This is a genomic window from Pseudomonas sp. P867 (assembly GCF_019891455.1).
In the GTDB taxonomy this organism is placed as follows: domain Bacteria; phylum Pseudomonadota; class Gammaproteobacteria; order Pseudomonadales; family Pseudomonadaceae; genus Aquipseudomonas; species Aquipseudomonas synxantha_A.
Genome location: NZ_JAFLXB010000002.1, coordinates 453,218 through 509,742, shown reverse-complemented (window position 1 = coordinate 509,742; position 56,525 = coordinate 453,218). Strand labels below are relative to the sequence as shown.

The 56,525-nt window shown below is 59.7% G+C and carries 57 protein-coding genes (1 of these 57 cut by a window edge); 38 read left to right on the top strand and 19 right to left on the bottom strand.

Features of this window, described 5'->3' with window-relative positions; translation table 11 throughout:
* From rnpA to J1G33_RS05740, 21 genes are all read left to right on the top strand, one after another.
* Window positions 1–405 (top strand): ribonuclease P protein component, encoded by a 405-nt coding sequence (rnpA, locus tag J1G33_RS05840; protein WP_003177079.1) that lies wholly within the window; start codon window positions 1–3, stop codon window positions 403–405.
* Window positions 398–643 (top strand): membrane protein insertion efficiency factor YidD, encoded by a 246-nt coding sequence (yidD, locus tag J1G33_RS05835; protein ID WP_019816912.1) that lies wholly within the window; start codon window positions 398–400, stop codon window positions 641–643. The genes rnpA and yidD overlap by 8 nt, the downstream gene beginning before the upstream one ends.
* A gap of 2 nt (window positions 644–645) precedes the next feature.
* A complete protein-coding gene (yidC, locus tag J1G33_RS05830; RefSeq protein ID WP_223017802.1) occupies window positions 646–2,328 on the top strand; it encodes a membrane protein insertase YidC in 1,683 nt (560 codons plus the stop codon).
* Between the two features lie 79 nt (window positions 2,329–2,407).
* Window positions 2,408–3,778, top strand: a complete 1,371-nt coding sequence (gene mnmE, locus J1G33_RS05825; protein WP_032878611.1) for a tRNA uridine-5-carboxymethylaminomethyl(34) synthesis GTPase MnmE — start codon at window positions 2,408–2,410, stop codon at window positions 3,776–3,778.
* A 551-nt stretch (window positions 3,779–4,329) separates the two neighbouring features.
* Window positions 4,330–6,222, top strand: a complete 1,893-nt coding sequence (gene mnmG, locus J1G33_RS05820) for a tRNA uridine-5-carboxymethylaminomethyl(34) synthesis enzyme MnmG (RefSeq protein ID WP_223017801.1) — start codon at window positions 4,330–4,332, stop codon at window positions 6,220–6,222.
* A complete protein-coding gene (gene rsmG, locus J1G33_RS05815) occupies window positions 6,219–6,863 on the top strand; it encodes a 16S rRNA (guanine(527)-N(7))-methyltransferase RsmG (protein ID WP_032878612.1) in 645 nt (214 codons plus the stop codon). Before mnmG ends, rsmG begins: the two co-directional genes overlap by 4 nt.
* 18 nt (window positions 6,864–6,881) lie before the next feature.
* Window positions 6,882–7,679 carry a ParA family protein gene (locus J1G33_RS05810; protein ID WP_005792605.1) on the top strand — a complete coding sequence of 266 codons (798 nt, stop codon included), beginning with the start codon at window positions 6,882–6,884 and terminating at the stop codon, window positions 7,677–7,679.
* Window positions 7,680–7,688: 9 nt separating this feature from the next.
* Window positions 7,689–8,561, top strand: a complete 873-nt coding sequence (locus J1G33_RS05805) for a ParB/RepB/Spo0J family partition protein (RefSeq protein WP_057701858.1) — start codon at window positions 7,689–7,691, stop codon at window positions 8,559–8,561.
* A gap of 148 nt (window positions 8,562–8,709) precedes the next feature.
* Complete coding sequence (locus tag J1G33_RS05800; protein WP_010565865.1) at window positions 8,710–9,117, top strand: F0F1 ATP synthase subunit I; 408 nt, start codon at window positions 8,710–8,712, stop codon at window positions 9,115–9,117.
* Between the two features lie 16 nt (window positions 9,118–9,133).
* Window positions 9,134–10,003, top strand: coding sequence for a F0F1 ATP synthase subunit A (gene atpB / locus J1G33_RS05795; RefSeq protein WP_003195886.1), 870 nt, complete (start codon window positions 9,134–9,136; stop codon window positions 10,001–10,003).
* A gap of 133 nt (window positions 10,004–10,136) precedes the next feature.
* A complete protein-coding gene (atpE, locus tag J1G33_RS05790) occupies window positions 10,137–10,394 on the top strand; it encodes a F0F1 ATP synthase subunit C (RefSeq protein WP_002555987.1) in 258 nt (85 codons plus the stop codon).
* Window positions 10,395–10,450: 56 nt separating this feature from the next.
* Window positions 10,451–10,921 carry a F0F1 ATP synthase subunit B gene (locus J1G33_RS05785; protein WP_003195835.1) on the top strand — a complete coding sequence of 157 codons (471 nt, stop codon included), beginning with the start codon at window positions 10,451–10,453 and terminating at the stop codon, window positions 10,919–10,921.
* Window positions 10,922–10,933: 12 nt separating this feature from the next.
* On the top strand, window positions 10,934–11,470 hold the full coding sequence (locus J1G33_RS05780; RefSeq protein WP_003195833.1) for a F0F1 ATP synthase subunit delta: 537 nt from the start codon (window positions 10,934–10,936) through the stop codon (window positions 11,468–11,470).
* Window positions 11,471–11,491: 21 nt separating this feature from the next.
* Entirely contained in the window at window positions 11,492–13,036 is a 1,545-nt protein-coding gene (gene atpA, locus J1G33_RS05775; RefSeq protein ID WP_003195831.1) for a F0F1 ATP synthase subunit alpha, read from the top strand.
* Between the two features lie 50 nt (window positions 13,037–13,086).
* The gene (gene atpG, locus J1G33_RS05770) at window positions 13,087–13,947 is read left to right on the top strand and encodes a F0F1 ATP synthase subunit gamma (RefSeq protein ID WP_005792602.1); all 861 of its coding nucleotides are present in this window, start codon (window positions 13,087–13,089) and stop codon (window positions 13,945–13,947) included.
* A gap of 27 nt (window positions 13,948–13,974) precedes the next feature.
* A complete protein-coding gene (atpD, locus tag J1G33_RS05765; RefSeq protein WP_003195827.1) occupies window positions 13,975–15,351 on the top strand; it encodes a F0F1 ATP synthase subunit beta in 1,377 nt (458 codons plus the stop codon).
* A 44-nt stretch (window positions 15,352–15,395) separates the two neighbouring features.
* Complete coding sequence (locus J1G33_RS05760; RefSeq protein WP_005792601.1) at window positions 15,396–15,812, top strand: F0F1 ATP synthase subunit epsilon; 417 nt, start codon at window positions 15,396–15,398, stop codon at window positions 15,810–15,812.
* Between the two features lie 123 nt (window positions 15,813–15,935).
* Window positions 15,936–17,303, top strand: a complete 1,368-nt coding sequence (glmU, locus tag J1G33_RS05755) for a bifunctional UDP-N-acetylglucosamine diphosphorylase/glucosamine-1-phosphate N-acetyltransferase GlmU (RefSeq protein ID WP_223017800.1) — start codon at window positions 15,936–15,938, stop codon at window positions 17,301–17,303.
* A 229-nt stretch (window positions 17,304–17,532) separates the two neighbouring features.
* Window positions 17,533–18,300: a DeoR family transcriptional regulator gene (locus J1G33_RS05750; RefSeq protein ID WP_032878617.1), complete on the top strand. Its 768-nt coding sequence runs from the start codon at window positions 17,533–17,535 to the stop codon at window positions 18,298–18,300.
* 10 nt (window positions 18,301–18,310) lie between these two features.
* On the top strand, window positions 18,311–20,143 hold the full coding sequence (gene glmS / locus J1G33_RS05745; RefSeq protein WP_005792598.1) for a glutamine--fructose-6-phosphate transaminase (isomerizing): 1,833 nt from the start codon (window positions 18,311–18,313) through the stop codon (window positions 20,141–20,143).
* 84 nt (window positions 20,144–20,227) lie between these two features.
* Window positions 20,228–20,614, top strand: a complete 387-nt coding sequence (locus J1G33_RS05740; protein WP_032878619.1) for a hypothetical protein — start codon at window positions 20,228–20,230, stop codon at window positions 20,612–20,614.
* Between the two features lie 149 nt (window positions 20,615–20,763).
* Here the strand turns inward: J1G33_RS05740 and J1G33_RS05735 are convergent, their stop codons facing one another.
* From J1G33_RS05735 to J1G33_RS05710, 6 genes are read right to left on the bottom strand one after another with little or no spacing between them, the layout of a single operon-like run.
* Window positions 20,764–21,696 (bottom strand): phosphatidate cytidylyltransferase, encoded by a 933-nt coding sequence (locus J1G33_RS05735; protein WP_005792597.1) that lies wholly within the window; start codon window positions 21,694–21,696, stop codon window positions 20,764–20,766.
* Between the two features lies 1 nt (window position 21,697).
* Window positions 21,698–22,318 (bottom strand): lysophospholipid acyltransferase family protein, encoded by a 621-nt coding sequence (locus J1G33_RS05730; RefSeq protein WP_223017799.1) that lies wholly within the window; start codon window positions 22,316–22,318, stop codon window positions 21,698–21,700.
* Between the two features lie 9 nt (window positions 22,319–22,327).
* Window positions 22,328–22,771, bottom strand: coding sequence for a hypothetical protein (locus tag J1G33_RS05725; protein WP_032878622.1), 444 nt, complete (start codon window positions 22,769–22,771; stop codon window positions 22,328–22,330).
* Window positions 22,761–24,059 carry a phosphatase PAP2/dual specificity phosphatase family protein gene (locus tag J1G33_RS05720; protein ID WP_032878623.1) on the bottom strand — a complete coding sequence of 433 codons (1,299 nt, stop codon included), beginning with the start codon at window positions 24,057–24,059 and terminating at the stop codon, window positions 22,761–22,763. Before J1G33_RS05720 ends, J1G33_RS05725 begins: the two co-directional genes overlap by 11 nt.
* Before the next feature lie 2 nt (window positions 24,060–24,061).
* Window positions 24,062–25,810: a bifunctional alpha/beta hydrolase/class I SAM-dependent methyltransferase gene (locus J1G33_RS05715; RefSeq protein WP_148853760.1), complete on the bottom strand. Its 1,749-nt coding sequence runs from the start codon at window positions 25,808–25,810 to the stop codon at window positions 24,062–24,064.
* A gap of 10 nt (window positions 25,811–25,820) precedes the next feature.
* On the bottom strand, window positions 25,821–26,444 hold the full coding sequence (locus tag J1G33_RS05710) for a CDP-alcohol phosphatidyltransferase family protein (RefSeq protein ID WP_032878626.1): 624 nt from the start codon (window positions 26,442–26,444) through the stop codon (window positions 25,821–25,823).
* 227 nt (window positions 26,445–26,671) lie between these two features.
* Between J1G33_RS05710 and J1G33_RS05705 the strand changes: the two genes are divergently transcribed.
* From J1G33_RS05705 to cfaB, 8 genes are all read left to right on the top strand, one after another.
* Complete coding sequence (locus J1G33_RS05705; RefSeq protein WP_078822682.1) at window positions 26,672–28,597, top strand: protease modulator HflK; 1,926 nt, start codon at window positions 26,672–26,674, stop codon at window positions 28,595–28,597.
* Window positions 28,598–28,606: 9 nt separating this feature from the next.
* Window positions 28,607–29,602, top strand: coding sequence for a protease modulator HflC (locus J1G33_RS05700; protein ID WP_164699557.1), 996 nt, complete (start codon window positions 28,607–28,609; stop codon window positions 29,600–29,602).
* On the top strand, window positions 29,599–30,633 hold the full coding sequence (locus J1G33_RS05695; RefSeq protein WP_078822681.1) for a protease modulator HflK: 1,035 nt from the start codon (window positions 29,599–29,601) through the stop codon (window positions 30,631–30,633). Before J1G33_RS05700 ends, J1G33_RS05695 begins: the two co-directional genes overlap by 4 nt.
* On the top strand, window positions 30,630–32,516 hold the full coding sequence (locus J1G33_RS05690; protein ID WP_223017798.1) for a cation-translocating P-type ATPase: 1,887 nt from the start codon (window positions 30,630–30,632) through the stop codon (window positions 32,514–32,516). Before J1G33_RS05695 ends, J1G33_RS05690 begins: the two co-directional genes overlap by 4 nt.
* Before the next feature lie 116 nt (window positions 32,517–32,632).
* Complete coding sequence (locus tag J1G33_RS05685; RefSeq protein WP_078822679.1) at window positions 32,633–32,884, top strand: hypothetical protein; 252 nt, start codon at window positions 32,633–32,635, stop codon at window positions 32,882–32,884.
* A gap of 65 nt (window positions 32,885–32,949) precedes the next feature.
* Window positions 32,950–33,795, top strand: a complete 846-nt coding sequence (locus J1G33_RS05680) for a DUF692 domain-containing protein (protein ID WP_216090506.1) — start codon at window positions 32,950–32,952, stop codon at window positions 33,793–33,795.
* The gene (locus J1G33_RS05675; RefSeq protein WP_148853766.1) at window positions 33,786–34,574 is read left to right on the top strand and encodes a DNA-binding domain-containing protein; all 789 of its coding nucleotides are present in this window, start codon (window positions 33,786–33,788) and stop codon (window positions 34,572–34,574) included. Before J1G33_RS05680 ends, J1G33_RS05675 begins: the two co-directional genes overlap by 10 nt.
* Window positions 34,575–34,661: 87 nt before the next feature.
* On the top strand, window positions 34,662–35,846 hold the full coding sequence (gene cfaB / locus J1G33_RS05670; RefSeq protein WP_005792585.1) for a C17 cyclopropane fatty acid synthase CfaB: 1,185 nt from the start codon (window positions 34,662–34,664) through the stop codon (window positions 35,844–35,846).
* 76 nt (window positions 35,847–35,922) lie between these two features.
* On the opposite strand, the gene cls is transcribed toward cfaB, so the two are convergent.
* Complete coding sequence (gene cls / locus J1G33_RS05665; protein WP_005792584.1) at window positions 35,923–37,362, bottom strand: cardiolipin synthase; 1,440 nt, start codon at window positions 37,360–37,362, stop codon at window positions 35,923–35,925.
* A 130-nt stretch (window positions 37,363–37,492) separates the two neighbouring features.
* Here cls and J1G33_RS05660 point away from each other — a divergent pair, with 130 nt between their 5' ends.
* On the top strand, window positions 37,493–38,014 hold the full coding sequence (locus J1G33_RS05660; protein ID WP_005792583.1) for a DUF3617 domain-containing protein: 522 nt from the start codon (window positions 37,493–37,495) through the stop codon (window positions 38,012–38,014).
* Here the strand turns inward: J1G33_RS05660 and J1G33_RS05655 are convergent.
* From J1G33_RS05655 to folE2, 6 genes are read right to left on the bottom strand one after another with little or no spacing between them, the layout of a single operon-like run.
* Complete coding sequence (locus J1G33_RS05655) at window positions 38,011–39,348, bottom strand: dihydroorotase (protein WP_078822676.1); 1,338 nt, start codon at window positions 39,346–39,348, stop codon at window positions 38,011–38,013. The two genes, J1G33_RS05660 and J1G33_RS05655, sit on opposite strands and share 4 nt — an antisense overlap.
* A gap of 3 nt (window positions 39,349–39,351) precedes the next feature.
* A complete protein-coding gene (locus tag J1G33_RS05650) occupies window positions 39,352–39,912 on the bottom strand; it encodes a DapH/DapD/GlmU-related protein (protein ID WP_005792581.1) in 561 nt (186 codons plus the stop codon).
* A complete protein-coding gene (locus tag J1G33_RS05645; protein ID WP_223017797.1) occupies window positions 39,909–40,787 on the bottom strand; it encodes a metal ABC transporter substrate-binding protein in 879 nt (292 codons plus the stop codon). Before J1G33_RS05645 ends, J1G33_RS05650 begins: the two co-directional genes overlap by 4 nt.
* Window positions 40,788–40,798: 11 nt before the next feature.
* Entirely contained in the window at window positions 40,799–41,665 is an 867-nt protein-coding gene (locus J1G33_RS05640; protein ID WP_223017796.1) for a metal ABC transporter permease, read from the bottom strand.
* Complete coding sequence (locus J1G33_RS05635; protein ID WP_032878643.1) at window positions 41,665–42,333, bottom strand: ATP-binding cassette domain-containing protein; 669 nt, start codon at window positions 42,331–42,333, stop codon at window positions 41,665–41,667. Before J1G33_RS05635 ends, J1G33_RS05640 begins: the two co-directional genes overlap by 1 nt.
* Window positions 42,330–43,220 (bottom strand): GTP cyclohydrolase FolE2, encoded by an 891-nt coding sequence (gene folE2, locus J1G33_RS05630; RefSeq protein ID WP_223017795.1) that lies wholly within the window; start codon window positions 43,218–43,220, stop codon window positions 42,330–42,332. The genes J1G33_RS05635 and folE2 overlap by 4 nt, the downstream gene beginning before the upstream one ends.
* A gap of 128 nt (window positions 43,221–43,348) precedes the next feature.
* Here folE2 and J1G33_RS05625 point away from each other — a divergent pair, with 128 nt between their 5' ends.
* Window positions 43,349–44,560, top strand: a complete 1,212-nt coding sequence (locus J1G33_RS05625; protein WP_223017794.1) for an N-acetylmuramoyl-L-alanine amidase — start codon at window positions 43,349–43,351, stop codon at window positions 44,558–44,560.
* Here J1G33_RS05625 and J1G33_RS05620 read toward each other — a convergent pair.
* The gene (locus J1G33_RS05620) at window positions 44,557–44,925 is read right to left on the bottom strand and encodes a hypothetical protein (protein ID WP_032803757.1); all 369 of its coding nucleotides are present in this window, start codon (window positions 44,923–44,925) and stop codon (window positions 44,557–44,559) included. The genes J1G33_RS05625 and J1G33_RS05620 overlap by 4 nt on opposite strands.
* 126 nt (window positions 44,926–45,051) lie before the next feature.
* Here J1G33_RS05620 and dksA point away from each other — a divergent pair, with 126 nt between their 5' ends.
* From dksA to J1G33_RS05600, 4 genes are read left to right on the top strand one after another with little or no spacing between them, the layout of a single operon-like run.
* The gene (gene dksA, locus J1G33_RS05615; RefSeq protein ID WP_148853769.1) at window positions 45,052–45,456 is read left to right on the top strand and encodes an RNA polymerase-binding protein DksA; all 405 of its coding nucleotides are present in this window, start codon (window positions 45,052–45,054) and stop codon (window positions 45,454–45,456) included.
* A 27-nt stretch (window positions 45,457–45,483) separates the two neighbouring features.
* Window positions 45,484–46,689 carry a zinc metallochaperone GTPase ZigA gene (gene zigA / locus J1G33_RS05610; RefSeq protein WP_005792573.1) on the top strand — a complete coding sequence of 402 codons (1,206 nt, stop codon included), beginning with the start codon at window positions 45,484–45,486 and terminating at the stop codon, window positions 46,687–46,689.
* On the top strand, window positions 46,689–47,333 hold the full coding sequence (locus J1G33_RS05605) for a DUF1826 domain-containing protein (protein ID WP_032878648.1): 645 nt from the start codon (window positions 46,689–46,691) through the stop codon (window positions 47,331–47,333). Before zigA ends, J1G33_RS05605 begins: the two co-directional genes overlap by 1 nt.
* A 44-nt stretch (window positions 47,334–47,377) precedes the next feature.
* Complete coding sequence (locus J1G33_RS05600; RefSeq protein WP_103734118.1) at window positions 47,378–48,340, top strand: CobW-like GTP-binding protein; 963 nt, start codon at window positions 47,378–47,380, stop codon at window positions 48,338–48,340.
* On the opposite strand, the gene J1G33_RS05595 is transcribed toward J1G33_RS05600, so the two are convergent.
* Window positions 48,334–48,729 carry a DUF3301 domain-containing protein gene (locus J1G33_RS05595; RefSeq protein WP_005792570.1) on the bottom strand — a complete coding sequence of 132 codons (396 nt, stop codon included), beginning with the start codon at window positions 48,727–48,729 and terminating at the stop codon, window positions 48,334–48,336. The genes J1G33_RS05600 and J1G33_RS05595 overlap by 7 nt on opposite strands.
* 117 nt (window positions 48,730–48,846) lie before the next feature.
* On the opposite strand from J1G33_RS05595, the gene pdxY reads away from it, so the two are divergent.
* The gene (gene pdxY / locus J1G33_RS05590; protein WP_032878650.1) at window positions 48,847–49,719 is read left to right on the top strand and encodes a pyridoxal kinase PdxY; all 873 of its coding nucleotides are present in this window, start codon (window positions 48,847–48,849) and stop codon (window positions 49,717–49,719) included.
* 26 nt (window positions 49,720–49,745) lie between these two features.
* Here pdxY and J1G33_RS05585 read toward each other — a convergent pair whose 3' ends face one another.
* Entirely contained in the window at window positions 49,746–50,231 is a 486-nt protein-coding gene (locus tag J1G33_RS05585; RefSeq protein WP_003195747.1) for an acyl-CoA thioesterase, read from the bottom strand.
* Between the two features lie 292 nt (window positions 50,232–50,523).
* Between J1G33_RS05585 and J1G33_RS05580 the strand changes: the two genes are divergently transcribed.
* On the top strand, window positions 50,524–52,287 hold the full coding sequence (locus J1G33_RS05580; RefSeq protein WP_223017793.1) for a cation:proton antiporter: 1,764 nt from the start codon (window positions 50,524–50,526) through the stop codon (window positions 52,285–52,287).
* 16 nt (window positions 52,288–52,303) lie between these two features.
* Here J1G33_RS05580 and J1G33_RS05575 read toward each other — a convergent pair whose 3' ends face one another.
* The 3 genes from J1G33_RS05575 to uvrD form a co-directional block, all read right to left on the bottom strand.
* Window positions 52,304–52,711 (bottom strand): SMI1/KNR4 family protein, encoded by a 408-nt coding sequence (locus J1G33_RS05575; RefSeq protein ID WP_032878652.1) that lies wholly within the window; start codon window positions 52,709–52,711, stop codon window positions 52,304–52,306.
* Window positions 52,712–52,846: 135 nt separating this feature from the next.
* Entirely contained in the window at window positions 52,847–53,716 is an 870-nt protein-coding gene (locus J1G33_RS05570; protein WP_032878653.1) for a Tim44 domain-containing protein, read from the bottom strand.
* 273 nt (window positions 53,717–53,989) lie between these two features.
* On the bottom strand, window positions 53,990–56,173 hold the full coding sequence (gene uvrD / locus J1G33_RS05565) for a DNA helicase II (RefSeq protein WP_032878654.1): 2,184 nt from the start codon (window positions 56,171–56,173) through the stop codon (window positions 53,990–53,992).
* Between the two features lie 279 nt (window positions 56,174–56,452).
* Here uvrD and J1G33_RS05560 point away from each other — a divergent pair, with 279 nt between their 5' ends.
* Window positions 56,453–56,525 carry the beginning of an EAL domain-containing protein gene (locus J1G33_RS05560; protein WP_032878655.1) on the top strand. It continues 2,801 nt past the right edge of the window, so 73 of the gene's 2,874 nt are visible here — the first part of the coding sequence; the start codon lies at window positions 56,453–56,455; its stop codon lies off the right edge, out of view.

Genomic DNA, 56,525 nt, shown 5'->3' with positions numbered 1-56,525 from the left:
GTGAGTCAGGACTTCAGTCGGGAAAAGCGTCTGCTTACCCCCCGGCATTTCAAGGCAGTCTTTGACTCCCCCACCGGCAAGGTTCCGGGGAAAAATCTCCTGCTCCTTGCGCGTAACAACGATCTTGATCACCCCCGTCTCGGGCTGGTGATTGGCAAGAAGAGCGTCAAGCTCTCCGTTGAGCGCAATCGCCTCAAGCGTCTGATGCGCGAATCGTTTCGCCTCCACCAGGACACTCTGGTTGGTTGGGATATTGTTATCGTCGCGCGCAAAGGCTTGGGTGATGTAGAAAACCCCGAATTGATTCAGCATTTCGGCAAGCTCTGGAAACGTTTGGCTCGTACCCACAAGCCAGCACCAGCAGTCAGCACCGAAACTGTAGGGGTAGACAGCCTTGATGCGTAAACTGGCAATCGTTCCGATCCAGTTTTATCGCTATGCCATTAGTCCTCTGATGGCCAGCCACTGTCGTTTCTACCCCAGTTGTTCCTGCTACGCGTTAGAGGCCATAGAAAATCATGGTCTTCTGCGCGGTGGCTGGCTGACCTTTCGTCGTTTAGGTCGCTGTCATCCGTGGAATCCCGGTGGTTATGACCCGGTTCCACCTATCCCTACCTCCCGTTCTTCTTCGATGGCCGAGTAATCATGGATATTAAACGCACAATCCTGATCGTCGCCCTGGCAATCGTGTCCTATGTCATGGTCCTTAAATGGAACCAGGACTACGGCCAGGCTGCCCTGCCGACTCAGAATGTTGCTACCAATCAGGCTGCGCCGGCTATTCCGGACACCCCGCTGGGTAACAATGCGTCCGCGAGTGCCGATGTTCCCAGCGCGAATGGCGAGACAAGTGCCCCGTTAGAAACGCCAGTGGTCACCAACAAAGACCTCATCCACGTGAAAACGGATGTGCTCGACCTGGCTATCGACCCACAAGGTGGTGATATTGCACAGCTGAAGCTGCCGCTTTATCCACGTCGCCAGGATCATCCGGATGTTCCGTTCCAGCTGTTCGATAACGGCGGTGAACGTACTTATCTGGCGCAAAGCGGCCTGACCGGCACCAATGGTCCGGATGCACGTGCTACCGGTCGTCCGGTTTATTCGACCGAGCAAAAGACTTATCAACTGGCAGACGGCCAGAACCAGTTGAACGTCGACCTGAAATTCAGCCTCGACGGCGTCAACTACATCAAGCGTTTCAGCTTTACCCGTGGTTTGTACGATCTGAAGGTCACTTACCTGATCGACAACACCAGCGACAAAGCCTGGAGTGGCAACCTGTTTGCCCAGCTCAAGCGTGACGCCAGTTCCGATCCGTCTTCCAGCACCGCCACCGGCACCGCGACTTACCTGGGCGCCGCCCTGTGGACAAGTAACGAGCCGTACAAAAAAGTGTCGATGAAAGATATCGACAAGGGCGCGCTGAAAGAAACCGTCCAGGGTGGCTGGGTAGCGTGGCTGCAGCACTACTTCGTGACCGCCTGGATTCCGAACAAGGGTGACGCGAACCTGGTTCAAACCCGCAAGGACAGCCAGGGCAACTACATCATTGGGTTCACTGGCCCGGCGTTGACCGTCGCTCCAGGTGCCAAGGCTGAAACCAGCGCTACCCTGTACGCCGGTCCTAAAAGCCAGGCCGTATTGAAAGAGTTGTCCCCAGGTCTGGAACTGACTGTGGATTACGGCTTCCTGTGGTTCATTGCCCAGCCGATCTTCTGGCTGTTGCAACATATCCACAGCATCGTCGGCAACTGGGGCTGGTCGATCATCTTCCTGACCATGCTGATCAAGGGGATCTTCTTCCCACTGTCGGCAGCCAGCTACAAGTCGATGGCGCGTATGCGTGCCGTTGCCCCGAAACTGGCGGCACTGAAAGAACAACATGGCGATGACCGGCAGAAAATGTCGCAGGCCATGATGGAGCTGTACAAGAAAGAGAAGATCAACCCGCTGGGTGGATGCTTGCCTATTCTGGTACAGATGCCGGTGTTCCTGTCGCTGTACTGGGTACTGCTGGAAAGCGTGGAAATGCGCCAAGCGCCGTTCATGCTGTGGATAACTGACCTGTCGATCAAGGACCCGTTCTTTATCCTGCCGATAATCATGGGCGCGACCATGTTTATCCAGCAGCGTCTGAACCCAACCCCGCCGGATCCGATGCAGGCCAAGGTAATGAAAATGATGCCAATCATCTTCACCTTCTTCTTCCTGTGGTTCCCTGCTGGCTTGGTACTGTACTGGGTGGTCAACAACGTGTTGTCGATCTCTCAACAGTGGTACATCACACGTAAGATCGAAGCGGCTACCAAAAAAGCCGAGGCGTAATTTACTCTGTGGATAACCACTCAAGACGCCCCCTAGTGGGGCGTTTTGCTTTCCGTCACTTTTGTTCTGGAACCTGCTGATGAGCGCTCCTCGTGAAACCATCGCTGCTGTCGCCACCGCTCAGGGCCGAGGCGGAGTCGGTATCGTTCGAATTTCCGGCCCCTTGGCGGGCGTTGCGGCCATGGCAATCAGTGGCCGAGAGCTGAAACCCCGTTATGCCCATTACGGCCAGTTTCTGGATGCTGACCAAAGCGTATTGGACGAGGGCTTGGCGATCTATTTTCCGGGACCAAACTCTTTCACCGGTGAAGACGTCCTGGAATTACAGGGGCACGGTGGTCCTGTGGTCCTGGATATGCTCCTGCAGCGTTGCTTGCAACTGGGTTGCCGCTTGGCACGGCCTGGGGAATTCAGCGAACGGGCATTTCTGAACGACAAGCTCGATTTGGCCCAAGCCGAAGCGATTGCGGATTTGATCGAAGCCAGTTCTGCACAGGCTGCACGTAACGCTTTGCGCTCATTGCAGGGGGCTTTTTCCCTGCGTGTGCATAACTTGACCGAGCAATTGATCAGCCTGCGTATTTACGTCGAAGCGGCGATTGATTTTCCCGAAGAAGAAATCGACTTCCTCGCGGATGGCCATGTGTTGGCGATGTTGGATAAGGTCCGTGAGGAATTATCCACAGTGCTGCGTGAAGCCGGGCAGGGAGCCTTGCTGCGCGATGGTATGACGGTGGTGATTGCCGGGCGGCCCAATGCCGGTAAATCCAGCCTGCTCAACGCCCTGGCAGGGCGCGAGGCGGCGATCGTCACCGAGATTGCCGGCACTACCCGGGATATCTTGCGCGAACATATCCACATCGACGGCATGCCGCTTCACGTCGTCGACACTGCCGGGCTGCGCGACACCGACGACCAGGTGGAAAAAATTGGTGTGGAACGCGCGCTCAAGGCTATCGGGGAAGCCGATCGTGTGTTGTTGGTCGTCGATGCCACGGCACCGGAAGCTGTGGATCCTTTTGCGCTGTGGCCAGAATTCCTTGAGCAACGGCCTGACCCGGCCAAAGTCACCTTGATTCGTAACAAGGCCGACCTGACGGGTGAAGCGATTGCCCTGCAAACCAGTGAGGATGGCCATGTCACTATCAGCCTGAGCGCCAAAGCGGCAGGTGACGGCCTGGAATTGCTGCGTGAGCATCTCAAGGCCTGCATGGGCTATGAACAGACCTCGGAAAGCAGCTTCAGTGCACGTCGCAGGCATCTTGAGGCACTGCGCCATGCCAGTGCCGCCTTGGAGCACGGCCGGGCGCAGCTGACCTTGGCGGGTGCTGGGGAGCTGCTGGCTGAAGATTTACGTCAAGCACAGCAACTGCTGGGAGAAATTACCGGCGCGTTCAGCTCGGACGATTTGCTGGGCAGGATCTTCTCCAGCTTCTGCATCGGTAAATAGACCTTCGTTGTCCACAGACAGGCCATTCGCGCCTGTCTGTTCAGCCCGTTTCAGGGCAACCCAATCCATTTTTTGACTGACCCGCCGAGCAATCGGTGTTTTTCCGTGCGCGCTATTCGCCTCGGCTGGTACTTTTCTGTGGATTAAACCCTGTGAGTAACCGCGCCTGTGCCCAGTTGATAACAGGGCTTGAAACCTGAGTAAAAACCCGCCTGTGGATAACCATCACTTTAATCCACAGGCTTAAAGCACTTATCCAAGGGCCTCATTGGCACATGACCACAGACTTTTGAATCGCTGTACACATTGAATATAAAGGGCTGTAGAGATCTATCCACAGAAAAGTTGCTCAGTAGAAATAAACATAAAAACAAAGATTTAATAAATTTCTCTCTTTTAATTTCTATTGTCTGTGATTCATCCACAGCTGGTTAAATTTTGTGCAAAGGGTTCTTTAGGAAGGGCGAAGTCCCTATACTTGCCGCCATAGCTCCAAAACTCTTTCAACAGACAATTCCTGATTACCTACATAAGCAGGCACGAGGTGCGTGGTGGATTTCCCTTCCCGTTTTGAAGTGATCGTCATCGGCGGCGGTCATGCCGGTACCGAGGCAGCACTGGCGTCAGCACGCATGGGCGTAAAAACCCTGTTGCTTACGCACAACGTGGAAACCCTCGGTGCCATGAGTTGCAACCCCGCTATTGGCGGGATTGGCAAAAGCCATCTGGTCAAGGAAATCGATGCCCTTGGCGGTGTAATGGCGATGGCCACCGACAAAGGTGGTATTCAATTTCGCGTGCTAAACAGCCGTAAAGGCCCGGCCGTAAGGGCTACCCGAGCCCAGGCCGACCGCATCCTGTACAAGGCAGCGGTGCGCGAAACCCTGGAAAACCAGCCGAACCTGTGGATATTTCAGCAGGCTGCCGATGACCTGATCGTCGAGCAGGACCAGGTACGCGGTGTCGTCACGCAAATGGGTCTGCGTTTTCACGCGGATTCGGTAGTACTGACCACAGGGACGTTCCTCGGCGGACTTATCCACATCGGTATGCAAAATTATTCCGGTGGTCGCGCTGGTGATCCGCCGTCGATTGCCCTGGCAAAACGTCTGCGTGAACTGCCGCTGCGCGTCGGCCGCTTGAAAACCGGTACCCCGCCACGCATTGACGGGCGCTCTGTGGATTTCTCGGTGATGACCGAGCAAGCCGGCGATACGCCGATCCCGATGATGTCGTTCATGGGTTCCAAAGAACAGCACCCCAAACAGGTCAGTTGCTGGATTACCCACACCAACGCCCGTACCCACGAAATCATTGCCGCGAACCTTGATCGTTCGCCGATGTATTCCGGGGTAATCGAAGGCATTGGCCCGCGGTATTGCCCGTCGATCGAAGACAAGATCCACCGCTTTGCCGACAAGGAAAGCCACCAGGTCTTTATCGAACCCGAAGGCTTGACCACTCACGAGCTGTACCCCAACGGGATTTCCACCTCGCTGCCGTTCGATGTGCAGATCCAGATCGTGCAATCGATTCGCGGTATGGAAAATGCGCACATCGTGCGTCCCGGCTACGCCATTGAGTACGACTACTTCGACCCGCGTGATCTGAAATACAGCCTGGAAACCAAGGTGATCGGGGGGTTGTTCTTTGCTGGCCAAATCAACGGGACCACCGGTTACGAAGAAGCCGGCGCCCAAGGTTTGCTGGCCGGAACCAACGCGGCATTGCGTGCACAAGGCAAAGACAGCTGGTGCCCGCGTCGTGATGAAGCGTACATCGGCGTATTGGTCGATGACCTGATCACCCTGGGCACCCAGGAACCGTACCGCATGTTCACTTCCCGCGCGGAATACCGTCTGATCCTGCGCGAAGACAACGCCGATCTACGCCTGACTGAAAAAGGTCGCGAGTTGGGCTTGGTCGATGACGCGCGCTGGGCTGCCTTCTGCAAAAAACGTGAAAGCATTGCGCTTGAAGAGCAACGCCTGAAAAGTACCTGGGTTCGCCCAGGCACCGAGCAGGGCGACGCGATCGCGGAAAAATTCGGCACGCCGTTGACCCATGAGTACAACTTGCTCAACCTGCTTTCTCGTCCGGAAATCGACTACGCTGGTCTGGTTGAAGTGACAGGCCAGGGCGCAGAAGACCCACAAGTCGCCGAACAGGTGGAGATCAAGACCAAGTACGCCGGTTACATTGATCGCCAGCAGGACGAAATCGCTCGCCTGCGCGCCAGTGAAGATACCAAGTTACCTGTGGATATCGACTACACCGGGATTTCCGGGCTGTCGAAAGAAATTCAAAGCAAGCTGGGGATAACTCGGCCTGAAACACTCGGGCAGGCTTCACGTATCCCTGGCGTGACCCCAGCAGCTATTTCGCTGTTGATGATTCATTTGAAAAAACGCGGCGCGGGCCGTCAGTTGGAGCAAAGCGCTTGAGTTCGTTGGTCACCTCGCAACACGCCGAAGAGTTATCCACAGGGGCGCGCCAGTTGGGCGTAGCGTTGACCGAGGTCCAGCATGAGTTACTGCTGGGCTACCTGGCCCTGTTGATCAAATGGAACAAGGCCTACAACCTGACCGCAGTGCGTGATCCAGACGAAATGGTCTCGCGCCATCTGCTCGATAGTCTCAGTGTGATGCCGTTCATCGAAAACGGTCGCTGGCTGGATGTCGGCAGCGGCGGCGGGATGCCTGGTATTCCGCTGGCCATCCTGTTTCCCGAGTCGCAAGTGACCTGCCTGGACAGCAACGGCAAGAAAACCCGCTTCCTGACCCAGGTCAAACTCGAACTCAAGCTGGACAACCTGCACGTTATCCACAGTCGCGTCGAAGCCTTTACGCCTGAACAGCCTTTCCACGGAATTGTTTCCCGGGCGTTCAGCAGCATGGAGAACTTCAGCAACTGGACTCGCCATCTAGGCGATCGCGACACGCGCTGGCTGGCAATGAAGGGCGTCCATCCAAGCGACGAGCTGTTAGCATTGCCGGCAGACTTCCACCTCGATAGCGAACACGCCTTGGCCGTCCCCGGTTGCCAAGGCCAACGCCATCTGCTGATACTGCGCCGCACGGCATGATTGGGAACACAAGCAAGAATGGCTAAGGTATTCGCGATTGCGAACCAGAAAGGTGGTGTGGGTAAAACCACCACCTGTATCAACCTCGCAGCATCCCTGGTCGCCACCAAGCGTCGGGTGCTGTTGATCGATCTCGATCCACAGGGCAACGCCACCATGGGTAGCGGTGTGGATAAACACGGCCTTGAAAACTCGGTCTACGATTTGCTGATTGGTGAATGTGACCTGGCCCAGGCCATGCACTATTCCGAGCACGGTGGTTACCAACTGCTGCCGGCCAACCGCGATTTGACCGCGGCGGAAGTGGTGTTGCTGGAAATGCAGATGAAAGAAAGCCGTCTGCGCAGCGCCTTGGCACCTATCCGCGAGAATTACGACTACATTTTGATCGACTGCCCGCCGTCGCTGTCGATGCTCACACTCAACGCGCTGGTTGCCGCCGATGGGGTGATTATCCCCATGCAGTGCGAGTACTTCGCCCTTGAGGGCTTGAGCGACCTTGTGGATAACATCAAGCGTATCGCCGAGTTGCTCAACCCGAACCTGAAAGTCGAAGGCCTGCTGCGGACCATGTATGACCCGCGCCTGAGCCTGATGAACGATGTCTCGGCGCAGCTCAAGGAACATTTTGGCGATCAGTTGTACGACACCGTGATTCCACGCAACATCCGCCTGGCCGAAGCACCAAGCTATGGCATGCCCGCGCTGGCGTACGATAAATCCTCGCGTGGTGCCATTGCCTACCTGGCGCTGGCTGGCGAGATGGTTCGTCGTCAACGCCGCAATTCACGCACCGCTGCAGCCCAGCCAACTTAAGGAATCCCCATGGCCGTCAAGAAACGAGGTCTCGGACGTGGACTGGATGCACTCCTTAGTGGTCCGACCGTCACATCGCTTGAAGAACAAGCGGTGCAGGCCGACGAGCGCGAGCTGCAGCACTTGCCCCTGGACCTGATCCAGCGCGGCAAATACCAGCCACGCCGGGACATGGATCCCCAGGCGCTGGAAGAACTGGCCAACTCGATCAAAGCCCAGGGCGTGATGCAACCGATTGTGGTGCGCCCAATTGGCAGTGGTCGCTTTGAGATCATCGCCGGTGAACGTCGCTGGCGCGCGAGCCAACAGGCTGGCAAGGAAACCATCCCGGCGATGGTGCGTGATGTGCCGGATGAAACTGCCATCGCCATGGCGTTGATCGAGAACATCCAGCGTGAGGACCTCAATCCGATCGAAGAAGCGATCGCATTGCAGCGTTTGCAGCAGGAATTTCAGCTTACCCAGCAACAAGTGGCCGAGGCGGTCGGAAAATCCCGTGTCACGGTTTCCAACTTGCTGCGTCTGATCGCCTTGCCGGAAGTCATCAAGACCATGTTGTCCCATGGCGATCTGGAAATGGGCCACGCTCGCGCTTTGCTGGGTTTGCCGGAAAATCAACAGGTTGAAGGGGCGCGACACGTTGTCGCACGAGGGCTCACCGTTCGTCAGACCGAGGCCCTGGTTCGCCAGTGGCTCAGCGGTAAACCTGCACCGGTTGAAACCGCCAAACCTGATCCGGATATCGCGCGCCTCGAGCAGCGCCTGGCCGAGCGGCTAGGCTCTGCGGTGCAAATTCGCCACGGCAAGAAGGGCAAAGGGCAACTGGTCATCGGATATAACTCTCTCGATGAGCTTCAGGGCGTCCTTGCCCACATCCGCTGAAACATTTGCTTATGTAGCGCGTGATCGGAAATCACTACCCGACAGTTGAATAGGGGCAGAACCGCCCCTATACTCTGCGCGCATTTTGTCGGCACAAATTATGCCAAGTTATTGATTTCCGGCAGCCGACCATTGAGGAGCAAGAGTGATGGAAACCCGCACGCCAAACACGTTGCCGTTCCATCGCTTGGCTGTTTTTCCGGTTTTGTTGGCTCAATTTGTCATTTTGCTGATCGCCGCTTTGGCGCTTTGGTACTGGCATGGAGTCGTAGCCGGATATTCAGGACTCTGCGGAGGCCTGATAGCCTTGCTGCCCAATATGTATTTTGCTCACAGGGCCTTTCGGTTTTCCGGCGCCCGAGCAGCCCAGGCTATCGTGCGGTCTTTTTATGCCGGCGAAGCAGGGAAACTGATTTTGACGGCAGTGCTGTTTGCACTGACCTTTGCAGGTGTGAAGCCATTGGCGCCGCTGGCTGTATTCGGCGTCTTCGTGTTGACCCAACTGGTCAGCTGGTTCGCTCCCCTGCTAATGAAAACAAGACTTTCGAAACCTTAGGGCGTTTGAGGCAACCATGGCAGAAACAACCGCTTCGGGCTATATCCAGCACCACTTGCAGAACCTGACCTTCGGTCAGCTTCCTAATGGCGGCTGGGGCTTTGCCCACACCGCAGCAGAAGCCAAAGAAATGGGTTTCTGGGCTTTCCACCTGGATACTCTGGGTTGGTCGGTCGCATTGGGTCTGATCTTCGTCCTGATTTTCCGCATGGCGGCAAAGAAGGCGACTTCCGGTCAGCCAGGTGCTTTGCAGAACTTCGTTGAAGTATTGGTCGAATTCGTCGATGGCAGCGTGAAAGACAGCTTCCATGGCCGTAGCCCGGTGATTGCACCGTTGGCACTGACCATCTTCGTCTGGGTATTCCTGATGAACGCCGTCGACCTGATCCCGGTGGACTGGATCCCTCAGTTGGCCATGGCGATCTCCGGCGATCCGCACATCCCATTCCGTGCCGTATCCACCACTGACCCGAACGCTACCCTGGGCATGGCCCTGTCGGTGTTCGCGTTGATCATTTTCTACAGCATCAAGGTCAAGGGCATCGGCGGCTTCATCGGCGAACTGACCCTGCACCCGTTCGGCAGCAAGAACATCTTCGTTCAAGCCCTGCTGATCCCGGTGAACTTCCTGCTGGAATTCGTGACCCTGATCGCCAAGCCGATTTCCCTGGCTCTGCGACTGTTCGGCAACATGTATGCCGGCGAGCTGGTGTTCATTCTGATCGCTGTGATGTTCGGCAGCGGTCTGCTGTGGCTTAGCGGCCTGGGCGTAGTACTGCAGTGGGCGTGGGCTGTGTTCCACATCCTGATCATTACCCTGCAGGCCTTCATCTTCATGATGCTGACCATCGTCTATCTGTCGATGGCGCACGAAGAGAACCATTAAGACCAGTCTCGACTAGTCTGATGTCCTTCCCGGTCAAACGGGAAGGTGGCCCAACAGGGCTATGAAACGATTTGTTTTACCGCTTTAAAATCTAAAAAACCTAAACCATACGACGTAAAAGTCGGGAGGAAAGATGGAAACTGTAGTTGGTCTAACCGCTATCGCTGTTGCACTGTTGATCGGCCTGGGCGCCCTGGGTACTGCCATTGGTTTCGGCCTGCTGGGCGGCAAATTCCTGGAAGGCGCAGCGCGTCAGCCAGAAATGGTCCCAATGCTGCAAGTTAAAATGTTCATCGTCGCCGGCCTGCTCGACGCCGTGACCATGATCGGCGTTGGTATCGCACTGTTCTTCACCTTCGCGAACCCCTTCGTTGGTCAACTCGCTGGCTAATCACTCGAATTTTCGAGTGATTGGGGTGATGGACAACGAATGAGCGAGGTGTTGGCGTGAACATTAATGCAACCCTGATTGGCCAATCCGTTGCGTTCTTCATTTTTGTAGTGTTTTGCATGAAGTTCGTGTGGCCTCCGGTCATCGCGGCTTTGCACGAACGTCAGAAGAAGATCGCGGATGGTTTGGACGCTGCCAGCCGTGCAGCTCGCGACCTGGAGTTGGCCCACGAGAAAGTGGGTCAGCAACTGCGCGAAGCTAAAGCACAGGCAGCCGAGATCATTGAGCAAGCCAAGAAACGCGGTAACCAGATCGTCGAAGAGGCTGTTGAAAAAGCCCGCGTCGAAGCTGACCGTGTGAAGGCTTCGGCTCATGCCGAGATCGAACAGGAACTGAACGGCGTCAAAGACGCGCTGCGTGCCCAACTGGGTGCTCTGGCGGTCGGCGGTGCTGAGAAGATCCTCGGTGCCACAATCGATCAAAACGCGCACGCGGAGCTGGTTAACAAACTGGCTGCTGAAATTTAAGCGAGGGCGATCATGGCAGAACTGACCACGTTGGCCCGACCTTACGCTAAGGCAGCCTTCGAGCACGCCCAGGCCCACCAGCAGCTGGCCTCTTGGTCAGCCATGCTCGGCCTGGCTGCAGCAGTGTCGCAAGACGACACCATGCAGCGCGTGCTCAAGGCCCCGCGCCTGACGAGCGCAGACAAGGCCGCCACTTTTATTGAAGTGTGCGGCGACAAGTTTGATGTGAAGGTGCAGAACTTCATCCACGTCATTGCCGAAAACGACCGTCTCCCGCTATTGCCGGAGATCGCCGCTCTGTTCGACCTGTACAAGGCCGAAGCAGAGAAATCGGTAGACGTTGAAGTGACCAGTGCTTTCGCATTGAACCAAGAACAGCAAGACAAACTCGCCAAGGTTCTCAGTGCACGACTCAATCGGGAAGTGCGCCTGCAAGCTTCGGAGGACGCATCCCTGATTGGTGGTGTTGTTATCCGTGCCGGCGACCTGGTTATCGATGGCTCGATTCGCGGCAAAATCGCGAAACTTGCCGAAGCATTGAAATCTTGAGTTTGAAGGGGCAGCAGAGCAATGCAGCAACTCAATCCTTCCGAAATAAGTGAAATTATCAAGGGCCGCATCGACAAGCTCGATGTGACCTCCCAAGCCCGTAACGAAGGCACTGTCGTCAGCGTATCTGACGGCATCGTGCGGATTCACGGTCTGGCCGACGTAATGTACGGCGAGATGATCGAGTTTCCGGGCGGCGTCTACGGTATGGCCCTCAACCTGGAGCAAGACTCCGTAGGTGCCGTTGTATTGGGCGCGTACACCAGTCTGGCTGAAGGCATGAGCGCCAAGTGCACAGGCCGCATCCTGGAAGTTCCGGTTGGTAAGGAACTGCTGGGTCGCGTAGTCGACGCACTGGGTAACCCTGTTGACGGTAAAGGTCCACTGGGCAACACCGAGACCGATGCGGTCGAGAAAGTTGCTCCAGGCGTGATCTGGCGTAAGTCGGTAGACCAGCCTGTACAGACTGGCTACAAGGCTGTCGACGCCATGATCCCGGTCGGCCGTGGCCAGCGTGAGCTGATCATCGGTGACCGTCAGATCGGTAAAACCGCTCTGGCGATCGACGCGATCATCAACCAGAAAGACAGCGGCATTTTCTGCGTCTACGTAGCCATCGGTCAGAAGCAATCGACCATCGCCAACGTGGTTCGCAAGCTGGAAGAAAACGGCGCCCTGGCCAACACGATCATCGTGGCTGCCAGTGCTTCGGAATCTCCTGCGCTGCAATTCCTGGCACCGTACTCCGGTTGCACCATGGGTGAATTCTTCCGCGACCGCGGTGAAGACGCGCTGATCGTTTATGACGATCTGTCCAAGCAAGCAGTGGCTTACCGCCAGATTTCCCTGCTGCTGCGCCGTCCACCAGGCCGTGAAGCCTACCCAGGCGACGTGTTCTATCTCCACTCCCGTCTGCTGGAGCGCGCTTCCCGCGTTTCGGAAGAATACGTAGAGAAGTTCACCAACGGCGCAGTGACCGGCAAAACCGGTTCCCTGACCGCACTGCCGATCATCGAAACCCAGGCTGGCGACGTTTCCGCGTTCGTTCCGACCAACGTGATTTCCATCACTGACGGTCAGATCTTCCTGGAATCGGCCATGTTCAACTCCGGGATCCGTCCTGCTGTGAACGCCGGTGTTTCGGTATCCCGTGTGGGTGGTGCCGCTCAGACCAAGATCATCAAGAAGCTCTCCGGTGGTATCCGTACCGCTCTGGCTCAGTACCGTGAACTGGCGGCATTCGCCCAGTTCGCTTCTGACCTGGACGAAGCGACCCGTAAGCAACTTGAGCATGGTCAGCGCGTTACCGAGCTGATGAAGCAGAAGCAATACGCCCCAATGTCGATCGCTGACATGGCGTTGTCGCTGTATGCCGCTGAGCGTGGGTTCCTGACCGACGTTGAAATCGCCAAGGTCGGAAGCTTTGAACAAGCGCTGATTGCTTACTTCAACCGCGATCACGCCGAATTGATGGCGAAGATCAACGTGAAGGGTGACTTCAATGACGATATCGACGCTGGCATGAAAGCCGGTATCGAGAAGTTCAAGGCCACCCAAACCTGGTAAGCCGCAGCGGGAGCCGCAAGGCTCCCGCTTGCTAACCTGATAGGTGTTACATGGCAGGCGCAAAAGAGATTCGCAGTAAGATTGCGAGCATCAAAAGCACGCAAAAAATTACCAGCGCCATGGAAAAAGTGGCGGTCAGCAAAATGCGCAAGGCACAAATGCGCATGGCTGCTAGCCGTCCTTATGCGGAGCGTATCCGCCAGGTAATTGGGCATCTGGCCAACGCCAACCCGGAATACCGCCACCCGTTCATGATCGAGCGCGCCGTCAAGCGTGCAGGTTATGTGGTAGTGAGCAGTGACCGTGGTTTGTGCGGTGGTCTGAATACCAACCTGTTCAAGGCCCTGGTCAAGGACATGGCGGTAAACCGCGAAAACGGCGTCGAGATCGATCTGTGTGTGGTGGGTAGCAAGGGTGCGGCCTTTTTCCGCAACTTCGGCGGTAACGTCGTTGCAGCTATCAGCCATCTGGGTGAAGAGCCGTCGATCAATGATTTGATCGGCAGTGTGAAGGTGATGCTGGATGCGTACCTGGAAGGCCGTATTGACCGCCTTTCCGTGGTATCCAACAAGTTCATCAACACCATGACCCAGCAGCCAACCGTGGAGCAATTGATTCCACTGGTGGCGACTCCGGATCAGGAACTCAAGCACCACTGGGACTACCTCTACGAACCAGACGCCAAAGAGCTGCTTGATGGCTTGATGGTGCGCTACGTGGAGTCGCAGGTGTACCAGGCGGTGGTCGAGAACAACGCAGCTGAACAAGCGGCGCGGATGATCGCGATGAAAAACGCTACCGATAACGCCGGTGATCTGATCAGCGATTTGCAGCTGATCTACAACAAGGCGCGTCAGGCTGCGATCACCCAAGAGATCTCGGAAATCGTCGGCGGCGCTGCCGCGGTTTAACGGTTCAAATATTCAGAGGATCCAGCTATGAGTAGCGGACGTATCGTTCAAATCATCGGCGCCGTTATCGACGTGGAATTTCCACGCGACAGCGTACCGAGCATCTACAACGCGCTGAAAGTACAAGGCGCGGAAACTACCCTGGAAGTTCAGCAACAGCTGGGCGACGGCGTAGTTCGTACCATTGCGATGGGTTCCACCGAAGGCTTGAAGCGCGGTCTGGACGTTGTCGACACTGGCGCTGCCATCTCCGTACCGGTCGGTAAAGCGACCCTGGGCCGGATCATGGACGTACTGGGCAACCCGATCGACGAAGCTGGCCCGATCGCTACCGAAGAGCGCTGGGGCATTCACCGCGCAGCACCTTCGTTCGCAGAACAAGCGGGCGGCAACGACCTGCTGGAAACCGGCATCAAGGTTATCGACCTGGTTTGCCCGTTCGCCAAAGGCGGTAAAGTCGGTCTGTTCGGTGGTGCCGGTGTAGGCAAGACCGTAAACATGATGGAACTGATCCGTAACATCGCCATCGAGCACAGCGGTTATTCCGTGTTCGCCGGTGTGGGTGAGCGTACTCGTGAGGGTAACGACTTCTACCACGAGATGAAGGACTCCAACGTTCTGGACAAAGTGGCACTGGTTTACGGTCAGATGAACGAGCCGCCGGGAAACCGTCTGCGCGTAGCACTGACTGGCCTGACCATGGCCGAGAAGTTCCGTGACGAAGGTAACGACGTTCTGTTGTTCGTCGACAACATCTACCGTTATACCCTGGCCGGTACTGAAGTATCCGCACTGCTGGGCCGTATGCCTTCTGCAGTAGGTTACCAGCCGACCCTGGCTGAAGAGATGGGCGTTCTGCAAGAACGTATCACTTCGACCAAGGAAGGTTCGATCACCTCGATCCAAGCGGTATACGTACCTGCGGATGACTTGACCGACCCGTCGCCAGCCACCACCTTCGCCCACTTGGACGCCACCGTCGTTCTGTCCCGTGACATCGCTTCCCTGGGTATCTACCCAGCGGTCGATCCACTCGACTCGACTTCGCGCCAGCTGGATCCGAACGTGATCGGCCAGGAGCACTACGACACCGCTCGCGGCGTTCAGTACGTGCTGCAGCGTTACAAAGAACTGAAGGACATCATTGCGATCCTGGGTATGGACGAGCTGTCGGAAGCCGACAAGCAGTTGGTAAACCGTGCTCGTAAGATCCAGCGTTTCTTGTCGCAGCCGTTCTTCGTGGCTGAAGTCTTCACCGGTGCCTCGGGTAAATACGTTTCCCTGAAAGACACCATTGCTGGCTTCAAAGGCATCCTCAACGGTGACTACGACCACCTGCCAGAACAAGCGTTCTACATGGTCGGCGGCATCGAAGAAGCGATCGAGAAAGCCAAGAAACTGTAATCCAGGCGCCCGGCAACGGGCGCTCATCAGGTTGAGGCAATCAGATGGCTATGACAGTCCATTGCGATATCGTCAGCGCGGAAGGGGAAATTTTCTCCGGTCTGGTCGAGTTTGTAACAGCGCACGGCGACTTGGGTGATCTTGGTATCGCCATGGGTCACGCCCCGCTGATCACAAGCTTGAAGCCAGGTCCGATCACTCTGACCAAGCAAGGCGGGGAAAAAGAGGTGTTCTACATCTCTGGTGGTTTCCTCGAGGTTCAGCCGAACATGGTCAAGGTACTTGCCGACACCGTGCAACGTGCTGGCGACCTGGATGAAGCCTCCGCTCAGGAAGCCGTCAAGGCTGCCGAGAAGGCCCTGAACGAAAAAGGCGCAGACTTCGACTACAGCGCTGCTGCAGTTCGTCTGGCCGAGGCTGCAGCTCAGCTGCGCACGCTCCAGCAGATCCGCAAGAAGTAAGCGGCCTTGCCGTTACACTTCATGCGTGATTGATTAAAAAGGGTGGCCTCGGCTACCCTTTTTCTTTTTTTGCAAAACACTTCTTTGGTCTGAACCCGGACCGCCCAGGATTGGTAGCCATTCATGTCTCTTGAAATCGTCATTCTCGCCGCAGGCCAGGGCACCCGTATGCGTTCAGCCCTGCCCAAGGTGCTGCACCCGGTCGCGGGTAACTCCATGCTGGGTCATGTTATCCACAGCGCCCGGCAATTGGACCCGCAACGTATTCATGTGGTGATTGGCCACGGTGCAGACGTGGTCCGTGAGCGTCTGGCTGCGGACGACTTGAATTTCGTATTGCAAGACAAGCAACTGGGCACCGGCCACGCTACCGCGCAAGCTGTGCCCTTCATTACCGCCGACACGGTGCTGATCCTCTATGGCGATGTACCGCTGATTGAAGTAGAAACCCTGCAACGACTGCTCAAGCACGTAGTGCCTGGCCAGATGGGCTTGCTCACCGTTGAGTTGGACGACCCTACCGGCTATGGCCGCATCGTGCGCAATGCCGACGGCAAGGTTGCCGCGATCGTCGAGCACAAGGACGCCAGTGAAGCCCAGCGCGCCATTACCGAAGGCAACACCGGCATTCTTGCCGTACCTGCCGATAAGCTGGGCGACTGGATGAGCCGTCTGTCCAACAACAATGCCCAGGGCGAGTACTACCTCACCGATGTCATTGAGATGGCCGTCAGCGATGGCCTGGTGGTCGCCACTGAGCAGCCCCACGACCCGATGGAAGTGCAGGGCGCCAACGACCGCAAGCAGCTTGCAGAGCTGGAGCGTCACTACCAGTTGCGTGAAGGCCTGCGTCTGATGGCCCAGGGCGTGACCCTGCGTGACCCGGCGCGTTTCGATGTGCGTGGCGACGTAACAGTAGGCCGCGACGTGCTGATCGATATCAACGTGATCCTCGAAGGCCGGGTGATCATTGAAGACAATGTGGTCATCGGCCCGAACTGCGTGATCAAGGACAGCACCTTGCGCAAAGGCGTGGTCGTCAAGGCCAACAGCCATGTCGACGGTGCCGTGATGGGTGAGGGCAGCGATGCGGGGCCGTTTGCGCGCTTGCGTCCAGGTAGCGAGCTGGGGGCCAAGGCCCATGTGGGTAACTTTGTCGAACTGAAAAACGCACACCTCGGCGAAGGTGCAAAAGTCGGTCACCTGACTTACCTGGGCGATGCCGTCATCGGCGCCCGCACCAACATTGGTGCCGGCACCATCACCTGCAACTATGACGGCGCCAACAAGTACCAGACGACGATTGGTGAAGATGTATTCATTGGCTCCAATAACTCGCTGGTTGCTCCCGTCTCCATTGGCGATGGTTCAAATACGGCGGCAGGCTCGACCATCAACCAGGATGTGGATAAGTCCCAGCTGGCGGTAGCCCGCGCCCGTCAACGCAATATCGACGGTTGGAAACGCCCGGTCAAAATCAAGAAGACCTGAGTTGTCCACAGCCTTGGCAGCGTCAAAACTCCAATGTGCGAGGGGGCTTGCTCCCGATAGCGGTGGACCAGTCAACTCATCAGGTGACTGACACACCGTCATCGGGGGCAAGCCCCCTCCCACATTTGCCGGTGTTGTTCGAAAAATAGTTATCGCCCCAGCTTGACGATCTTTCGCCAATAGGTTTTGATTGCCTTCGTTATCTTTCGGAACGAAACTTATCACTGCCATGTCGAAACGAAATACTCCCCAGCGACGCCACAATATCCTGACCTTGCTCAATGAACAGGGCGAAGTCAGCGTGGACCAACTGGCCAAGCGTTTCGAAACTTCGGAAGTCACCATCCGCAAGGACTTGGCCGCCCTCGAAAGTAACGGCCTGCTCCTGCGTCGCTACGGTGGCGCAATCACCATGCCCCAGGAGCTGGTGGGCGACGCCGCCCAGCCCATCTCGGCCTACAAGCGTGCCATCGCGCGTGCGGCCGTGGTGCGCTTGCGTGAACATGCGCGCATCATCATCGACAGCGGCAGCACCACCGCCGCCATGATTCCGGAACTCGGTCATCAACCCGGGCTGGTGGTTATGACCAACTCCTTGAATGTGGCCCGCGCCCTGAGCGAACTGGAACATGAACCGGTGCTGTTAATGACCGGCGGTACCTGGGACCCGCATTCGGACTCGTTCCAGGGGCAGGTTGCCGAGCAGGTGCTGCGTTCTTACGATTTCGATCAGTTGTTCATTGGCGCCGACGGCATCGACTTGCAGCGCGGCACCACCACCTTCAACGAACTGCTGGGCCTGAGCCGTGTGATGGCTGAGGTCGCCCGTGAAGTGGTGGTGATGGTCGAGTCCGACAAGATTGGCCGCAAGATTCCCAACCTGGAGCTGCCCTGGAGCAGTGTCCATACCCTTATTACCGATGATCGCCTGCCACTTGAGGCCCGCGACCAGATCCAAGCCCGCGGCATTACGCTGATATGCGCGGCAGTCATCTAGGAGAAACACCATGTGTGGAATTGTTGGCGCAGTCGCCGAACGTAACGTAACTGCCATCCTGATCGAAGGCCTCAAGCGCCTGGAATACCGCGGCTATGACAGCGCAGGCGTGGCCGTCTTCACCAACGCCGGCAAGCTGGAGCGTATGCGCCGCCCGGGTAAGGTCAGCGAGTTGGACCAGGCTCTGGCCGGCGAGCCTCTGGCGGGTCGCCTGGGTATCGCCCACACCCGTTGGGCCACCCACGGCGCGCCGTGCGAACGCAACGCCCACCCGCATTTTTCCGGTGACCTGGCGGTGGTGCACAACGGCATCATCGAAAACCACGAAGTGCTGCGTGAGCAACTCAAGGGCCTGGGCTACGTGTTCACCTCGGACACCGACACCGAAGTGATCGCCCACCTGCTCAACCACAAGCTCAAAGACCACAGTGACCTGACCACAGCCCTCAAGGCCACAGTCAAAGAGCTGCACGGCGCCTACGGCCTGGCCGTGATCAGTGCCAGCCAGCCTGACCGCTTGGTTGCCGCGCGCAGTGGCAGCCCATTGGTAATCGGCCTGGGCCTGGGCGAGAACTTCCTTGCCTCCGACCAACTGGCCCTGCGCCAGGTGACCGACCGTTTCATGTACCTGGAAGAAGGCGATATTGCCGACATCCGCCGTGAAAGCGTACAGATCTGGGACGTTGACGGTCAGTCGGTCGAGCGTGAAGCCGTGCAATACCGCGACGGTGCCGAAGCCGCCGACAAAGGCGAGTTCCGCCACTTCATGCTCAAGGAAATCCACGAGCAACCATCCGTGGTGCAACGCACCCTGGAAGGTCGCCTGAGCCAGAACCAGGTGCTGGTCAACGCCTTCGGCCCGCAAGCCGCCGAACTGTTCGCCAAAGTGCGCAATGTACAAATCGTTGCCTGTGGCACCAGCTACCACGCCGGTATGGTCGCGCGTTATTGGCTGGAAGAATTGGCCGGCATCCCCTGCCAGGTCGAAGTCGCCAGCGAGTTCCGCTACCGCAAAGTGGTGGTGCAGCCAGACACCCTGTTCGTGACCATCTCCCAGTCCGGCGAAACCGCCGACACCCTGGCTGCCCTGCGCAACGCCAAGGAGCTGGGCTTCCTCGGCAGCCTGGCCATCTGCAACGTCAGCATCAGCTCGCTGGTACGTGAATCCGACCTGACCCTGCTGACACAGGCTGGTCGCGAAATCGGCGTGGCCTCCACCAAAGCCTTCACTACCCAATTGGTAGGCCTGTTGTTGCTGACCCTGTCCCTGGGTCAAGTACGCGGCACCCTCGCCGAGGGCGTCGAAGCCACTCTGGTGGAAGAACTGCGTCGTCTGCCGACCCGCCTGGGTGAAGCCCTGGCCATGGACAGCACCGTGGAAAAAGTCGCCGAGCTGTTCGCCGACAAGAACCACACCCTGTTCCTCGGCCGTGGCGCGCAATACCCGGTGGCAATGGAAGGCTCGCTGAAACTCAAGGAAATCTCGTACATCCACGCTGAAGCCTACCCGGCCGGTGAGCTGAAGCACGGCCCACTGGCCCTGGTGGATGACGACATGCCGGTGGTCACCGTCGCGCCGAACAACGAACTGCTGGAGAAGCTCAAGTCCAACCTGCAGGAAGTACGCGCCCGTGGCGGCCAACTGATCGTCTTCGCAGATGAGAAGGCAGGCATGACCAATGGTGAAGGCACCCACGTGATCAACATGCCGCACATTCACGACACCCTGTCGCCGATCCTCTACACCATCCCGCTGCAGTTGCTGTCGTACTACGTTGCGGTGCTCAAGGGCACCGACGTTGACCAGCCGCGTAACCTGGCTAAGTCGGTGACGGTGGAGTAAGGCTTACTGACGTACCCAAAAGGGGCTGTTTTCAACAGCCCCTTTTTTACGTTTTGGATTCGCTTAATTCAAGGATGCGTACTGATGCAACACCCTTCTGCTACTGTCCACGCACGTTTGCACGATCGTCGGTTTGCGGTCGCGAACAACGCCCAAGGGGTGTCCGGCACCGGCACCGTGTTTCATTACCAAATCGAAGATGGCGTGATTTCGAGCACTTACCACGGTGGCCGGATTCGCGTGGGCACGCAGGTCGGGCGGGTGACCGGTGCAGAGACCATCGAGCTGCTATTTCAGTGCGTAACCCTGGAAGGTGAACTGCGCGCGGGGTGGTCACGTGGCACGGTAGGCGTGGATCACGCCGGGCGCACCACGCTGAGTTTCGTTTGGGGCTGGCTATCGGGTGCGATAGGCGGAGGGGAGTCTAGCTATGTCGAGATCACTGCTGCACCAGTTTCAGACTTTGCTTAAACCCTGAAAGCACCACAAGTCCAAGGTGGGAGGGGGCTTGCTCCCGATTGCGGTGTATCAGCCAGCATAGGCAGTTACTGACAAACCGCTATCGGAGGCAAGCCTCCTCCCACATTTTGATCTTCATTGGTGCTGAAAAAGGGATGGAGTCAGGTCCACCAGTAGCGCACGAGGTGAAAGAAGATCGGCGCCGCGAAGCACACCGAATCCAGCCGATCCAGCATCCCACCGTGCCCTTCGATCATGTGCCCCCAGTCCTTCACGCCGCGGTCACGCTTGATCGCCGACATCACAATCCCGCCGGCAAAGCCCAGCAGGTTGATCAACAGCGCAATCAAGAACGACTGCCACGGGTTGAACGGTGTGGTCCACCACAGCGCCGCGCCGATCAAGGACGACAGCAGAATGCCGCCCACAAACCCCTCCACGGTTTTCGACGGTGACAGGTTAGGCGCGATCTTGTGTTTGCCGAACAGCTTGCCGCATACGTACTGCAGCACGTCCGAAAGTTGCACCACGATCACCAGGTAAGCGATCAACAACAGGTTACGGCCTTCGTAGCCGGGGATGTCCAACGTCAGCAGGGCAGGGACGAAGGACACGCAGAACACCGCGATCATCAGCCCCCATTGCACCTTCGAGGCGCGTTCCAGGAAGTGTGTGCTGTCGCCGCCAAGGGAGGCGAGGATCGGCAGCAGCAGGAACACGTACACCGGGATGAAGATCGAGAACAGCCCATACCAGTCGGCGTAGATCAGCACGTATTGCAGCGGCAGGGCCAGGTAGAACGCGGCCACCAGGGCCGGGTAGTCGCTGCGCCGGGTCGGGGTGAGGGTCAGGAATTCGCGCAGGGCGTAGAACGACACCGCGTAGAACAGCAGGATCACCGCGCCGGTGCCGAGCCAGAAGGCGACGCCGATCACTACCACCATGACCCACCAGGCGTTGATGCGGGCGTTGAGGTTGTCGATGACTGCGTTGGGGCTGCCACGGGTGCGCAGCTTGAGGATCAGGCCGATCAGCGAGGCGATGACCAGGATCGCGCCGATGCCGCCGAACAACATCAGGGTTTGGCTATCCATTTCAGGAGTGCTCCGGGGCGAGGGCGAGCAGGGCGGCGCGGGTGCGGGCGAGGAATGCGGCTTTGTCTTCGCCTTCTTCCAATTGCAGGGGGGCACCGAAGCTGGTTGTGCATAACAACGGCAGTGGCAGCACGCGCCCTTTGGGCATAACCCGGTTGAGGTTGGCTATCCACACGGGAACCAACTCGGCCTGTGGGTAACTTTTTGCCAGGTGATACAAACCGCTTTTGAACGGCAGCAAGCCATCCTCAAGATTACGCGTGCCTTCTGGAAAGATGATCAGCGAGTCACCGCCTTCCAGAGCCGCGAGCATGGGCAGCAATGGGTTATCCACAGGCTCTTTGCGCTCGCGGTCGATCAGCACGCCATTGAACACCCGGTTGATGATGTAGCGGCGCAGCGCGCTCTTGTTCCAGTAATCACTGCCCGCCACCGGGCGTGTGAATTTGCGCAGGTTCTGCGGCAGCGACGCCCACACCAGCACGAAGTCACCGTGGCTGCTGTGGTTGGCGAAATAGATGCGTTGCACCGGTACTGGCGCGCACCCCAGCCACAGGCTGCGAGCGCCGGTGACGGTGCGGGCCATGGAGGTAATCAGCGTGGCGACCACGGGTTCGAACATGGGAATTCCTTATCCGGCGAAAGGCAGCCAAGGGCTGGCGAGGATGACGCCCAAAGTCAGCAGCGCTTGCGCGCCCAGCAACCAGGCTTGTTTACGCAATAGTTTAAGGGCGCCACGGCGGCGTTCGGTCCACGGCCGACCGGCTCGCTTGGACGATTGCAGGCCGAGGGTTTGCAGGGCCTGGTCAAGGTCTGGAGTGCGGGTAACGTCGCGGGCCAGCATGGCGAACAGGTCGGCGTCGAAGGCCACTCGCAGCGCCCAGTACTTTTGCAGCAGGCCCAGCACGATCATCCACAGGGCCAGCAGCAGGCAGATCGTCGAGATACTGGCCAACAACAATTGGGCGAGGCCGAACAGTATGCCGAGCAACGTCAGGCCTGTGGATAACTGATCCAGGGAACGGCCACGGCGTAGAAGGCTGGCAACTATCTGGAGTTCCATATCAGGGTGCATGGTGCAAACCCTCCAACGCTTTACGGTGTGCGGGGTGCAGGACCACAGTGGCCCGTGCTGTACGAATAATAGCCAGTGCTTCATCGACCGTGGCGGCTCGGCCAGTATTCAGCAGCCAGGCGGCGACAGCAGTGGCGCTACGGGAGTAACCGAGGGCGCAGCACACCAGCAAGGGGCCGCTCGTTCGCAGGCGTTCAATGGCGTGTGCGGCTTTCAGGCATTCGTCGGCTGTCGGGGTGACGAGGTCCAGTACCGGCACGCAGGCATAAGCGCGGCCCAGTGGATTAATCGGCAGTTCGGCGCACAGATCGACAATGGCCCTGAACGAGCCCTGCTCGCTGGCCGTAGGAATGCGCCCCAGCCAGACGTTATCCACAATCAGGTCCGGCTGTGGATGTTTGCGTGTCCACAGCCGCGAATTGACCCACGCACCCGCTAAATAAGGCGCATACAACCAGCGGGCTGCAGGCGTAAGGCGGCCATCCGCACGTTTTTGAAAGCCCGACGCGCCGATCACAAGGTAGCTGGCGGTGATCAAACCCAGGGAAACCGCTGGCCACAGCAGCCACAGCCAGCCGCCGCCCAGTACCAGGGCAAGTGCCAGCAATAATAGCGTGCCCAGCCCGTAGCGCACAGCCAGGCGCCAGCGTTGGGTATCCCGCGTCAACCGCGCACTCAACAATGGGCTCGGGTGCTCCACTGGCCATAACCACACGCACAGCCACCCCGCGAGGGCGCCTGTGGGTAAGTCGATAAAGTGATGTTGATAAGTGGTCAGCACCGAGATGCCGATCAGCGCAAACCAGCCGTGCACCACCCAGCGCCAGCCCCCCTGGATGTGCCGCTGGTACATGACCCACAGGATCACCAGCAGTGCGATATGCAGCGAAGGTGCCTGGTTGAACGGTTTGTCGAAACCGGCCAGCACCGCGAATAGCCAGCCAAACACCCCGTCCAGCTCTGGCCGCTCAAAGGTGAAGCGCAGCGGCCAGATCAGGAAGCAGCTGACGGCAATCACCTGCGCACTCAGCAGGCGCAGTGCATGTTGTTTCAGCTCATGCCGTGTATTGGGCAGCAGCAGAGAGAAGCCGTAGAGCAGGTCGATGGACCAATAGGGCACGATGGTCCAGGCCCAGAACGGCATATGGCTTTCCCAGCCGAACACCAGCGTGCCGACGTCGCTGCGCTGGCTGGTGACCCAGGTGGCGAAGCCGTAGGTGCTGAAAAACAGCGGCGCCAACAGCAGCAGCCAGAGCACCGCTGGTTTCAATAAGCCGGGTTCGCGCATGTTCAGATCTTCTGTGCCAGGGACACAGTGAAAATGCCCCATTCATCCACGCGCTGGGTGATCTTGCGAAAGCCTGCGGCTTCAACCAACTGGTCCATTTCCGCCTGGCTGCGCCGACGCATCACCCAGGCCTGGCCCTGGCGGTGGCTGGTGAGCGCGCGGGCAATCAGCTCCAACTGCGGGTGCCACGGCTGCCCGGTGTAGACCAGGTAACCCCCCGGCTCCACGGCGTCGGCCAGCCCCGCCAGTGAACCACCGACCATGGCGTTATCGGCGAACAACTCATACAGGCCAGACACCACGGCCAGGGTCGGCTTGGGGTCCAGGGCGGCCAGGTCAGCGCGGTCGAACGCATCGCCTTTGACGAACTGGGCGATGTCCCCCAAGCCCTTCTCGCGAATCAGCGCGCCACCGTCGCGCACGTTGATGTCGCTGTAGTCGCGCAGCAGGATCGACTCCGGCAACGGCGATACGCCCTGCAAGGCTTCAAGGATGTAACGGCCGTGGCCGGCGGCGATATCGACGATACGGACCTCGCGGTGCTCGTCACGCAGCTTGGTCATGGCCAGGCGCAGCAGTTCCTCGACGTTCAGCTTGCGCTGGCGAATACCGCGCCAGCCAATGGAGTTGAGGTAGTTGGTGTCGATCATCCGCCCCAGCCCGCCCTTGCCGGTAGGCTTATTGCGATACACGTAGTCCAGCGTGCTGCCGGAGTCGAAACCGGTGTCGAAGCCCAGTTTCACGCCGTCCGACAGGTTCTTGCCCAGGCCCATGCTGGCGCGGGTCATGCGCCAGTAGAGGTCGCGCAGGGAATTGCGTGGCAGTGGCGCGGCAAGGGATTCGGATTCGGCGCAGGTGGCGCCAAGTTTGTCGGCGTCCAGTAGAGAGGCGCGGTCCAGCGGGTGTGCGAAGTTCTGCAAGATAAAGCGTTTGGCGCTGCTCACGGCCACGGCTCGGTCACGTTCACCGAGGGTGTCGTGGAAAAATCCAGGGAGGATATGCAGCTCTTTTTTCAGGCTGCCGAGGCGGTCGAAAAATTGCTGCTGGGGTTTACGGTGCACCACAAAATCGGAGCCGGAGATAAGCAACTGGGTCGGCACCTGGATCGCCTGGGCGTCGGCTACAACCCGGTCGGCCGCTTCGTACAGACCCAGCAGCACATTCACCGAGATGGCTTTGGTGATCAGCGGGTCGCTGTCGTAGGACGCCACACGTTCCGGGTCATGGCTGAGGAACTTGGCCTTGACGTAGCTGTTGACGAAAAAGTTGCCACGAAACCTGCGCATCAAGGCCAGGCCCGGGCGGGCGAAGGGCACGTACAGCTTGACCTTGAAGGCGGGCGAGGCGAGCACCAGGGCGCGGATTTTTGGCGCGTAATCGTGGACCCAGGTGGCCGCGATCACCGCGCCGACGCTTTGGGCGATCACGGCGAGGTTTTGCTCTTCGATGCCGTAGGTGGCGCCGATATGGTCGCAGAAGGTCTGCACATCACGGGCACTGGTGGCAAAGCTGGGGCTGTCGCCGCGCTCGCCGGGCGATTGGCCGTGGCCGCGGGCGTCCCAGGCGAAGAAATCAAACCCCGGCAAGTCCAGTTCATCCACCAGGTGGGCAATACGTCCGGAGTGCTCATGGCCGCGATGGAACAACAGGATTGCCTTGCGCGGCCCGGCGTCTGCCGTGGCCGGCCAGTGCCGGTAGAAAAGCTCGACGCCATCATGGGTACTGAAGGTGTGCTCTTGCTGTTCGCGCATCGCAAATTCCTTATGCAGAAGGGGGAGTTTGTGGCTGTTCTTTGAGGCCCTGGCGCACCCGGTTGACCAAGGTATAGGCGAGCATGGCGGCGACCAGCCACATCACCGCCTCGACCCAACCGGCGCCGAGCCAGCCCAGCGCCACGCCGGTGGCCAGTACACCCAGTACAAAAGCCCGATCACTCTTGCCCATCGGCCCGTCATAGCGACGCGATGCGCCCACCATCGGCCCCATCACACCGGCGTACTCGCTGAAGACCGCAAGCAGTGTCACCAGCACCACCGGCACCGGGCTCACGCCGGGGATCAGGGCAAAGGGCAGGATCAGCGCGCTGTCGGCGATCACATCGCACAGTTCATTGAGGTAAGCGCCGAGGCGTGACTGCTGGCCGAACTCCCGAGCGAGCATACCGTCGATGGCGTTGAGGGCCATGCGCACGATCATCCATAAAGGGATCAACGCAAACAGCCAGAGGTGTTGGGCGAAGCCTGCGATCAACAACCCCACCAGCAGGGAAATAACGCCGGCCAGCACGGTGATCTGGTTGGCGGTGGTGCCGTTGTCGTAGAGGCGCTGCACAAGCGGGCGCAGCAGGTTTTGAAACCGCGGTTTGAGTTGGTAGATGGAAATCATGGGGTGGCGCTTCCTTGTCCGTGAACCCGCGAAAAGCTGTTTCGGAGTGTGCCGATTAATCGCAGCCGACACCAGTGATGGCTCGTGTTTATAGGGGGTTAGTCACAATCCGGAGAATACAGGGAGACAAATGTGGGAGAGGGATCAGGGGTGGATGCAAAAGCGAACAAAAATTTCACGCTTCGTGTTATATCGTAACGAATTGTGTGCAAGTGGGCATTGAGCGGATGCAGGTGGATTTAGAAGCTGACGGCGCCTCCGTAGAAGGCCTGGCGCGTTTTCAGCAAGGGCTGTTCCATGCCCGTCGGTTACGCCAAGCGGGTATCAGCCTGACGACCCTGGCGATCAGCGGATGGGTGTTGGCGCTGTTCGTGGCGTTGTTTGCGCCACTGTCGATCTGGCCGGTGGTGTTGATCAACTGCGCTTCGGCCCTGCTGCTGTTGGTGGCCGGGTTGCAGTCGGCCTGGTGGGTGGCTGATTGGCGTGCCCAGGCGATGGAGGTGCCGAGCGCTGAGTTGATTGAGCAACCCATTGAGCCCACTGCCTGGCACAAGGGGCTGATCAACCGTTTCGGCAACGGCCTGCTGGCACAGGTTGGCGCACCGGTGCTGTGGTTGGCGGGCTGGTCGTTGCTGGCGTTGGTCAGCGTTATCCAGTTCTGGAACCTGGCCTTGCCTGCTGCGGCCATCGGTCAGTCCGCCAGCATCGGTGCGGCGCTGGCATTGGGGCTGGCTTTTGGCTTGCTGGTGTTCGAGCGTCGCCTGGCCCAGGAAACCGCCGCCCAGTGGCCGGAAGCTTCACAGCTGGCGCAGTTGAGTCGGGTGGCGATTATCTGCCTGGTGCTGAGTGCCATCTGCCTGTTGTTTGCCAATGCCGAGTCGGTGTGGCCGCTGCGTCTGGCGACACTCGTCGGCCTGTTGCCGGCGCTGGTGGCGCTGGAGTTCCTGCTGCGGGGCGTGCTGTCGCTGTTCAGCCCGCGCCAGCCGCGCCTTGAGCCGCGCTTGATGGCGCAGAGTTTTATCGCCGGCCTGCTGCGTTGGCCGCCACAACCGTTGCTGGCGTTGCAGCATGAATTGCACAACCGTTTTGGCATCGACCTGCGCCAGATCTGGGCCTTCACCTACATGCGCCGGGCTTTCCTGCCGGTGTTGCTGGTGGTGCTGACGGTAGGCTGGGCGCTGACCGGCGTGCATGAGGTCCCCCTGCAAGGGCGTGGGATTTATGAGCGCTTCGGCAAACCGGTCGAGGTGTTCGGCCCCGGCCTGCATACGGGTTTGCCGTGGCCGCTGGGTCGCGTACTCAACGTGGAGAACGGCGTGGTGCATGAGTTGGCGACCAGCGTCAGCGAAGCCGCCACACCGGAGCTGGCCGCTGCCGAAGGCCCGGCGCCGTTGATTGCCAACCGCCTGTGGGACGCCAGCCATGTGAATGACAAATCCCAGGTCATCGCCAGCAGCAGCGGCGATAAGCAGGGCTTCCAGATCGTCAACATGGACGTGCGATTTGTCTACCGCATCGGCCTCACCGACCAGGCTGCGCTTGCCGCCACTTACAACAGCGCGGACATACCCACCCTGATCCGCAGCACCGCCAGCCGCATCCTGGTGCATGACTTTGCCTCGCGCACCCTCGACGAATTGCTCGGTGAACAACGCACCAGCCTCGCCGACGAGATTGGCCGCACGGTGCAAGCAGACCTGCACACCCTCGACAGCGGGGTGGAGATCCTCGCCACGGTGGTTGAAGCGATCCACCCACCGGCTGGCGCCGCCAATGCTTACCACGGTGTGCAAGCCGCCCAGATCGGCGCCCAGGCACTGATCGCCCGTGAACGTGGCGCGGCCAGCGAGCAGACCAACCAGGCGCTGCTGCAAGCCAGCACCGTCCGTGATCAGGCCCAGGCCGGCGCCCGCGAAGTGAATGCCGGCGCGCAAGCGGCGAACCTGCGCTTTGCCGCCGAACAAAAAGCCTATGCCGCTGCGGGCCAGGCTTTCGTGCTGGAACAGTACCTGAGCCAACTGAGCCTGGGCCTGGCCCACGCCAAGCTGCTTATTCTGGATCATCGTTTGGGCGCCGACAGTGCGCCGACGATTGATCTGCGTTCTTTTACTTTGCCCGCCGATCCACTGGCGCCGCGCAAAGCCGTTCAATAAGGAGTCTGTCTGTTGAGCGCTCATTCTCACGATCACGGTCATCACCATCATCACGGCCACCACCATCACCACCATGGTGATGAACAAGCGGCCGGGCCTTTCCCTTGGCGGCGCATGGCCTGGGCGGCGTTACTGGTGCTGTTTGCCGTGGCAGCGGCGAGCCTGGTGCAGGTGCGCTCCGGCGAGGCCACGGTGATTACCCGCTTCGGCAACCCCGCGCGAGTGCTGTTGGAGCCGGGCCTGGGCTGGCGCTGGCCGGCGCCATTCGAAGCGGCGATCCCGGTGGACCTGCGCCTGCGCACCACGTCCAGCGGCTTGCAGGATGTGGGCACCCGCGATGGCCTGCGGATTATCGTGCAGGCCTATGTGGCGTGGCAGGTGCAGGGCGATGCCGACAATGTGCAGCGCTTCATGCGCGCAGTGCAGAACCAGCCGGACGAAGCGGCGCGGCAGATCCGCACCTTCGTCGGCTCGGCGCTGGAAACCACGGCGGCCAGCTTTGACCTGTCCAGCTTGATCAACACCGACGCCAGCCAAGTGCGCATCGCCGATTTTGAAGCGCAGTTGCGCCAGCAGATTGATCAACAATTGCTCGCCACCTACGGCGTGCGCGTGGCGCAGGTCGGCATCGAGCGCCTGACATTGCCTTCGGTGACACTCACCGCCACGGTTGATCGTATGCGCGCCGAGCGGGAAACCATCGCCACTGAACGCACCGCCGTGGGCAAGCGCGAAGCGGCGCAAATCCGCTCCGCCGCCGAGCGTGATGCGCGCATTGTGCAGGCCGATGCGACGGTGAAAGCCGCCGATATCGAAGCGCAATCGCGGGTAGAAGCCGCGCAGATTTATGGCCGTGCCTACGCGGGTAATCCGCAGCTGTACAACCTGCTGCGCTCGCTGGATACCTTGGGCACGGTGGTCACGCCGGGTACCAAAATCATCCTGCGCACCGACGCCGCGCCGTTCCGCGCCCTGGTGGATGGGCCGAAGGACATCCAGCCATGAGCGAACGCGGCAGTCCCGACAGCCCTTGGATTCAGGCCGGGCGCCTGACCTTCCTGGCGCTGTACGCGGTCACTGTGTTGGCGGCGTTGGCCTGGGCCTTTTCCAATGTGCGCCAGATCGACCCGCAGAATCGCGCGGTGGTCCTGCACTTCGGCGCCCTTGATCGCATTCAGAACGCCGGGCTGTTGCTGGCCTGGCCGCAGCCGTTCGAGCAGGTGGTGTTGTTGCCGGCGGCGGACCGGGTGATCGAGCGCCGAGTGGAGAACCTGCTGCGTTCCGATGCGGCGTTGCAGGCTGATCGCGTGGCCAGTTTCGCTACGCCGTTGAGCGATGCCCTGGCCGGTTCCGGCTACCTGCTGACCGGCGATGCCGGGGTGGTGCAGTTGGATGTGCGGGTGTTCTACAAGGTGACCGAGCCCTATGCCTTCGTGTTGCAGGGCGACCACGTGTTGCCCGCGCTGGATCGGTTGGTGACGCGCAGTGCCGTAGCCCTGACGGCAGCGCGGGATCTGGACACCATCCTGGTAGCACGCCCGGAACTGATCGGCAGCGACAACGGCGCCGCCGAACGCCGCGAGCGCCTGCGCGGCGATCTGGTGCAAGGCATCAATAAACGCCTGGCCGATTTGGCCGCCAGCGGTTTGGGCCTGGGCATCGAAGTCACCCGTGTCGATGTGCAATCGAGCCTGCCGGGCCCGGCGGTGAATGCCTTCAACGCAGTGCTGACTGCCAGCCAGCAAGCGGATAAAGCGGTGGCCAACGCCCGCACCGAAGCGGAAAAACTCACCCAGACCGCGAATCAGGAGGCTGACCGCCAGGTGCAAGTCGCCCACGCCCAGGCCAGCGAACGCTTGGCCAATGCCCAGGCGCAAACCGCTACCGTCGCCAGCCTCGCCCAGGTCAAAGACCCCGGCTTGCTGTTGCGCCTGTACCGCGAACGCCTGCCGAAGATTCTCGGCCAGGCGGGTTCCGTGACCACCGTCGACCCCAAAGACGACTCCCGCTTGATCATCCAGGGAGCCGAACAATGAGCGCACCCATGCTGACCTCGGCCGAACAGCGCAGCGCTGCCCGGCAATTGACCCTGGCCATGCTCGCCCTTGGGTTGCTCGTGCTGGGCCTGGTATGGCGCTGGCTGGGGCCGGACCAGAACGGTGTGAGCCAATTGCTGCTGGGGGTGGCATCGCTGTTGGTGGCGGTGCCGGTGATGCGTTCTGCCTGGTACAGCCTGCGCTTTCCCAGCTTGCACGGCATCACTGACCAACTGATTGCCCTGGCCATGCTTGGCGCCTGGGCCACCGGCGATCTGCTCACCGCCGCGTTGTTGCCGATCATCATGATCTTCGGCCATGTGCTGGAAGAGCGCAGCGTGATCGGCTCCCAGGAGGCGATCCATGCCCTGGGCAAACTCACCCGCAGCCACGCCCGTTTGGTACAGGCTGACGGAACCATCACCGAAGTGGATAACGCCACGCTGAACCCCGGTGATATCGTCGAAGTGCGCGCCGGCGACCGCGTGCCGGCCGATGGCGTGGTGCTGTCCGGCCAGGCGAGCCTGGACACGGCACCAATCACCGGTGAGTCGGTGCCGTTGGAAGCCAGCGCGGGTGTGCAGGTGTTTGGTGGCGCGATCAACCTTGATGGTCTGCTGCGCCTTGAAGTGACGCGCACTGGCAACGAATCGACCCTGGGCAAAGTCATCGCACTGATGCAGAACGCCGAGCGCTCCAAGCCGCCGATCACGCGGCTGCTGGAGCGTTATGCCGGTAGCTATATGGTGTTGGTGCTGTTGCTGGCGGCGGTCACCTGGTTCGTCACCAACGATGCGCAGGCGATGCTGGCGGTGCTGGTGGCGGCGTGCCCGTGTGCCTTGGTGCTGTCGGCGCCGGCCACGGCGATTGCCGGGATCGCCGTGGCGGCGCGTCATGGGATTCTGATTCGCAGCTCGGCGTTTCTCGAAGAATTGGCTGACCTGACCTCGTTGGTGGTCGACAAGACCGGCACCCTGACCTTTGGCACCCTGCGTTTGCAGTCCATCGAGACCACCGCACCGGATCGCCAGGAGCTGCTGAACCTGGCGGCCAGCCTCGGCTCGGCGAGCAGTCACCCGGTCAGCCGAGCGTTGGCGGGGTTGGCGACTCAGGAGCAGTTACTGGCGCTCTCCGACATTCGCGAGCGTCAGGGCCTGGGCGTGGTCGCACAGACCGAACAGGGCGAAGCGGCGCTGGGGCGGCCGGAGTTGTTCGAACAATTGGGCATCGTCACCAGCGGCGTTCCCAACCATGACGGCCCTATTGCCGGGTTGGCGTTGAACGGCGATTTCCTGGCCTGGCTGTTGCTGGCCGACAGCGTCAAGCCGGAGGCGCGCCAGGCCCTGCAAGAGTTGCGTGACTTGGGCCTGGGCCGCCAGTTGCTGCTGACCGGCGACCGCCAAAGCGTGGCCGACAGCCTGGCGCTGGAGGTGGGCATCAGTGATGTCGAAGCCCAAGCCTTGCCGGAAGACAAGCTCAACCGCGTGCTGGGTGAAATCAGCAGCGGCTTCCGGCCGATGGTGGTGGGCGATGGCATCAATGATTCGTTGGCGCTCAAGGCCGGTGTGGTTGGTGTGGCGATGGGGGCGGGCGGTGCCGATATCGCACTGGCATCGGCGGACGTGGTGTTGATCGGCAGCGACTTGCGCCGCCTGGGTACCTGCGTGCGCTTGAGCCGCCAGTGCCGGCAGACGTTGCAGGTGAACGTGATCATCGGCCTGGGCTGGACGTTGGCCATTGTGGTGTTCGCGGCCTTTGGCTGGCTGGGCGCGGCGGGTGCCATGATTGCGGCGGTGCTGCATAACCTCAGTACCTTGCTGGTGCTGGGTAACGCTGGGCGGTTATTACGCTTCCAGGAGCCGCTGTTGAAGCTTGATGAATAATTTCAGAAATATTTGCACACGGCTGTAACGCCGATGGGGGGCCTCACTCTAGTGGTGTGTCGAGACTGAACAATCCGTTCGGACCGACTTCACCACTGATCATGAGGAATACAACAATGAGCATTAAATCCGCTGCTGCTGGCGCCGCCCTCGCGATGGCTGCCGCCACTATGTTTGCCGGTGTGGCCACCCAGGCACACGCAGCCGATGCCACTGTGCATTGCTATGGCGTCAACGCTTGTAAAGGGCAGAACGACTGCAAGACCAAAGATCACGCGTGCAAAGGTCAAGGTTCCTGCAAAGGCCAGGGCTTCCTGTCCATGAGCAAGGCGATGTGCGACGAGAAGGGCGGTACCGTCGGCGAGTAACGGCAACCGAGTGCAACCGCAGCGACCGCCCCCCGTCGCTGCGGACACTTTTCCTGGAGCGTCTTATGCCCACTTCTTTTTCGAGCCTCGGTTACGGCCTGGGGCTGCGCAGTGAGTACTACCAGCAGATCCTCGAACAGTCGCCGGCCGTGGATTGGTTCGAAGTGATCTCCGAGAATTATCTGGTGCAGGGCGGCAAAGCCTTGTACTACCTGGATGCGATAGCCGAGCGTTACCCCGTGGTAATGCACGGGGTGTCCTTGTCCATCGGTGGGCCCCATGCCCTCGATACCGATTACCTTGCGCAAATCAAACAGCTCTCCGAGCGCATCCAGCCGGCCTGGATTTCCGATCACCTGTGCTGGAGCCGCGGCAGCGCGCATCAGCTGCATGACCTGCTGCCGCTGCCCTACACCGAAGAAAGCCTCTATCACGTGGCCGGTCGTGTGCGTCAGGTGCAGGACGTGTTGCAGCGCCCGCTGGTGCTGGAAAACGTCTCCAGCTATGTGCGCTCCAAGGCTGATGAGTTCACCGAGTGGGAGTTCCTCAACGCTTTGGCCCACCTGAGCGGGTGTCAGTTGTTGCTGGACGTGAACAATGTGTATGTGAGTGCGCGTAACCATGGCTTTGATGCCTGGACGTTTATCCGCAACCTGCCGCCCGAGAGCATCCGCCAACTGCACCTGGCCGGGCATATGGACTACGGCGACTATGTGGTCGACACCCACGACCATCCTGTGTGCGACCCGGTGTGGGCGCTTTACCAACAGACCCTGGAGCATTTGGGGCCGGTGTCGACGCTGTTGGAGCGCGATGATCATTTCCCGCCGTTCGAAGAATTGCTCACTGAGTTGAGCAAGGCCCGCGAGCTGGCAGCCAGTGCCCTGGCCAGGAAATCGCTATGCGCCTGATCGACTGGCAATTGGCTTTTGAAGAGCACCTGTTATCTGAACCTTGCGCGGCCAACAGCAGCTTTGCCGCCACCTTGCTGGGGGGGCCGACCCTGGATGTGGACACCGGCCTGGCGATTTACCACAACGCCTATCTGTCGCGATTGAAGGAAGTGCTGTGCCATGACTTCAGCGCTATCCGATATTGGCTGGGGGATGATGAATTTGCCGCGCTGAGCGAAGCCTACATTCGCCGTTACCCCTCGGCCCACTACAGCCTGCGTTGGCTCGGTGAGCGCTTTTCGATGTTTATCCTTGAGCACTTGGTCGCAGAACACAGTGCGCCGCTGGCTGAGTTGGCGCGCCTGGAGTGGGCGTTTACCCTGGCGTTCGATGCACCCCAGGGTACGCCGCTGACCGTGAATGACATGGCGCAATTGGCGCCTGGGGACTGGCCGGCGCTACAGGTAAGCCTGGCGCCTTCAGTGCAGCATTTGCTGTGCCGTTTCAACACGGTGGCGATCTGGCGAGCCAGCAAGGATGCATCGGGTTTTCCCGGCAGCAAGGCGCTGGACCCGATGCAAATCTGCCTGGTATGGCGTCATCAGAATGTGTGTCACTACCGCAGCCTGGAGCCGGACGAGGCCTGTGCACTGGCAGGGATGGTGACTACCGGCTGGAATTTTTCAGAACTGTGCGCAGAGTTGGCAGTCACTTATTCAGAGGGTGCGTCGCTGCAAGCGGCCACATGGCTGAAACAGTGGATCCAGGACGGTTTGCTTGAACTCCGAGCCCCATAGAGACGTGCTATTAAATCGATAGCCTCCTACTTTGTCTTCGGATGGTCTACCCTCACTCCAGACGTCTGAAACAAGGGGGGATTACTCATGCTCGCGCAACTTCCACCGGCCTTACAGAATCTTCAGCTACCGTTGCGTCTTCGACTCTGGGACGGCCATGAATTCAACTTGGGTCCTGAGCCCAGTGTGACGATTGTGGTCAAGGACCCCACGATGGTGTCCAAGCTGACCCACCCAACGCTCGATTCACTGGGCGAAGCCTTCGTCGAAGGCAAACTGGAGCTGGAAGGCTCCATCACCGAGGTGATCAGGGTATGTGACGAGTTGAGCCACGCCTTGATCGATGACGACGAAGGCAGCCGTCCGGTGCGCTCGATCCACGACAAGGCCACCGACGCGGCGGCCATTTCCTACCATTACGACCTGTCCAACGAGTTCTACCAACTATGGCTGGATCAGGACATGGCGTATTCCTGCGGTTATTTCGAAACCGGCAGCGAATCCATCGACCAGGCCCAGCAAGACAAATTCCGTCACCTGTGCCGCAAACTGCGGCTGCAGCCGGGCGAGTACCTGCTCGACGTTGGGTGTGGTTGGGGCGGGCTTGCGCGGTTTGCGGCGCGGGAATTCGGAGTCAAGGTGTTTGGTATCACCTTGAGCAAGGAACAGCTGGCGCTGGCCAGGGAGCGGGTGAAAGCCGAAGGCCTGGAGGATCAGGTCGACCTGCAACTGCTCGACTACCGCGACCTGCCCCAGGATGGCCGCTTCGACAAAGTGGTGAGCGTGGGTATGTTCGAACACGTCGGCCACGCCAACCTGGCACAGTACTGTCAGACGCTGTTCGGTGCCGTGCGTGAAGGCGGCCTGGTGATGAACCATGGCATTACCGCCAAACATACCGATGGCCGCCCGGTAGGCCGAGGCGCCGGGGAGTTTATCGAGCGCTACGTATTTCCCAACGGCGAACTGCCTCACCTGGCGATGATGACTGCCGAGATCAGCGAGGTCGGGTTGGAAGTGGTGGATGTCGAAAGTTTGCGCTTGCACTACGCCCGCACGTTGGACCATTGGAGCGAGCGCCTGGAAGACAATCTGGAAGCGGCGGCGAAGATGGTGCCGGAGCAGGCGTTGCGCATCTGGCGGCTGTACCTGGCCGGTTGCGCTTATGCGTTTGCCCGGGGCTGGATCAACTTGCACCAGATCTTGGCGGTCAAACCCCATGCCGATGGTGGTCATGAACTGCCGTGGACGCGGGAAGATCTCTACCGCTGACCCGATTTTCCAGAACACTGAAGATCCAAATGTGGGAGGGGACTTGCCCCCTCCCACATTTTCCCTGCGTTGTCTGTTAGAGAATCGGTGAGATCAAGCGCGCCACCCGCATCCCCAACTGTTGCAGGCGTCGCGTCTCGCGGCTTTCTTCCTGACTGACTTCATGGGACAGGGCAAAATCGTCCAGCAGCATGTGTTCAACCTGGCTGGCGAAAGCCTCATCCACTGTCAGCAACATCACTTCGAAATTCAGTCGGAACGAACGGTTGTCCATGTTGGCGCTGCCAATGGCGCTGATTTCGCTGTCTACCAACACCACCTTCTGATGCAGAAACCCGGGCTTGTAGCGGAACACCCGCACACCTGCGCGCACGGCTTCGATGGCGTAAAGGCTGGAGGCGGCATATACGATGCGGTGGTCGGGCCGCGATGGCAGCAACAGGCGCACGTCCACCCCGCGCAATACCGCCAGGCGCAGTGCGGCGAATACGGCTTCGTCGGGGACGAAGTACGGGCTGGTAATCCATACCCGCTCGGTCGCGGCGTGGATGGCCTCGACGAAAAACAGCGAGCAGGTTTCATAGGGGTCTGCCGGGCCACTGGCGAGCAGTTGGCAGAGCACGCCGTCTTCGGGGTAGGCATCCGGCAGGATCAGTGGCGGTAGTTGCCGCGCCGCCCAGAACCAGTCTTCGGCAAACGACTCCTGAAGGCAGGCCACCACTGGGCCGGTGACCTGTACATGGGTATCGCGCCATGGCGCCAGCGGCGGTTTTTTGCCCAAGTACTCATCGCCCACATTGTGCCCGCCGACAAAGCCGGTGATACCGTCCACCACCACGATCTTGCGATGGTTACGGAAGTTGACCTGGAAACGATTGAGCCAGCCGCTGCGGGTGGCGAACGCCTTGACCTGCACCCCGGCGTCGCGCAGCGATTGTACGTAGCGATGGGGCAGGGCGTGGCTGCCGATGCGGTCGTACAGCACGTAAATGTCGACGCCCTGGGCGGCCTTTTCCTTCAATAGCACCTGCAATTGGCGGCCAAGCTCATCGTCATGGATGATGAAAAACTGGAACAGCACGGCGGTTCTGGCGTTGCGAATCGCCTCGAAAATCGCGCCAAAAGTAGCCTCGCCATTGATCAACAGGCGCACTTCATTATTGGCCAGGCACGGCATGCGCCCGAGCTTGGGCATGGCTCGCAGAGAGGCATAGGCACTGGAGTTGCGCGCCGCGAGCGCTTCCTCTACCCACGGGCGCCAATTCAGTTCGGCGATCGCCGTGTGCATTTCCTGGTTGGCCTGGCGACGGGCCTGGATGTACGCGTCGAAGGTGCTGCGGCCGAAGATCAGGTAAGGGATCAGCGTCAGGTAAGGCATGAACATCAGCGACAAGGCCCAGGCGATCGAGCCTTGGGCGGTGCGGACAGTCAGTACCGCGTGAATTGCGGCGAGGCTCCCGAGAACGTGCAGCGTGGCAATGAAGTAGGCGAGCAGGTGCGGGCCAAAGAAATCCATGAACGACGTAACTCCAGGCAGTCCAGTGCGTAACAGACCATGAACCGCTGCGAATGTCGCTATTTTATTTGCCGTGCAACACTGGCCGCTTTACGACGTCTAACGCCGACAATTACCCAGGAGTTACCCGATGAATGCTCGTCTGCTTGGTTTGGCCATGGTTGTTGGTTTGTCGCTGCCGGTGGCGGCGCAGGCGCAGATGCTGGCGCCGGGCTTGTGGGAATTGACCACCAGTAATATGAAAGTCGATAACCAGGACCTGCCGGACCTGTCGCTGATCCTCGGTCAGCTCAAGCAACAAATGACTCCTGAACAGCGCGCCATGCTCGAAAAGCAAGGCATCAACATGGCCGGTAAGGGTGTGCAGGTGTGCCTGACCCCAGCCCAGGTTGCCACCGATTCCATCCCGCTGACCGACCCGCAATCGGGCTGCAAGCAGGAAGTGACTGACAAGACCGGCAACCAATGGAAGTTCCGTTTCAGCTGCCCCAAAGCCCAGGGCACGGGTGTAGCGACCTTCCAAAGCCAGAAGGAATTCACCACCACCGTCAACGGTACGTTCAATGCCACCGGCATCCAGCAGAAGGGCAGCCTGGACAGCCACGCTCAGTGGCTGGGCAACGATTGCGGTACGGTCAAACCCCGCGCTTAACGCAGAAAATGCAGGGGCAAGCCCTGGCAACTGTCGACCACCTGGCCGTTGTGCCAGGCCAGGTGGCCGGACACCAGCGTGGTGCTCACGCTGTGACGAAAGCTGCGCTCTGCAAAGGGAGTCCAGCCGCAACGGGCGAGAATCGGTTGGCTGCTGACCGGTTTGCCCTGAGGCTCAGGTTTGATCAACACCAGATCGGCCCAATAGCCTTCACGCAGGTAACCGCGATCAGGAATGGCAAACAGGTCGGCCACACGATGACTGGTTTTCGCCACCAGTGTGGTCAGAGGCAAATGCCCGTCGGCCACCAACTCCAATAGTGCCGGCAGGGCGTGCTGCACCAGGGGCAAACCCGAGGGTGCTTCACGATAGCCCAATTGTTTTTGCGCCCAGGTATGCGGCGCATGGTCAGTGCCAATCACATCCAGACGATCACTTAATAACGCCAGGCGCAGCGCGTCGCGGTCGGCGCGTGTCTTGATGGCCGGGTTGCATTTGATCTGGTGGCCGAGGCGGTGATAGTCGCGGTCGTCGAACAGCAGATGATGCAGGCAGACCTCGGCGGTGATGTGTTTTTCGGCCAGGGGCTTGTCTTCGAACAGCGCGAGTTCACGGGCGCTGGTCAGGTGCAGCACGTGCAGTCGCGTGCCATGGCGCTGGGCCAGTTCCACGGCATACGATGACGAGCGATAACACGCTTCGGCGTCGCGGATCAGTGGATGAGCGACAGCGGGAATGCGCTCGCCAAAGCGCTCGCGCAAGCGTTGCTCGTTGGCCAGGATGCTCGGAGTGTGTTCGCAGTGCGCGAGCAGAATGGTCGGCACGTCGGCAAACAAACGTTCCAGAATACGTGGGTCGTCCACCAGCATGTTGCCGGTGGAGGCGCCCATGAACACTTTGACTCCAGCCACTTCACAGGGGTCGAGGCCGGCGACGATATCCAGATTGTCGTTGCTTACGCCAAAGTGAAAGCCGTAGTTGGCCACTGAGTGCAACGCAGCACGGTGCTTCTTATCGGCCAAGGCTTGCAGGTTCAAAGTGGCTGGCTGGGTGTTGGGCATGTCCATGAAGCTGGTGATACCGCCGGCCACCGCGGCACGGGATTCGCTGTAGAAACTGCCTTTGTCTGGCGCGCCGGGTTCGCGAAAATGCACCTGGTCATCGATCATTCCCGGCAGCAACCACTGGCCTTTGGCGTCGATTTCCACCGGTTCGTCAGCGCCTTCAATGCTGGCGGCAATCTTCTCGATACGGCCATTGGCGACCAGCACGTCGGCGTCGAATACCTGGCCCTCGTTGACCAGGCGGGCGTTGCGTATCAGCAGGCGACTCATGGTTCAGAACTCGTTTTGCAAGGCTTTGTAGCCGCGCACCAGGTCGACGTTGGTGCGTGCCACGTCTTCGGAAAACTCCGAGGCACTGACACTCACCGGCGGGAATTGCGACAGGTCGGTGTTAGGCCCGATGCGGGTGGTGGAGGGCACGTAGAAGGCCGCGGGCAGGTCGCGGCCATCGACCACCGAGTTGTGGCGCACCACGCAGCCATCGCCGACGGCGCAATTGAACAGCACGCTGTTGAAGCCGATGAACACGCGGTCGCCAACTGTGCAGGGGCCATGGACGATGGAACGGTGGGCGATAGAGGTGAACTCGCCAATGGTCACCGCCGCGCCGGACTTGGAGTGGATCACCACGCCGTCCTGGATATTGGAGTTCGCGCCGATCGTGATCGGGTCCATGGCGCCGCTGGCATCGACTTCGTCGGCGCGGATCACGGCGTACGGGCCGACGAAGACGTTCTCGCCGATGATGACCTTGCCGCAGATGATCGCGGTCTTGTCGACGTAGGCTGACTCGGCAATTACCGGCAGGTCACCTGAAGGGTTTTTGCGGATCATGGTTTGCTCAACGCCGCGCACAGGGTGTTCAGGTTGTATTCGAACAGCCCGATAAAGGTGCTGGCCGGGCCTTGAGCGGCGAGGGCGTCGGAGTACAGCGTGCCGCCTATCTGCGCGCCGCTTTCATCGGCAATCTGCTTGAGCAGGCGCGAGTCCTTGATGTTTTCGATAAACACGGCTTTGACCTTGTCTTTACGGATCTGGGCGATCAGCGCGGCGACTTCGGCGGCCGACGGGTCACGCTCGGTAGACAAGCCCTGGGGCGCGAGGAATTGGATGCCATACGCCTGGCCCAAATAGCCGAAGGCGTCATGGGAGGTGACGATGCGGCGGTTGCCTGAAGGCAGTGCAGCGAACTTGGCTTTGGCCTCAGCCAGCAGGCTGTGGATTTGCTTAAGGTAAGCCTGGCTGTTGCGCAGGTAGTCGGTTTTATTGGCAGGGTCGGCGGTCACCAATGCCTTGGTGATGTTGCTCACATAAATTTCGGCGTTGGCCAGGTTGTGCCAGGCGTGTGGGTCGGGAATGGTCTCGCCGTCTTCCTCCATGGTGTGCGAGATCACGCCTTTGCTGGCGGTGACGACCGTAGCGGTGGTTTCAGTGCTGGTGACCAGGCGATCCAGCCACGGCTCGAAACCTAGACCGTTCTTGATGATGACCTTGGCCTTGAGCAGCGCTTTGGCGTCATCCGGTGTGGGTTCATAGGTATGAGCATCGGCGTCCGGGCCGACCATGTTGCTGATCTGAATATGGTCGCCACCGATCTGGTGGGTGATGTCATCGAGAATACTGAAGCTGGTGACTACCTGGAGTTTGTCTGCGGCGTGAGCCATCGACAGCGGCAGCAATAGACTGAACAACACAAGAAGAGCGCGCATCGGGAAACACCTCATGAGGATGTAGGCAAAGGTGGGCGGCGCAATAAGCCATGCACCGGACCGAATACCACGGACAACACATATCCAGCGCCCGCCACCAACACGATCGCCGGGCCGCTGGGCAGTGAGTAGTAGAACGACAGCAGCAAACCCAGCCACACCGACAGGCATCCCAGCACCGCCGATACCGCGATCAACACCGGCAGGCGTCGGCTCCAGAAGCGTGAAGCGATGGCCGGCAGCATCATCAAACCCACCACCATCAGTGCGCCGATGGCTTGAAAACCGATCACCAGGTTCAGCACCACCAGGGTCAGGAACAGGCCGTGGGCCAGTGGGCCAAGGCGGCTGACGGTTTGCAGGAACAGCGGGTCAAGGGTGTCGAGCAGCAGGGGTTTGTAGATCAGTGCCATGGCGATCAGGCTGAAGCTGGACACCCAGAGCATTCCGGTCAGTGTGGTTTCGTCCACGGCCAGGGCGGAGCCGAATAACAGGTGCAGCAGGTCCAAGCGTTTGCCGGCAATGCCCAGGATCAATACACCGGCCGCGAGCGAAATGGGGTAGATGGCGGCGAGGCTGGCGTCTTCGCGCAGGCCGGTGCGGCGGGTGATCCACGCCGCCAGGCCGGCCATGCTCAGGCCTGCGCCGAGGCCGCCGAGGGTCAGGGCGGGCAGGCTTAGCCCTGCGAACCAGAAACCCAGTGCGGCGCCCGGCAGAATGCCGTGAGCCACGGCGTCACCGATCAGGCTCATGCGTCGCAGGATCAGGAACACGCCCAAGGGGGCGGTGCTACATGCAAGCACCAACCCGCCGATCAGTGCGCGGCGAATAAACACGAAATCCTGAAATGGCATCCACAGGTGAGCGGTGAGGTGCATCAGGCCACCTGCATCTGTGGTTGCGGGCGGATCAGCTCTTTGCTGGGGCCGAACACGCAGCCGGTGTTTTTAAGCTGCAACACGTGCTGGGTGTGGTGACGCACGGACGCCAAGTCATGACAGACGACCACCAGCGTGCGGCCTTGGTTGTGCCAGGTATGGATGTGTTTCCAGCACAGTGCCTGGCCGTCTTCGTCGAGGGCGGCGTGGGGTTCGTCGAGCAGCAGGATGGGGGAGTCGGCCAGGCTCATACGGGCGAGCAGGGCGCGTTGCAGTTCGCCACCGGATAACGCCATCAGCGGGCGCTGTTCCAAACCGCTGAGACACCAGTCGTCCAGTACGGCGTGCAGGCGCTCGTTGCGTTCATGTGAATTCAGCTGGGTGCCCCAGAAGCCGGCAGCCACCAACTCTTGCAAACTGATCGGAAACTGACGATCCAGGTGCTGTTGCTGGGGCAAGAACGACAAGCCGCCGCGACGTGGAACATCGACACGCACCTTGCCCGTCAGCGGCTTTTGCAACCCGGCGATCACTTTGACCAGGCTGCTCTTGCCGGTGCCATTGGCGCCGATAATCCCTGTGAGGCTACCTTTTTCCAGCGTCAGGTTCAGCGCCGGCGTCAGTGGTTGGCCGGGGGCGCCCCAGCGCAAAGCGTGGCAGGTAATCATGCAAAGTCTCTCGTCCAACGGCTTTCAGCCACCGCATCGTGGGCGTGCAGGCTTTCAGCGTGGATCACTTTGAGGTGGAAGGCTTTGACGGCATCCGAGCGCTTCAAGGCGAGGTTCAAGCGGCGAGCGGCATCTTCGCAGAACATGAGGTTCTGTCCGTTAGCCAGGGCGAACGCTTGTTCATCCGCACGTTTCACCGCGGTTTGTACGGCAGTGCCCAGAGCTGCTTCGGCAGCGTTGATCAAGTCGACTATCGCCAGATCGTCACCCTGCAGCTGAACGTTTAACTGCGCGGTACTGCGTTGGCTATGGGGCGTGGCCACAATACCGTGGGCGCTGCCCAGCCAGCTCAACACGTCTTCATGCTGCAGAGGAGTGTCGGCAAAATCTTCGAGAAACTGCTGCTGAATCAGCTGTCTGGCCAGGGCAGCGGAGCAAGGGCAGGTTGAGGAATAAGTAACGTCAATTTTTAGTTCCACGTGGAACATCTGATTTTCCAGACGCGCTTCGATGCTGACCGGATAGCTTTTCCAACCCTCCAAAGGGCTGACCAACGCGGGGCGTTTTAACAACAAATGTGTGTGAATACGCAGGTAGGCGTTCTTAGATAAATCTTCATGTGTGTCTAGAAAACGCTGCAGTACATTACGCAAGAGTGCAGATGTAAGGGGTTGCTGTTCGAGCATTTCCAACGCCAGGTAGAGGCGTGACATATGAATGCCACGGGCCGTGCCGTCGTTCAGGCTTACGCCCGCATCGGCGGTAGCGGCCAGGTGTTGGCCGCCGAGCAACACAGGTAGGGCAATGCCGCACATGCCCACCCAGTCGAGTGGCAAGGCTTGGCGTGAAGCCTGCGCGGCGATATCCGGCAAAGTCAGCGCATTCATGAGCAGGTCCATCGTTGGAAATGATTAGTCATGTTATAGTATAACAATAACTGCCACGATGAAATTTCTGTCCCAGCCTTTGTTCAGTCCTGTCGAGTAGGGATGCTCCTTTATCTGCGGTATATGTCATGCACAGACGTCAGCTCCTTAACCTGCTGCTGGTCAGCCCCTTGTTCACGTTGCCTTTGGGGGCCTACGCCACGCAGATCCGCAATGCGCGGCTGTGGCGTTCGGACGATAAGCTGCGGCTGGTGTTCGACCTTAGCGGCCCGGTGCAATACAAGACGTTCTCCCTGACGTCGCCGGACCGCCTGATCATCGACTTGAGTGGCGCCGGCCTCAGCGGCGACTTTTCCCAACTGGCGCTGAAGAACAGTGGGATTACCTCGATCCGCTCCGGGCATTTCGGCAAGAGCGATACGCGTATCGTCCTGGATTTGGTCGCGCCGATGCAGCTCAACAGTTTTGTGCTGCCGCCCCAGGATGGCCAAGGCCATCGCCTGGTACTGGACCTGACCAACGCCACGCGCGCGCCCCGTCAAATCGCTGCTGAACCCGCGCCCTTGGTGGTGCCGGCGGACAAGGCGCATCCCAAACGCGACATCATTGTGGTGGTTGACCCCGGCCATGGCGGCAAAGACCCGGGCGCCGTCGGCTCCAAGGGCCAACGCGAAAAAGATGTGGTGCTGTCGATCGCCCAGTTGCTGGCTAAACGCTTGAAACGTGAAAAGGGTTTTGCCGTAAAGCTGGTGCGCAACGACGACTTCTTCGTACCGCTGCGCAAGCGCGTGGACATCGCCCGCAAGCACAAGGCCGATATGTTCATCTCGGTGCACGCCGACGCCGCGCCACGGCTTACTGCATCGGGCGCTTCGGTGTATGCGTTGTCGCAAGGCGGTGCCACCTCTGCCACGGCGCGGTTCATGGCCCAGCGCGAGAACGGCGCAGACCTCTTGGGCGCCACGACGTTACTCAATTTGAAGGACAAGGACCCGATGCTGGCCGGAGTAATCCTCGACATGTCCATGAACGCCACCATCGCCTCCAGCCTGCAACTGGGCAGCGCGGTATTGGGCAGCCTGCAAAGCATCACCAGCCTGCATCAGAAGCGGGTGGAACAGGCAGGGTTCGCGGTGCTCAAGTCACCGGACGTGCCTTCGATCCTGGTGGAGACCGGGTTTATCTCCAATGCACGGGACGCCCAGCGGCTGGTGACGGCGCGTCATCAACAAGCGGTGGCGGATCGGCTTTTTGAAGGGTTGAAACAGTACTTCCAGAAGAACCCGCCCATCAACAGTTACATGGCTTGGGTGCAGGAACAGCAGAAAACCCAGGCTTAACAGCCGGTCATTCGGTTACAGGTGAACTTGGCGCTGGCGCCGCCTGAACTGGAAAACCGGTTGATGGTGGTCCAGCCCACGCGACGTGTGTAGCCAACCCACGCCTCGCCATCCGATGCCAACCCGGTGAAGAACGTCAGTTGCCCGTAGCGGCTATTGGTCTGTGCCCAATAGCGTTTGCCGATCACTTCGAAACCGCGCAGGTAAGTGATGTTGCCCGCAGTCGCCACGCTGTAGGCATTGCCCAGCGGGTCCACGCAAGCCAGCAGGGTGGCGCTGCGGGTGCAGTTGGCCAACGGGCTTGGGACTTGGGCGCAGGCAGGTCCTGCGGTTGCCAATAGCAGGGCGCACAGCACGTATCTCATCGTGTTTCTCGGGGGGCGAAAGTGATCAAGCATTGCGCCCTTCGTCGTGAGGAGCAAGGGAAGTTGGCTTATTTGTATTGTTATACTATAACATAAATGCACAGCCCCACCCGTGAACCGTTTCCCATGACCGAACAAGAATTGCTGGCCCAACCGGCTGCTGACTACATGAATGAAGCCCAACAGCGCTTCTTCCGCGAGCTGCTGCTGGCTCAGCGCAATGAACTGCAAGCGCGTATCGACGCTGAGTTCCAGGCGCTGCGCGAGCAGGAAACCAATAGCGACCTGGCGGATATCGGCAGCGCTGAAGAGCAGCGCCAGTGGCAGTTGCGCCTACTGGAGCGGGAAAAAAAGCTGTTGGACAAGATCGACGATGCCCTGGAGCTGCTGGCCCGCGGTGAATACGGATGGTGCCGTGAAACCGGCGAGCCCATCGGCCTGCAACGCCTGCTGCTGCGCCCCACCGCAACCCTGTGTATCGAAGCCAAAGAACGTGAAGAGCTGCGCGAACGCCATAAACGGGCAGTTTGACCGGCCAACCCTGATGAGGAATACCTGATGCCCAATCGTCTCCCCGTGACCGTGTTGTCCGGCTTTCTCGGCGCCGGTAAAAGCACACTGCTCAACTATGTCCTGCGCAACCGCGACAACCTGCGGGTGGCGGTGATCGTCAACGACATGAGTGAAATCAACATCGACGGCAGCGAGGTGCAGCGCGACGTCACGCTCAATCGTGCCGAAGAAAAACTGGTGGAGATGAGCAACGGCTGCATCTGCTGCACCTTGCGTGAAGACTTGCTGGAAGAAGTCGCCAAGCTCGCCAAGGAAGGGCGTTTCGATTATCTGCTGATCGAATCCACCGGTATCTCCGAGCCGCTGCCCGTGGCCGAAACCTTCACCTTTCGCGATGAAAACGAGCAAAGCCTGGCCGACATTGCACGCTTGGACACCATGGTTACCGTGGTCGATGGCATGAACTTTCTGCTCGACTACCAGGCCGCCGAAAGCCTGGCTTCCCGCGGCGAAACCCTGGGTGAAGAAGATGAGCGCTCTATCACTGACCTGTTGATCGAACAGATCGAATTCGCCGACGTCATCCTGATCAGCAAAATCGACCTGATCAGCAGCCGCGAGCGTGAAGAATTGATGGCCATCCTCGAGCGCCTCAACGCCCAGGCGGAAATCATCCCGATGGTCATGGGCGAGGTGGCGCTGCACAAGATCCTCAACACCGGCCGTTTCGACTTCGAACGCGCTGCCCAGGCGCCGGGTTGGTTGCAGGAGCTGCGCGGTGAGCATGTACCGGAAACCGAAGAATACGGTATTGCCTCCACCGCTTACCGTGCGCGCCGCCCCTTCCATCCACAGCGGTTTTTTGACTTTATCGATCGCCCTTGGGTGAACGGCAAACTGTTGCGCTCCAAGGGCTTCTTCTGGTTGGCCAGCAAACATCAGGACGCCGGCAGTTGGTCCCAGGCTGGTGGCTTGATGCGCCATGGCTTTGCCGGACGCTGGTGGCGCTTTGTGCCCAAAAGCCAATGGCCCCAGGACGAGGAAAGCGTGGCGGCGATCATGGGCAACTGGCAACTGAGCACGGGGGACTGCCGCCAGGAGCTGGTGTTTATCGGGCAAAACATCGACTTCAACCTGATGCGTGCGGAACTGGATGCCTGCTTGCTCAATGATGAAGAAATGGCCCTGGGTGTCGAAGGTTGGCGCCAGCTGCCTGATCCTTTCGGCCCTTGGTATGAGCAGGTCGCCTGATGCTGGCCCCGGTTATCCCCCTGCGCCCCGTGATCCGCCAGACGTGTGGGCAAACTCCGTTGGCACTGTCCGATATCCTCGAAGATGGCGTCAACCTGGCGCTGTGGCAACGTCAGTTGCCCCTGCATATCGCCGAGTTCGGCGCCTTGCTGGTGGCGCTCAATGAGCCGCTCGCCGAATCCCTGGTGATTGAGCTCGACAACGAGGACGCTGTGCCGAACTTGCAGGGCCTGGCATCCAGTTGTCGCGATCTTGAGGGTTACGAAGGTTTTATCGCCGATGTGTCATGGCTGGTCAGTGCATTTGCCTGCCTGCTCGGCGCCAAGCGTATTGGCGTACGTTTGCGGCTGTTGGACAAGGCCATGTGCCCGCGTTTTCACGTTGATCATGTGCCGGTTCGGCTGATCACCACCTATGCCGGTATCGGCAGCCAATGGTTGCGCGAAGGTGTGATGGATCGCCGCAAACTGAGCCAGGCGGACGCCGAACCTACCGAGCGTATCGAGCAGATCCACTGCGGTGAGGTGGCGCTGCTCAAGGGCACCAAATGGCACGGTAACGAAGGGCATGGCCTGATCCATCGTTCGCCAGCGCTCAAGGCCGATGAGCGCCGGTTGATCCTGACGCTGGATTGGCTGGCATAACCGCGTAGGATCAAACGCTCTACACGGCCAGAATGATGTTTCCAATGTTGCAGAACATACCCACCCATGTGATTGCCGGCCCATTGGGCGCCGGCAAGACCAGCCTGATCAAGCACCTGCTCGCTCAGCGCCCGGCCAACGAGCGTTGGGCGGTGCTAATCAACGAATTTGGCCAGATCGGCCTGGACGCTGCCTTGCTGACTCAAGACGCTGACGGCGTCGCCTTGGGCGAGGTAGCGGGTGGCTGCCTGTGCTGTGTGAATGGTGCACCGTTCCAGGTAGGCCTGGGCCGTTTGCTGCGTAAGGCCAAACCGGATCGGCTGTTTATCGAACCTTCAGGTTTGGGTCATCCCGCGCAGTTGCTCAAACAACTGCGGGAAGCGCCATGGCAAGACGTGCTGGCCGTGCAGCCCAGCGTGCTGGTGCTGGATGCCCAGGCGTTGGCAGCAGGCAAGCCCTTGCCGCAGGCACAGCAAGCGGCGCTGGCAAGTGCTGGCCTGCTGGTGTTGAACAAGGATGAGGCCCTGAATGCCGCGCAGCGTCAGGCGATTGAACGGCAGTTACCCGATTGCGCGATTTACTGGACACGCCAGGCTCAGCTGCCAATCGACCAGTTGCCGGGCTTGAATGCGCAGGCCCAAGCGGCTGTGGATAACTTGGCGGCGCCTGAAGGCCTCGCGCAAATGCCGGCCATCTGGAGCGATCCTGCCTTGCCCATCTGTTTGAGCCAGGGCCAGGAGGGGGGGTGGAGTATCGGCTGGCGATGGCACCCCAGCCAGCAATTTGATGTCAGCCGTCTGCATCGCTGGCTATCAAGCCTCGACTGGCATCGTGCCAAACTGGTTATCCACAGCGGCGAAGACTGGGTCTCGGCCAACGCTGTGGATAACAGCGTTTTAACCTGGCAACCTAGCGAATGGCGACGGGATTCACGTATCGAATTGATCTTCAGCGAACCACGGGACGTGGCCGCATTGCAGGCGGCGCTGGCAGCCTGCCGCTACTGACGGTTCTTGGTGGCGTGGTCCTGGCGCCATTGGCTCAATTCGATCACTTCGGCGCTAGGCAGTGGTTCCTTGGCTTCGAACGGGTAGGGTGCCAGTTCGATCTGCGCACTGTGGGCGCCGAATTGGGTGATCGTCCCGGCATGGCGGGTCTCCCCGGTCACGGTGAATTCGAAATTATAGACGCGTGCCAGGCGCCGCCGGCCATTGGCATCCTTGACGAAACCAATGCGTTTGAGCGCAACCGCACCATCGAGCAATTCGATATCAAGCTTGGCGCAATGCTGCTTGACCCGCTCCAGCGCCCGCTCACGCAGGCCGTGGTTGTGCCAAACCCAGGCGGCGCCAGTCGCCAGCAGCATCAGCACGAAGATGTTTCCCAGGGTCAGCATTCCATGAACTCCAACAAAGTGAGAGCAGCTTAACTGCGTCGCCGGTCTGTCGTACAGGCTGCGTTTAGTCGCATACTGCGCGGCCAGAATTTCAACGGCTTTACGGAAATCTCCCGCATGAAACGCACACCTCATCTGCTTGCGATCCAGTCTCATGTGGTCTTTGGCCACGCCGGAAACAGCGCCGCCGTGTTCCCCATGCAGCGTGTGGGAGTGAATGTCTGGCCGCTCAATACGGTGCAGTTCTCCAACCACACTCAGTATGGACAGTGGGCGGGCGAAGTGTTGGCGCCGCAGCAAATTCCGGCCCTGGTAGAAGGCATTGCCGCGATTGGTGAGCTGGGCAACTGTGACGCGGTGCTGTCCGGCTACCTGGGCAGCGCCGATCAGGGCCGTGCAATCCTTAGCGGCGTGGCCCGTATCAAAGCGATCAATCCGAAGGCGCTGTACCTGTGCGACCCGGTGATGGGCCACCCGGAAAAGGGTTGCATCGTGCCCCAGGAGGTCAGCGATTTCCTGCTCGATGAGGCTGCGGCCATGGCAGATTTCCTGTGCCCCAACCAACTGGAACTGGACAGCTTTGCCGGGCGCAAGCCGCAATCGCTGTTTGATTGCCTGGCCATGGCCAAGGCGTTGCTGGCCCGCGGGCCCAAAGCGGTGCTGGTCAAGCACCTGGATTACCCAGGCAAACTGCCGGAAGGTTTTGAAATGCTGTTGGTGACGGCTGAGGGCAGTTGGCACTTGCGTCGGCCACTGCTGGCGTTCCCGCGTCAGCCGGTGGGCGTGGGCGACCTGACGTCGGGCCTGTTCCTGGCGCGGGTGCTGTTGGGCGATAGCCTGGTGGCAGCCTTTGAATTCACCGCCGCAGCGGTGCATGAAGTGCTACTGGAGACCCAGGCCTGCGCCAGTTATGAACTGGAACTGGTGCGGGCCCAGGACCGTATTGCCCACCCTCGTGTGCGCTTCGAAGCCACACCGATCAGTTTGTAAGCACAGGGAGCCCGTGGGTTTACAAATTACGGCGCGTCGGCTTTGATCTCCCGGTAACGCTTTTCCAGCTCCTGACGAATCTGCCGACGCTGCTGGGCCTGCACAAAGCGGCGTTTGTCCTCGCTGTTCTGCGGTTGCAGCGGCGGCACGGCGGCAGGTTTGCGCTGGTCGTCCACGGCCACCATGGTAAAGAAACAGCTGTTGGTATGGCGCACCGAGCGTTCACGGATGTTCTCGGTCACCACCTTGATGCCCACTTCCATCGACGTATTGCCGGTGTAGTTGACCGACGCGAGGAAAGTCACCAGTTCACCGACATGGATCGGTTCGCGAAAAATCACCTGGTCCACCGACAGCGTGACCACATAACGACCGGCATAACGGCTGGCGCAGGCGTAGGCCACTTCGTCGAGGTACTTGAGCAGCGTGCCGCCGTGGACATTGCCTGAGAAGTTGGCCATGTCAGGGGTCATCAGTACCGTCATCGACAGCTGGGCGTTTCCGGGTTCCATAGCACACTCACGGGTTGTAGGCATTGGTTGGGGGGAGGGCACCTCTGCGGGTGCTGGAGTCTTTGCAGCGCCATCCCTAACGGGACGCTGGTGGGCAGCTTGCCGTCACGCGTGCATCGATCTGTTTCCATATATTGCACCGGCTTTTCAGCAGAAGTCGCGGTGTTAACCTTCAAAAGCCCATCTCAGGGCATTTCTTACGATCAAGGCAGACTTTTCCTTCCGCTCTTTGCGACCGTACAAAGGCGGCCGGAAGTGGGAAAAGCGCTGGTACCTCAAGGAGTCCCTCGCCATGCACGCCATCAGCTTTATCCAGGACCTGGCCGTGATCATGCTGGTGGCAGGGGTTGTGACCATCCTGTTTCACCGCCTCAAGCAGCCGGTGGTGCTCGGCTACATCGTCGCTGGCTTTATTATCGGGCCGCATACCCCGCCGTTTGGCCTGATCCACGATGAAGACACGATCAAGACCCTGGCTGAGCTAGGGGTGATTTTCCTGATGTTCTGCCTGGGCCTGGAGTTCAGCCTGCGCAAGCTGTTCAAGGTGGGCGCCACGGCGTTTATCGCGGCCTTCCTGGAAATCGTCCTGATGATCTGGATCGGCTATGAGATTGGCCGCTGGTTCGACTGGAGCACCATGGACTCGCTGTTCCTCGGCGCGATCCTGGCGATCTCCTCGACCACCATCATCGTCAAGGCCCTCAATGACCTGAAGATGAAAGACCAGCGTTTCGCCCAGCTGATTTTCGGGGTATTGATCGTCGAGGACATCCTGGGCATCGGCATCATTGCCCTGCTGTCGAGCATCGCCGTCAGTGGCACGGTCAGCTCAGGCGAAGTGTTCTCCACGGTCGGCAAACTCTCACTGTTCATGATCGTCGCGCTGGTGATCGGCATTTTGCTGGTGCCGCGCCTGCTGGCCTACGTAGCCAAGTTTGAAAGCAACGAAATGCTGCTGATCACCGTATTGGGCCTGTGTTTCGGCTTCTGCCTGCTGGTGGTGAAGCTGGAGTACAGCATGGTGCTCGGCGCCTTCCTGATTGGCGCGATCATGGCTGAATCCCGTCAGTTGATTAAGATTGAGCGCTTGATCGAACCCGTTCGCGACATGTTCAGCGCGATCTTCTTTGTGGCAATTGGCTTGATGATCGACCCGCAGATCATGCTGCAATACGCGTGGCCGATCGCCGTGATCACCGTGGCTGTGGTACTGGGCAAAATGCTCTCCTGTGGCCTGGGCGCTTTTATCGCTGGCAATGATGGTCGTACTTCGTTGCGGGTCGGTATGGGGCTGTCACAGATTGGCGAATTTTCTTTCATCATCGCAGCGCTGGGGATGACTTTGCAGGTGACCAGCGACTTCCTGTACCCGGTGGCCGTGGCTGTTTCGGCAATCACGACCTTGCTCACCCCCTACCTGATTCGCGGGGCTGACCCGCTGTCGTTGAAGATCACAGCGGTAATGCCCAAGCGCATGAGCCGGGTATTCGGACTGTATGGCGAATGGCTGCGCAGCATCCAGCCCCAGGGCGAGGGTGCAATGCTGGCGTCGATGATCCGCAAGATCATCCTGCAAGTCGGGGTGAATCTGGCACTGGTGATCGCGATCTTCTTCGCCGGCAGTTTTTTCGCGGCGCGCATCGGCGGGTATCTGGAAGGCTGGATCAGTGATCAGAGCTGGCAGAAGGCGTTGATCTGGGGCGGGGCGCTGCTGTTGTCGCTGCCGTTCCTGATTGCGGCGTATCGCAAGCTCAAGGCGCTGTCGATGTTGCTGGCCGAGATGAGTGTGAAGCCGGAGATGGCCGGGCGGCATACCCAGCGTGTGCGAAGGGTGATCGCGGAGCTGATTCCGCTGCTCTCGCTGCTGGTGATCTTCCTGCTACTGGCAGCCTTGTCGGCCAGCATTCTGCCGACCAACAAGTTGCTGGTGCTGATCGCCGTGGTCACGGCGGCAGTGGCTGCGGTGCTCTGGCGCTGGTTTATCCGGGTGCATACGCGGATGCAGGTGGCCTTGTTGGAAACATTAGATAACCACAAGGATACGCCGGAGCACTAAAGGTTGGGTGTGGGACTCAGCTTTCCAGCCAGACGTCCCGCGCCCAGTGCCACACCGATTCCCAGGATTCTTCGGTGACGATTTCTTCTTCGCCAGACCACAGCACCACGGTGCCGTCTTCTTCGACGCAGTAGTAGTCGTCACCGTCTTGGCAGATTGGGATCAGCTCACGAGGTACACCAAGGTCCCAGGCGTTTGCAGCCACTTCAGGCAGGTAGGTATGGGAGCCCGGGTCAGTAATGGTCACTGGCTCCAAGCTGCCGTACACCACATCACTGACGGTCAGCAGGAATTCCTTAAAGACGAACGGAATATTGATGAACAGCTGTTCTTCAACTTCCACCAGTTGGTCTTCGTCAGGCAGCTCCAAAGGAACCGGGACCGGTTCGTTGGCTTCACGCAATTGTTCGATGATTTCTTCCACGGCCGGGATCCTCTTGCTAGATGGCGCGGTTTATAGGGGCGTTTTATACAGTAGCTCGCTATAAGTGCAACCGTGAAATAGAAAACCCCGGACATGTCCGGGGTTTTTGTTACCGCTTGCTCAAACGCGTGAGTATCAGCTGTTCTGGCGGATACCGGCGACCAGCCATGGCTGGTTCTCGCCCTGAGCACGTTCCATGTTCCAGCTTTCGCTGAACACTTCGCCCTGGTCGAAACGCGACGACTTCGACACGCCGCTGAAGGTCAGGGTGGCGATAGTCTTGTCGGCACGATCATCCACACCTTCAAGCTGTACGCGCAGGTCGTCGATGTAGGTCGACTGGAACGCATCGCCGATCTCGGCGCGTTCGCGCTTGAGGAACTCCAGCAGTTGCGGAGTCACGAACTCGGCAATCTTGTCCATTTCGTTAGCGTCCCAGTGCTGTTGCAGGGACTGGAAGTGGCTGCGGGCCGCTTCGACGAAACGCTCTTCGTTGAACCAGGCCGGAGCATTGATCACCGGACGGGCGGCGGCAGGTGCTGCCGAACCACCGAAGATCGAACCCATGGCTGGCTTCTGCTCGAACACTTCACGCTGCATCGGCGCGCCGGCTGGAGCAAGGTGCTCCTGCTGCTTGCGGCGACGGGCAGCGATAAAGCGGAAGATCACAAAAGCGATGACGGCCAGGATCAGGATGTCGAAGATCTGCATGCCCTGGAAGCCGCCGCCCATGAACATGGACGCGAGCAGGCCACCGGCGGCGATACCGGCCAGAGGGCCCAACCAGCGCGAAGCACCACCGGCCTTGGCAGCAGCGCCAGCCGCACCGGCTGCACCCGCAGTTGCGGCAGCACCGCCGGCACCGGCGGAGGGAGCCATTTGACTGGTTTGGTGAGTCGGCGCTGCGCCAGAGCTTTTGCCGCCACCGAAGCGTTTGGCGTTGGCGTCCAGGCTCATCGTCAAGCCGATGCACAACGCCATGGCGATGCTAAGAAAACGTTTCATAAAGGGAATTCCCATTTGTGGATTGCACGCGCGCCATGTTGCACAGGTGTCGTGGCAGTGGCTAGCGGCATAATGTTTCGGGCTTTTGCGTAAGACCAAATCCGAAGGGTCTGTAGGACTAACTACAGATATTGGCCCGTGCTCTTCTAAAACAAGGGTGGGCCAATAATCTTCATGTTACGCAGTGTTTCTTGTGGCGAGGGAGCTTGCTCCCGCTGGGCTTCGCAGCAGCCCCAAAAAACGGGCGAGCTGCCTCGCCACAAACAGCTCGCTTCAGACCGCTTCGAGCTTCGCGTAACCCATCATCAGCCACTTGCTGCCTTCGGCGAAGTTCACCTGCACCCGGGCCTGTGCACCGGCGCCTTCGAAATTGAGGATCACACCTTCGCCGAAGATCGCATGTTTGACCTGCTGGCCAAGGCTGAACGGGGTTTCAGGAATCTCGGAACCGGCAAACATAGTGCTGGAGTTCTGCTGCTGGCCGCCCCCGAACGGGCGACTGACGCTGTTGGACAGGCGCACTTCCTGGATCAAGCCTTTCGGCACTTCACGTACGAAACGCGACACCTTGTTGTAGGTCTCGCTGCCATACAGGCGCCGGGTCTCCGCGTAGGTCATCACCAGGTTCTGCATTGCCCGGGTAATGCCCACGTAGGCCAGGCGGCGCTCTTCTTCAAGGCGGCCGGGCTCTTCCAGGCTCATCTTGTGGGGGAACAGGCCTTCTTCCATGCCCACCAGGAACACATAGGGGAATTCCAGGCCCTTGGCGCTGTGCAAGGTCATCAACTGGATGCTGTCTTCATGCTCATCGGCCTGGGTATCGCCGGCTTCCAGTGATGCATGACCCAGGAAGGCGGCGAGCGGCGTCAGCTCTTCATCTTCCTCGGTGTTTTCAAAGGCGCGGGCAGCGCTGACCAGTTCCTCAAGGTTTTCTACCCGGGCCTGGCCTTTCTCGCCTTTTTCCGCCTCGTGGTAGGCGATCAGGCCGGACTGCTCGATCACGGTCTGGGTCATCAGGTGCAGGGGCATTTCTGCGCACTTGGCGGCCAGGTTCTCGATCAGCTCGACAAACACACCCAGCGCCCCGGCCGCACGGCCGGTCAAGCCTTTGTTGGCGATGAGCAAACGCATGGCTTCCCACATCGACACATCGGCATGGCGTGCATGGTCGCGGATCGCTTCAACGGTTTTCTCGCCAATGCCGCGGGCCGGGATATTGATCACCCGCTCCAGCGCCGCGTCGTTACCACGGCCTTCGAGCAAGCGCAGGTAGGCCATGGCGTTCTTGATTTCGGCACGTTCGAAGAAACGCTGGCCGCCGTAGATGCGGTACGGGATACGCTCGCGCAGCAAGGCTTCTTCCAGCACCCGCGATTGGGCGTTGGAGCGGTACAGAATCGCGATATCGCTACGGGCCAGCCCGGTTTTCAGCGCGCTTTCGATGGTTTCCACCACGTAGCGTGCTTCATCGTGTTCGTTGAACGCGGCATACAGGTTGATCGCTTCGCCTTCGCCGCCATCGGTCCACAGCTCTTTGCCCAGGCGCCCGGTGTTGTTGGCGATCAAGGCGTTGGCGGCCTTGAGGATCCCGGCGGTGGAGCGGTAGTTCTGCTCCAGACGGATGGTCACCGCGTCCGGGAAGTCCTCGGAATACTGATAGATATTCTCGATTTTCGCGCCGCGCCAGCCGTAGATCGACTGGTCGTCATCACCCACCACCATGAGGCTGTCGCCGCCCTTGGCCAGCAGGCGCAACCAGGCGTACTGCACGGCGTTGGTGTCCTGGAACTCGTCCACCAGGATGTGGCGGAAGCGCTTCTGGTAATGGGCCAGCAAACCGGGGTTGTCACGCCACAGGTCCAGCGCGCGCAGTAACAGTTCGGAGAAGTCGATCACGCCGGCGCGTACGCAGGCCGCCTCGTAGGCTTCATAAATGCTGCGCATGGTGGCCAGGAACAGGTCGCCGCTGGCCTGGATATGTTGCGGGCGCAGGCCCTCGTCTTTCTGGCCGTTGATAAACCACTGGGCCTGACGCGCCGGCCAGCGTTGTTCATCCAGGCCCAGTTCGCGGATCACCCGTTTGACCAGGCGTTGCTGGTCATCGCTGTCGAGGATCTGGAAGGTCTGGCTCAGCCCCGCTTCCTGCCAATGGGCTCGCAACAGGCGGTGCGCCAGGCCGTGGAAGGTACCCACCCACATGCCGGCCGGGCTGATGCCCATCAACTGCTCGATGCGATGGCGCATCTCGGCAGCGGCCTTGTTGGTGAAGGTCACCGACAGGATGGAATGCGGGGACGCGTTTTCGACCTGGATCAACCAGGCGATACGGTGCACCAGCACTCGGGTTTTACCGGAGCCAGCACCGGCCAGGACCAACTGACGGCCAACGGGGGCCGCTACGGCCTGGCGTTGGGCATCGTTGAGGGAGTTCAGCAAAAGAGAGAGATCATCGCGCATCGACGCATTCTATGGGCCTAAAGGGGCTCGGGCAAATCCCAATGCCCGGTGGTCGACGCAAAACACTTCGCACACCACCCAGCGGGCAAAAATTCTGTCGTGCGGGATGACCGGTTGGTCATGGGCCGCAGCCCGCGCCGCGTCTTGCTCGAGCTGTCTGGACCAAAGGTTTGCGGCCCATTGCAGGCGGTTTTTTATGACGTGGGGCAGTTTGGCCCAGGCGCTTGCTTGTGTATGCTCCGTCGACGTTTCGGGCTCACCATTATAAGAACATCGCCTATGACCCTTAGCACTGATCTGTTTGGCCCCTCAGTGGCGCCCGCGCAGGTCATCCGCAAACACTATGCAACCC

Coding starts and splice junctions, on each gene's coding strand:
- J1G33_RS05680 (WP_216090506.1), top strand. CDS start 32,950: ATGCCCACTTCTTTTTCGAGCCTCGGTTACGGCCTGGGGCTGCGCAGT.
- atpA (WP_003195831.1), top strand. CDS start 11,492: ATGCAGCAACTCAATCCTTCCGAAATAAGTGAAATTATCAAGGGCCGC.
- J1G33_RS05570 (WP_032878653.1), bottom strand. CDS start 53,716: ATGAAACGTTTTCTTAGCATCGCCATGGCGTTGTGCATCGGCTTGACG.
- J1G33_RS05635 (WP_032878643.1), bottom strand. CDS start 42,333: ATGATTACCTGCCACGCTTTGCGCTGGGGCGCCCCCGGCCAACCACTG.
- J1G33_RS05620 (WP_032803757.1), bottom strand. CDS start 44,925: ATGAGATACGTGCTGTGCGCCCTGCTATTGGCAACCGCAGGACCTGCC.
- J1G33_RS05740 (WP_032878619.1), top strand. CDS start 20,228: ATGCAACACCCTTCTGCTACTGTCCACGCACGTTTGCACGATCGTCGG.
- folE2 (WP_223017795.1), bottom strand. CDS start 43,220: ATGAATGCGCTGACTTTGCCGGATATCGCCGCGCAGGCTTCACGCCAA.
- cfaB (WP_005792585.1), top strand. CDS start 34,662: ATGCTCGCGCAACTTCCACCGGCCTTACAGAATCTTCAGCTACCGTTG.
- J1G33_RS05585 (WP_003195747.1), bottom strand. CDS start 50,231: ATGGAACCCGGAAACGCCCAGCTGTCGATGACGGTACTGATGACCCCT.
- J1G33_RS05595 (WP_005792570.1), bottom strand. CDS start 48,729: ATGCTGACCCTGGGAAACATCTTCGTGCTGATGCTGCTGGCGACTGGC.
- J1G33_RS05720 (WP_032878623.1), bottom strand. CDS start 24,059: ATGCGCGAACCCGGCTTATTGAAACCAGCGGTGCTCTGGCTGCTGCTG.
- yidC (WP_223017802.1), top strand. CDS start 646: ATGGATATTAAACGCACAATCCTGATCGTCGCCCTGGCAATCGTGTCC.
- J1G33_RS05600 (WP_103734118.1), top strand. CDS start 47,378: ATGTTGCAGAACATACCCACCCATGTGATTGCCGGCCCATTGGGCGCC.
- J1G33_RS05675 (WP_148853766.1), top strand. CDS start 33,786: ATGCGCCTGATCGACTGGCAATTGGCTTTTGAAGAGCACCTGTTATCT.
- J1G33_RS05800 (WP_010565865.1), top strand. CDS start 8,710: ATGGAAACCCGCACGCCAAACACGTTGCCGTTCCATCGCTTGGCTGTT.
- J1G33_RS05750 (WP_032878617.1), top strand. CDS start 17,533: ATGTCGAAACGAAATACTCCCCAGCGACGCCACAATATCCTGACCTTG.
- J1G33_RS05650 (WP_005792581.1), bottom strand. CDS start 39,912: ATGATCCGCAAAAACCCTTCAGGTGACCTGCCGGTAATTGCCGAGTCA.
- mnmE (WP_032878611.1), top strand. CDS start 2,408: ATGAGCGCTCCTCGTGAAACCATCGCTGCTGTCGCCACCGCTCAGGGC.
- uvrD (WP_032878654.1), bottom strand. CDS start 56,173: ATGCGCGATGATCTCTCTCTTTTGCTGAACTCCCTCAACGATGCCCAA.
- J1G33_RS05690 (WP_223017798.1), top strand. CDS start 30,630: ATGAGCGCACCCATGCTGACCTCGGCCGAACAGCGCAGCGCTGCCCGG.
- J1G33_RS05645 (WP_223017797.1), bottom strand. CDS start 40,787: ATGCGCGCTCTTCTTGTGTTGTTCAGTCTATTGCTGCCGCTGTCGATG.
- zigA (WP_005792573.1), top strand. CDS start 45,484: ATGCCCAATCGTCTCCCCGTGACCGTGTTGTCCGGCTTTCTCGGCGCC.
- J1G33_RS05805 (WP_057701858.1), top strand. CDS start 7,689: ATGGCCGTCAAGAAACGAGGTCTCGGACGTGGACTGGATGCACTCCTT.
- J1G33_RS05735 (WP_005792597.1), bottom strand. CDS start 21,696: ATGGATAGCCAAACCCTGATGTTGTTCGGCGGCATCGGCGCGATCCTG.
- pdxY (WP_032878650.1), top strand. CDS start 48,847: ATGAAACGCACACCTCATCTGCTTGCGATCCAGTCTCATGTGGTCTTT.
- glmU (WP_223017800.1), top strand. CDS start 15,936: ATGTCTCTTGAAATCGTCATTCTCGCCGCAGGCCAGGGCACCCGTATG.
- J1G33_RS05810 (WP_005792605.1), top strand. CDS start 6,882: ATGGCTAAGGTATTCGCGATTGCGAACCAGAAAGGTGGTGTGGGTAAA.
- J1G33_RS05685 (WP_078822679.1), top strand. CDS start 32,633: ATGAGCATTAAATCCGCTGCTGCTGGCGCCGCCCTCGCGATGGCTGCC.
- J1G33_RS05715 (WP_148853760.1), bottom strand. CDS start 25,810: ATGCGCGAACAGCAAGAGCACACCTTCAGTACCCATGATGGCGTCGAG.
- J1G33_RS05695 (WP_078822681.1), top strand. CDS start 29,599: ATGAGCGAACGCGGCAGTCCCGACAGCCCTTGGATTCAGGCCGGGCGC.
- atpE (WP_002555987.1), top strand. CDS start 10,137: ATGGAAACTGTAGTTGGTCTAACCGCTATCGCTGTTGCACTGTTGATC.
- cls (WP_005792584.1), bottom strand. CDS start 37,362: ATGGATTTCTTTGGCCCGCACCTGCTCGCCTACTTCATTGCCACGCTG.
- J1G33_RS05730 (WP_223017799.1), bottom strand. CDS start 22,318: ATGTTCGAACCCGTGGTCGCCACGCTGATTACCTCCATGGCCCGCACC.
- atpB (WP_003195886.1), top strand. CDS start 9,134: ATGGCAGAAACAACCGCTTCGGGCTATATCCAGCACCACTTGCAGAAC.
- J1G33_RS05605 (WP_032878648.1), top strand. CDS start 46,689: ATGCTGGCCCCGGTTATCCCCCTGCGCCCCGTGATCCGCCAGACGTGT.
- J1G33_RS05760 (WP_005792601.1), top strand. CDS start 15,396: ATGGCTATGACAGTCCATTGCGATATCGTCAGCGCGGAAGGGGAAATT.
- J1G33_RS05725 (WP_032878622.1), bottom strand. CDS start 22,771: ATGCACCCTGATATGGAACTCCAGATAGTTGCCAGCCTTCTACGCCGT.
- J1G33_RS05710 (WP_032878626.1), bottom strand. CDS start 26,444: ATGATTTCCATCTACCAACTCAAACCGCGGTTTCAAAACCTGCTGCGC.
- dksA (WP_148853769.1), top strand. CDS start 45,052: ATGACCGAACAAGAATTGCTGGCCCAACCGGCTGCTGACTACATGAAT.
- glmS (WP_005792598.1), top strand. CDS start 18,311: ATGTGTGGAATTGTTGGCGCAGTCGCCGAACGTAACGTAACTGCCATC.
- J1G33_RS05640 (WP_223017796.1), bottom strand. CDS start 41,665: ATGCACCTCACCGCTCACCTGTGGATGCCATTTCAGGATTTCGTGTTT.
- J1G33_RS05655 (WP_078822676.1), bottom strand. CDS start 39,348: ATGAGTCGCCTGCTGATACGCAACGCCCGCCTGGTCAACGAGGGCCAG.
- J1G33_RS05660 (WP_005792583.1), top strand. CDS start 37,493: ATGAATGCTCGTCTGCTTGGTTTGGCCATGGTTGTTGGTTTGTCGCTG.
- J1G33_RS05580 (WP_223017793.1), top strand. CDS start 50,524: ATGCACGCCATCAGCTTTATCCAGGACCTGGCCGTGATCATGCTGGTG.
- J1G33_RS05705 (WP_078822682.1), top strand. CDS start 26,672: ATGCAGGTGGATTTAGAAGCTGACGGCGCCTCCGTAGAAGGCCTGGCG.
- yidD (WP_019816912.1), top strand. CDS start 398: ATGCGTAAACTGGCAATCGTTCCGATCCAGTTTTATCGCTATGCCATT.
- atpG (WP_005792602.1), top strand. CDS start 13,087: ATGGCAGGCGCAAAAGAGATTCGCAGTAAGATTGCGAGCATCAAAAGC.
- J1G33_RS05625 (WP_223017794.1), top strand. CDS start 43,349: ATGCACAGACGTCAGCTCCTTAACCTGCTGCTGGTCAGCCCCTTGTTC.
- atpD (WP_003195827.1), top strand. CDS start 13,975: ATGAGTAGCGGACGTATCGTTCAAATCATCGGCGCCGTTATCGACGTG.
- J1G33_RS05780 (WP_003195833.1), top strand. CDS start 10,934: ATGGCAGAACTGACCACGTTGGCCCGACCTTACGCTAAGGCAGCCTTC.